The sequence below is a fragment of the Streptomyces sp. NPDC035033 genome, assembly GCF_040636735.1.
Lineage (GTDB): Bacteria > Actinomycetota > Actinomycetes > Streptomycetales > Streptomycetaceae > Streptomyces.
Genome location: NZ_JBEZUZ010000017.1, coordinates 1 through 55576 on the forward strand (window position 1 = coordinate 1; position 55576 = coordinate 55576).

The following is a 55576-nucleotide window of genomic DNA, read 5'->3' on the forward strand; positions in this document are numbered from 1 at the left end:
GTCCAGGAACGGGCCGAGGACCTCGTACAGGTGCAGGTCCGATCCGCACAGCCCGCTCGTGGTGATCCGCACGATCACGTCCCACCGCCCGTCCCGTTCTCCCGTCCGCCTCCCGCACCGCGGGGATCCCGTCCGCCTCCCGCACCGCGGGGAGGGCGGCTAGGACCAGACGGCGACCAGGTACTCGACCCCGTACGGCGCGTCCTCGTGGAGGAGGCGGCCGGCCAGGCCGGCGCCCTCGGCGGCGCCCGCGAGGACCTGCCAGGGGGCGCGTCCGGCCGCCTTCAGCTCGTGCGCGAGGCCGGCGTCGAGCGCGAGGAGGCCGGGTACGTCGGCGGAGCCCAGGGCCCGGGCGGCCTCGGCGTCGAAGCCGGCGGCCCGCTCGTCGAGGTAGCCGGGGGCCTTCACGGTCCGGCAGGCGCTGCCGTCGCCCATGACGAGCAGGGCGACCCGCTCCGCCGAGGCGGCCAGCCGCCGTCCGGTCTCCGCGCACTCCTCGGCGGCGGCCCGCTCGTCGATCCCGAACCCCTCGACGGGGAGGTCCGCCCGGCCGGTGCGGGAGAGCAGCCAGGCGCCCACGGCGAGCGGGGCCGGCAGCGTACGGCCTCCGGGCCCCTGGCCGAGGCTCACGGAGAGGTCGATGCCGAAGCCGGCGAAGGAGCCGGAGGAGCCGGCGGGGAAGGCGCCCCGGGCGCCCTCGGGCGCGGGCCCGACGACGTACAGCCGGTCGGGCCGGGCGGCGGCGAGCACCCCGAGGGCGTCCGCGCAGTGCGCCCGCGCGTCCTCCAGCTCGGGGGCGGCGCCGCCGGCGACCTCGGGGACGAGGAGCGGCGGGCAGGGGCACACGGCTGCGGCGACAAGCATGATCCGCAGCCTACTGCCCGGGCCCGCGCGAGGTCAGTGGCCGGCGCCGCAGGCCGGGGCCTCGGCCGCCGGGAGCGGCTCGGGGACGCCGATCTTCGGCAGGCCGAGCAGGACCCCGGCCGGCTTGGCGGCGGCCGCGGCGGTGCGCTTCTCCCAGGCGTCGCCCGCGCGGGTGCGGCGGACGGCGGTGGTCGGGCCCTCGGCCAGCAGGTGGTGCGGGGCGGCGTAGGTGATCTCGACGGTCACCACGTCACCGGGGCGGACGTCCTCGTCGGGCTTGGTGAAGTGGACGAGCCGGTTGTCGGGGGCGCGGCCGGAGAGCCGGTGCGTGGTGCCGTCCTTGCGGCCCTCGCCCTCGGCGACCATGACCTCCAGGGTGCGGCCGACCTGCTTCTTGTTCTCGTCCCAGGAGATCTCCTCCTGGAGGGCGACCAGGCGCTCGTAGCGGGCCTGCACGACCTCCTTGGGGATCTGGTCCTCCATCTCGGCGGCCGGGGTGCCGGGGCGCTTGGAGTACTGGAAGGTGAAGGCGTTCGCGAAGCGGGCCTCGCGGACGACGTGCATGGTCTGCTCGAAGTCCTCCTCGGTCTCGCCGGGGAAGCCCACGATGATGTCGGTGGAGATGGCGGCGTGCGGGATCGCGGCGCGCACCTTCTCGATGATGCCGAGGAAGCGCTCCTGGCGGTACGAGCGGCGCATGGCCCTCAGGACCGTGTCCGAGCCGGACTGGAGCGGCATGTGCAGCTGGGGCATCACGTTCGGCGTCTCGGCCATGGCGGCGATGACGTCGTCGGTGAAGTCGCGCGGGTGCGGGGAGGTGAAGCGGACCCGCTCCAGGCCCTCGATCTCGCCGCAGGCCCGCAGCAGCTTGGAGAATGCCTCGCGGTCGCCGAGGTCGGAGCCGTACGCGTTCACGTTCTGGCCGAGCAGGGTGATCTCGGAGACGCCCTCGGCGACCAGGGCCTCGATCTCGGCGAGGATGTCGCCGGGACGGCGGTCCTCCTCCTTGCCGCGCAGGGCGGGGACGATGCAGAAGGTGCAGGTGTTGTTGCAGCCGACCGAGATCGACACCCAGGCCGCGTACGCCGACTCGCGGCGGGTCGGCAGGGTGGAGGGGAAGGCCTCCAGGGACTCGGCGATCTCGACCTGCGCCTCCTGCTGGACGCGGGCGCGCTCCAGGAGGACCGGCAGCTTGCCGATGTTGTGCGTGCCGAAGACCACGTCGACCCAGGGGGCCTTCTTGACGATGGTCTCGCGGTCCTTCTGCGCCAGGCAGCCGCCGACGGCGATCTGCATGCCGGGGCGGGCGGTCTTCATCGGGGCGAGGTGGCCGAGGTTGCCGTACAGCTTGTTGTCGGCGTTCTCGCGGACCGCGCAGGTGTTGAAGACGACGACGTCGGCGCCGTCGGCGTCCTTGGGGGCGCGGACGTAGCCCGCCTCCTCCAGCAGACCGGAGAGCCGCTCGGAGTCGTGGACGTTCATCTGGCACCCGTAGGTGCGAATGTCGTAGGTCTTCGGTCCTTCGATGCCCACTGTGAGACTCCGGTCGCTGCTGCTGGTCATGACATCCAAGAGTAGGCGGTCCGCCGCGGGGTCCGGGCCGGGCGCCGGGGCCGGCCACGGTGTCCGGATGTGACAGGGAATCGTCATTGCCGTCACGGGGCGGTGCGGGCGAAGGTGGGGGCATGTCCGAGACGCACTCCACCACGGCCCCCGGCGGGCACCCCGTCCACCGGGTCGTCGTCGCGGTCTTCCCCGACGTGGACCTCCTCGACGTCACCGGGCCGGCCGAGGTCTTCGCGCTGGCCAACCGGGAGGCGGGCGGTCGGGCCCGCTACCGGGTGCGGCTGGCCGCGCCCGGCGGCGCCGGGGAGGTGCGGACCTCGGCGGGGGTGCGGCTGGTCGCGGACCTCGGTTTCGACGAGGTCGGCGCGGACGTGGACACCCTCCTGGTGCCGGGGGCGGTGGACCCGGCGGAGGACGGCGGGGTCGTCGCCCGGCTCGACCCGGAGGTCGTCCGGTGGGTGCGGGAGACCGCCCCGCACGCCCGGCGGGTGGCGTCGGTCTGCGTCGGCGCCCACGTGCTGGCGGCGGCCGGCCTCCTCGACGGGAGGACCGCGACGACCCACTGGTCCACGGCCGCGCAGCTGGCGGCCGACCACCCGGAGGTCCGCGTCGACCCCGATCCGATCTTCGTACGGACGGACCGGGGCCGGCTGTGGACCGGGGCCGGGATCAGCGCCTGCCTCGACCTGTCCCTCGCCCTGGTGGCGGAGGACCTGGGCGAGGAGACGGCGCTGGCGGTCGCCCGGCAGCTCGTGATGTACCTGAAGCGGCAGGGCGGCCAGAGCCAGTTCTCGGTGCCGCTGAGCCGTCCGGCGGCCGGCCGGCGGGACATCGACGAGCTGCGGCTCTGGATCGCGGACCACCTCGACGAGGACCTGTCCGCTGAGCGGCTGGCCGGCCGGATGTGTCTGAGCGAGCGGCACTTCGCCCGGGTCTTCGCGCAGGAGACCGGGTCCAGTCCCGCCGCCTACGTGGAGGCGGCCCGGATCGAGGTGGCCCGGCGGCACCTGGAGACCTCGGACGCGCCGCTCGCCGAGGTGGCGGCCCGGGCGGGGCTCGGGTCGGTGGAGACGCTCCACCGGGCGTTCCGGCGGCAGCTCGCCACCACGCCGGCGGCCTACCGCCGCCGGTTCCGCACCCGGACCGACTGACCCCCGGCCACCCACCCCCTTTCCCTCTCCCGCGCGGGCGGGCGGCTCCGCCGCGCCCTCACGCGGTCCGTTTTCACCTGAAAGGTCAAGAAATGAGCATCACTCCGTCCACCCCCCTGCGTTCCCTCTCCGGTCTGACCGACGAGCCGGCCCGGCTCTCGGAGGCGGTCCTGGTTCTCATCGACATCCAGAACACCTACCGGTCCGGCGTCATGGCGCTGGAGGGCGCCGAGGAGGCCGTCGCCGAGGCCGCGCGGCTCCTCGCCCGGGCCCGGGCGGCCGGCACCCCGGTCGTCCACGTCCAGCACGACAGCGGCGAGGGCTCCCCGTACGACCTCACGGCCCCGGTCGGGGCGATCAGCGACGAGGTGGCCCCGGCCGACGGCGAGCCGGTCGTGGTGAAGAACTTCCCGAACGCCTTCCACGCCACCGACCTGGAGAAGGTCCTGACGGACCTCGGCTTCGCGGCGGGCAGCGGGAAGGACCTGGTCCTGGCCGGGTTCATGACCCACATGTGCGTGAACTACACCGCCCAGGCCGCGTTCAACCTGGGCTACCGGCCCACGGTCGTCGCCGAGGCCACGGCCACCCGGGCGCTCACCGCGCCGGACGGCACGGTCGTGCCCGCCGCCGAGCTCAAGCGGGCGGCGCTGACCGCGCTGACCGACGTGTTCGCCGTGGTGGTGCCGACGGCGGCGGACCTGCCGGCCTGAGCCGCCTCCGCCCGGCGCCCCTGCGGTTTTCCGCAGGGGCGCCGGGCGGGAACGCGCATACCGGCTCCGCGCCGCCCTTCCTAGGTTGGGGAGGGTCTTCCGGCGGGTCCGCCGGGGACCTTTCCCGCACCCTTGGAGGGCCCATGACGCCGTTCCCGATCCCCCTCGCCCAGGAGCCCGCCGGCGGCGTCGCCGGCTGGGCGGCCGGTCTCGTCGACACCCTCGGCGGGCCGGGCGCGGGCCTCGCCATCGCGCTGGAGAACCTCTTCCCGCCGCTGCCGAGCGAGGTGATCCTGCCGCTGACCGGCTTCGCCGCCGGGCAGGGCCTGCTGAGCCTCGCCTCCGCCCTGTTCTGGACGACGCTCGGCTCGGTGGCGGGCGCGCTCGCCCTGTACGGGATCGGCGCGCTCTTCGGCCGCGAGCGGATGTACGCGCTGTGGGCGCGGCTGCCGCTGGTGAAGGTCACGGACCTGGAGCGGACCGAGGCGTGGTTCCGGCGGCACGGCACCAAGGCGGTCCTGCTCGGCCGGATGGTGCCGGTCTTCCGCAGCCTGATCTCGGTGCCCGCCGGGGTGGAGCGGATGCCGGTCCCGCTCTTCCTCCTCCTCACCACCGCCGGCAGCCTCGTCTGGAACAGCGTGCTGGTGCTCGCCGGTTACGCGCTCGGCGACCGCTGGGAGCTGGTCGAGGCGTACGTCGGCGTGGCCTCCAAGGCCGTCGTCGTCCTGGTCCTCGCGGCCGGCGCGACCTGGCTGGCGGTACGGCTCCGGGGGCGCGGGGCGGCCCGGCACCGGCGCGCCTAAGGTGGAGGCCGTGCACGGGGGTGAAGGGGCGGATGTGGAGGCGCGGGCGGTCTTCGGGCGGGCGGCCCTCCGGCGGGCGGCCTTCCGGCGGGCGACCGGGGTGCTCGCCGGCTGTCTGACGGCGCCCCTCGGGCTGCTGTACCTCGCGCTCGCCGGGATCCCGCTCGGCGCCTTCCTGCTGTGGCCGCGGACGCGCCCGTACGCCCTCGGGCTCCTCGTCCCCGGCGCCCGCCGGCTCGTGGCGCTGGAGCGGGGGCGGCGGACCGCCTTCTTCGGCGACCGGTTCCCGGAGGCGTACGCGAACGGGGAGGCGGACGCGGACCGGGGCGTGCTCCGGTACCTGGCGGTCCGGTCCTGGACGGGGCTCGTGTGCGGGATCGTCCTCGCGCTGCTCGGCTTCGGCGCGGTGCTCGCCGGGCTGCTGGCCGGCGGGGTGGCGCGCGGGACCATCGGGGCGGCCGAACTGCTGACCCAGCTCGTCCTCGGCGGCGTGCTGCTCTTCCTCGCCCTCCAGGGCCTGGCCGCGCTGACCGCCCTCGACGCCCGGCTGGCCCGGGAGTGCTTCGGCCCGTCGGAGCGGGAGCTGCTGCGCCGCCGCATCGAGGAGCTCGCGGACAGCCGGGCGGCCGTGGTGCGGGCCGTGGACGCGGAGCGGCGGCGGATCGAGCGGGACCTCCACGACGGGGTGCAGCAGCGGCTCGTGGCGCTCGCCATGCTGATCGGACGGGCGCGCCGGAGCGGCGGGCGCGACCCGGAGCGCGCGGCGGAACTCCTCGGCCAGGCGCACGAGGAGGCCGGCGAGGTGCTGGCCGAACTGCGCGAGGTGGCCTGGCGGGTGTACCCGTCGGCGCTCGACAGCCTGGGCCTGGAGGAGGCGCTGGGCGGGGTGGCGCAGCGGTGCGCGCTGCCGCTGCGGATCGCCTACGAGGTCGAGGGGCCGCTGCCGCGCCCGGTGGAGACGGCCGCGTACTTCGTCGTCTCCGAGGCCGTCACCAACGCGGCCAAGCACTCCGCAGCCTCGGCCGTCTCGGTACGGGTCGCGGCGGCGCCCGGCGGCCCGCTGACCGTGCGGGTGGAGGACGACGGGCGGGGCGGCGCGGATCCGGCGGGCGGCGGCCTGACCGGACTGCGCGGACGGGTCGCCGCCCTCGACGGCGTCCTGCGGATCGACAGCCCCCTCGGGGGACCCACCACCATCGTCGCGGAGCTGCCGTGCGTGTGATCCTGGCCGAGGACTCGACCCTGCTGCGGGAGGGACTCGCCCGCCTGCTCGCGGAGGAGGGCCACGAGGTCGTCGGGGCGTTCGGCGACGCGGTGGCGCTGGTCGCCGAGGCGGAGGCGCTGCGCCCGGACGTGGTCGTCGTGGACATCCGGATGCCGCCGACCCACACCGACGAGGGGCTGCGGGCGGCCGTCGAGATCCGCGAACGGCTGCCGGGGACGGGCGTCCTGGTCCTCTCGCAGCACGTCGAGCGCAGCTACGCGGCCCGGCTGCTCGCGGCCGGCGCGGAGCGGGTCGGCTATCTGCTGAAGGACCGGGTGGCGCAGGTCGAGGAGTTCCTCGACGCGCTGGAGCGGATCCACGCGGGCGGGACGGCGATCGACCCGGAGGTCGTGCGGCAGCTCGTCGTCCGCAGCGCGCACGCGGACCCGCTGGCCCGGCTGACCCCGCGCGAGCGGGAGGTCCTCCAGGTGCTCGCGCAGGGGTACACCAACACGGCCATCGCGCGGCGGCTGCACCTGTCGCTGAGCGCCGTGGAGAAGCACCTCAACGCGGTCTTCGACAAGCTGGAGCTGCGCGGGAGCGGGGGCCAGAGCCCCCGGATCCTCGCGGTGCTGCGCTATCTGGAGGCGTAGCCGTCGGCGCGGGCCCCGGTCAGCAGGGCGTGCAGGCGCAGGAGGGTCCGCTCGTCGCCGAAGCCGCCGGCCTTGATGACGACGGGGACCCGGGGGAGGTCCTCCGGGCCGGCCAGGGTGCCGCGGGCGATGCCGGGTTCGGGTTCGTCGTGGAGGTCGATGCCGTGGGCTCCGAGCGCGCGCAGGACGGCCTCCGCGGTCTCCCCGCCGGTGAGCACGAGCCCGTCGAAGGGGTCCCGGTCGGCCAGGGCCGCCACGGAGGCGGCGAGGAGCCGGGTCAACTCGGCGGGGTCCGCCCGCCGTTCGTGGGGCGTGTGGAGGATGCGGACGGGGGTGTCGACGGCGCGCAGCGGGTCGGCGGCGACGGCGCTGACCGCGCCCGGTTCGGCGGCCAGCAGGGCGAGTTGGCGCCGGGTGGCCGGGTTGGCGCTGCCGACGGCGACCAAGGGGCGTACGGCGGGCGGGAGTTCGCCGGCGGCCTCGCCGTCGGCGGCGGGGCGGGCGTGGTGGCGGGCGAGGGCGGCGGCCAGGCCCGGGGAGCCGACCCACAGGACGGCGCGGTGGTCGGGCGCGGCGGCGACGATCCGGTCCAGGTCGGCGTCGGTGGCGGCCGAGCAGACGAAGAGGCCGCCGTCCGGGAGGAGTTCGGTCAGTTCCTCCGGCCGTCCGGGGTCGACGGGGACGGCTTCCGGGAGGAGGCGGGCGAGGTCGGCCGTACGGACGGGGTGGGCGGGGTCGCGGGCGAACTCGCTCTCGTCGACGCGCACCCCGCGCACGTACTGGACGCCGTGCCGGGTGGTGCGGCCCTCGGCCGGGAAGGCGGGGGCGATCACGACCGCCCGCCGGCCCGAGCCCTCCCGCGCGGCGCGGATCTCCGCGGCCACGTGCCCGCGGAGGGTCGAGTCGACGGTCTTGAGCAGCAGCTCCGCCCCGGACAGGGCCCGGGCCGCCTCCCGGGTGCGGGCCGCGGCGCCGGCCTCGTCGAGGAGCCGGCTGCCGAGGTCGACGGCGAGGACCCCGTCCTCCTGTCCGTGGCCGGCGAGGGGACTGCCGGAGAGCAGGACCCGGGCCGGACGGCCGGCCCGGCGGAAGGGCGCCGCCCCGTCCCCCGCGCTGGTCAGGTCGTCGGCGAGGACGGCGACGCGGGGCGGGGCGACGGACGGGGCGGGGCGCATCGGCGGCTTCCTCGGGTCGTACGGGTGCGGGCGGGACGGACGGGCCGGTACGGATACGGGTCCGGGGTCCCGGCACGGGTACACGCGGGCGTCCCGACGCCGGTACCGGTCGCGTACCGGTCGCGTCGGGTCCACCCTGGCGCGCCCGGCCCGCTTCAGTCCAGCGGCGACCGGTCCGGGCGCGGGGGCGGCGGCCGGTCCGCGTATGCGCACGAGTACGCGGACCGGATCGTGGACGTGGACACGGGCGCGGGCACGGGCACGGACATGGGCATGGGCATGGGCATGCCGGAACTCCCTCGGGACGGGGGCGAGTCAGCGGCTCGGCCGGGGCCAGGGGCGGGCAGGGGGAACTGCCCTCAAGATCACCGAGCGCTTTCCGACGCTAACCGCACCGGCCCCGGCACCCCGACAGGACACACGGCGCGGCGCGCCCGCCACGCCCCGCTCACCACTTCGGCGGAGCGCGTTCGCCCCCCGCCGGACGCGCCCGGCCCCCCGGGCCGTACCGGACCGAGCCGGCCGGGACCGGACCGAGCCGGACCGGGCCGTGGCTCGGGGTGGACCGGGCCGGGCCGTGGCTCGGGGTGGTGTCGTCGCCACCCGGAGCCACCGGCGGTCCCGGCCCGGCGGACATCACACCGCCGCCGTCCGGTCGCCCTGGCCAGGGGCGGCGCCCACCTGGCAGGATCGCTGACATGCTCCCCTCCCTCACCCGCGCCGTCCGCCGCCGCGTCCTCGCGCTCGCGGCCGCGCTGCTCGCGGTGGGCGGAGCGCTGCTGTGGTGGCTGGCGCCCTTCGGCCCCCCGGCGCCGAGCGGCTCGGTCACGTTCAGCACCGGCGTCCCCAGCGGCGTCTACCAGCAGTACGGCGAACTGCTCAAGCAGGCCATGGCCGAGGACCTCCCGGACGTCTCGATCACCCTCAAGGACAGCGAGGGCTCCCAGCAGAACCTGGCGAGGGTCGCCTCCGGCGAGGCCGACTTCACGGTGGCGACCGCCGACGCCGTGGCGCAGTACATCCGCGACCGCCGGCCCGGCTTCGAGCGGCTGCGCGGCTGCGCCCGGCTCTACGACGACTACGTGCAGCTGGTCGTGCGCAAGGGGTCGTCGATCCAGCGCGTCTCCGACCTGCGCGGACTGCGGGTCGGCGTCGGCCAGGACGGTTCGGGCGTGCGGCTGATCGCGGACCGGGTCCTCGCGGCGGCCGGCCTCACCCCGGACCGGGACGTCGAGGCGGTGCCGGTCGGCATCGACACCATGCCGGCGATGCTGGAGCGGGGCGGCCTCGACGCGTTCTTCTGGTCGGGCGGTCTGCCGACCGAGGCCGTGCTGTCGCTGTCGCGGCGCTACGAGGTGCGGCTCGTCCCGATGGACGCCCCGCTCGTGAAGGCGCTGCGGGACGTGGGCGAGTCGACCCGGCACTACCGCTCGGCGAGGATCCCGGCCGACGCCTACGCGAAGGCGCAGGACGGGCAGCCGGTGGAGACGCTGGCGGTGGCGAACCTGATGGTGACGACGGCCGAGGCCGATCCGGACCTGGTGGAGGGCTTCACCCGGGCGGTGATCGACAGCCGGGACAGCATCGGCAGCCAGGTGCACCCGGCCCAGCTGGTGGACCTGCGCACGGCCGTCTACACCGAGCCGCTCGTCCTCCACGAGGGCGCCCGCCGCTACTACCGCTCGGTCAAGCCCTGACCCCTCGCCCCGCCCGGGCCGTCACCGGTCGGCGGGTTCGTACCGCGGCACCGTGACCGTCACGCGCAGGCCGTGCGGTTCGTTCGGGGCGAAGGAGATCCCGCCTCCGGAGGCGGTCAGCAGCACGCGGGCGATGGAGAGGCCGAGCCCGGAGCCCTTGACGTTCTGATGGCGGCCGGAGCGCCAGAAACGGTCGCCGACCCGGCTCAGCTCCTCCTCGGTGAGGCCGGGGCCGCGGTCGGCGACGACGACCTCGACGCCGTCCCGGCCCGTGCGGACCCGTACGGTGACCCGTTCGCCCTCCGGCGTGAACTTCAGCGCGTTGTCGACGACCGCGTCCAGGGCGCTGGAGAGGGCCACCGGGTCCGTCCAGCCGGTGGCCGCCCCGCACTCGCCCACCAGCTGGACGCCCTTGTCCTCGGCGACCGCCCGCCAGGAGGCGATCCGCTCGGCGGTGAGGGCGCCGACGTCGGTGAGCCGCAGGTCGGCGGCGGTGTGCTCGGCGAGGGCCAGGTCGAGGAGGTCGTCGAGGACCTGCGCGAGCCGCTTGCCCTCGGTGCGCACGGAGGCGATCTCCTCGTTCCCCTCGGGGAGTTCGAGGGCGAGCAGCTCGATGCGCAGCAGCAGCGCGGCGAGCGGGTTGCGGAGCTGGTGGGAGGCGTCGGCGACGAACGCCCGCTGCTGTTCGAGGACTTCCTCGACGTGGTCGGCCATCTCGTTGAACGAGCGGGCCAGGCGCCGCAGCTCGGGCGGTCCGCCGGCCTCGGCGACCCGGGAGTTCATCCGCCCGGTGGCGATGTCGTGGGTGACGCCGTCGAGGACCCGTACCGGACGCAGCACCCAGCCGGTGAGGCGCACGGCGGCGCCGACGGCGAGGAGCATGGCGGCGGCCTCGCCGGCGAAGATCACCAGCCAGCCGCGCAGGACGCGGGCCCGGAGCTCGCCGGTGGGCGAGTCGGTGACGACGACGGCGATGACGTCCCCGTCGCGGACGACGGGCGAGGCGATGATGAGGCGGGCGTGCGGCTGCCAGGGCCAGACCTGCGGCGGGTCGTGGCTGCGGCGGCCGAGCAGGGCCTCGTTGAAGGCGCGGCGGCCCTCCCCCTCGTAGGGGACGACCCAGTCCTCGGGGGCGGCGGCCATCGACCGGTTGTCGCGGTAGAAGATGCCGGCCCGGATGCCGTAGACGTCGTGGTAGCTGGTGAGCTCCCCCTTGAGGGTGGAGCGGCGCTCGTCGTCGACGGCGGAGGGGTCGCCGACGAACTGGCCGAGGGCGGCGAAGCGGGCGGCGTCGTCGAGGCGGTCGACGACGACCCGCTGCTGCTCGGCGGCGGCGAGGCTGGCGGCGAGCGGGAAGCCGAGGGCGAGGAGGACCCCGGCCATCAGGACGATGAGAAGGGGGAGGAGTCGGGTGCGCACGGGCGGAGCGGCCGGGGGTTACGCGGCCGGGGGGACCAGGCGGTAGCCGACGCCCCGCACGGTCTCGATCAGGGCGGGCATCCGCAGCTTGGAGCGGAGCGAGGCGACGTGCACCTCCAGGGTGCGGCCGGTCCCTTCCCAACTGGTCTGCCACACCTCGGAGATGATCTGCTCGCGGCGGAAGACGACGCCGGGCCGCTGGGCCAGGAGGGCGAGCAGGTCGAACTCCTTGCGGGTGAGGGCGACGGGCTCGCCGTCGACGCTGACCCGCCGGGTGGGCAGCTCGACGGTGACGGTGCCGAGGCGGAGCACGGTGGCCTCGGCGGCGGAGCCCGTACCGCCCGCCGCGTCGTCGGCGGGGCCGCCGGTGCGCCGGGAGACGGCGTGGATCCGGGCGAGCAGTTCGCCGGTGTCGTAGGGCTTGACGACGTAGTCGTCGGCGCCGAGGTTGAGGCCGTGGATCCGGGAGCGGACGTCGCTGCGGGCGGTCACCATGATCACCGGGGTGGTGGTGAGCTTCCGGATCCGGGCGCAGACCTGGTAGCCGTCCTGGTCGGGGAGGCCGAGGTCGAGCAGGATCACCCCGTACGAGGGGCGGTCGCCCTGCGCGGTGGGGAGGACGGCCTGGAGGGCCTCCTCGCCGTTGCGGGCGTGGGTGACGGCGAAGCCGTGCTTGGCGAGGATCGCGGAGAGGGCCGCGGCGACGTGGTCGTCGTCCTCGACGAGCAGCAGTCGCATGGTCTTCTCCTCTCGTTCGCCGGGGCGCCCCGGGCCGGGGCGCGAACGCCCATGAACGCCGATCATCGACGCCCCAGTCAAGTGTCCCCCTGCGGACCGCCGGCTTCCGTTATTCACCCGGTACGCCGCCCGGGTCCGCCTTCACCCAGGGTGTCCGACTGTAGCCCTATCGTTATCCTCAATTTCCGCTCAGATGTGATGACGGTCATCCGGACGGGTCTCTAGTGTCCTCCCAACCGAGGAGGACGGAGCAAGAGGCCGATGAGCGAAGTGGCAGTGTCCAAGGACCACGAGGACTCGCCCCGGGCCCAGGAGGATCTGGTCGTCCTGTCCGGAGTGAACAAGCACTTCGGCGCCCTGCACGTGCTGCAGGACATCGACCTCACGATCGGTCGCGGTGAAGTCGTCGTCGTCATCGGCCCGTCGGGCTCCGGCAAGTCGACGCTGTGCCGCACGATCAACCGCCTGGAGACCATCGACGCGGGCACCATCACGATCGACGGGAAGCCGCTGCCCGCGGAGGGCAGGGAGCTGGCCCGGCTGCGGTCGGACGTCGGCATGGTCTTCCAGTCCTTCAACCTCTTCGCGCACAAGACCGTGCTCGAGAACGTGATGCTGGGTCAGATCAAGGTCCGCCGCACGGCGAAGGCCGAGGCGGAGGCCAAGGCCCGTGCCCTGCTCGACCGGGTGGGCGTGGCCGCACAGGCCGACAAGTACCCGGCGCAGCTCTCCGGCGGGCAGCAGCAGCGCGTGGCGATCGCCCGCGCCCTGGCGATGGGCCCGAAGGTGATGCTCTTCGACGAGCCGACCTCCGCCCTGGACCCGGAGATGATCAACGAGGTCCTGGAGGTCATGCAGCAGCTGGCCCGGGAGGGCATGACGATGGTGGTCGTGACGCACGAGATGGGCTTCGCCCGCTCGGCCGCGGACCGCGTCGTCTTCATGGCCGACGGCCGCATCGTCGAACAGGCCGCCCCCGAGGAGTTCTTCAGCAACCCGCGCAGCGACCGGGCGAAGGATTTCCTCTCCAAAATCCTTCACCACTGAGCGAGTCGACGACCTAGTCTTCGCACCTCACGCCTACCCAAGGGACGTTCAACCATGAAGCTTCGCCACGCCTCCGCGGCCTCCGTGGCCGCCGTCGTCCTCGCCCTGACCGCCACCGCCTGCGGCACCGGCTCGGACTCCGGCAGCAACGGCGACAAGATCACCATCGGCATCAAGTTCGACCAGCCGGGTCTCGGCCTGAAGACCCCGGACGGCTCGTACGCGGGCTTCGACGTGGACGTCGCCCGGTACGTCGCCAAGGAGCTGGGCTACGACGAGGGCAAGATCACCTGGAAGCAGGCGCCCTCCGCCGAGCGCGAGAACCTCATCAAGAACGGCGACGTGAAGTTCGTCGTGGCGAGCTACTCGATCAACGAGAAGCGCCTGAAGGAGGTCGACTTCGCCGGCCCGTACTTCCTGACCCACCAGGACCTGCTGGTCCGCGCCGACGACACCTCGATCACCAAGGTCGAGGACCTCAACTCCAAGAAGCTCTGCTCGGTCACCGGCTCGACCTCCGCGCAGAACGTCAAGGAGAAGCTGGCCCCGAAGGCCGACCTCCAGCAGCTCGGCGGCTACTCCGAGTGCCTCACCGGCCTGGAGAACAAGGCCGTCGACGCCCTCACCACGGACGCCTCCATCCTCGCGGGCTACGCCTCGCAGAAGGAGCACCAGGGCAAGTTCAAGCTGGTGGGCCTCTCCATGAGCGACGAGAACTACGGCATCGGCATCAAGAAGGGCGACGCCGAGCTCAAGGGCAAGATCAACAAGGCCCTGGAGAAGATGGTGTCCGACGGCACCTGGGACAAGCTCGTGAAGCAGCACTTCGGCCCCTCGGGCTACAAGAACGAGCCGGCCCCGAAGATCGCGGGCTGACCTCGCGCGCTGCCGTGACGGCCGCCCCGCCCGGGTGGCCGTCACGGCGCCACCGGCCGCTGCCGACGCACCGGCCGCCCACCGACCGACCACCAGGGGAGAGCGCGGGGCATCGTGTTCGACTTTCTTGATTCCGGGCAGTACGACCTGCTCGGCGCCTTCTGGGTGACGGCGCAGCTCGCCCTCTACTCGGCGATCGGCTCGCTGATCTGGGGCACCGCCCTGGTCGCCATGCGGGTCAGCCCGGTCCCGCTGATGCGCGGCTTCGGCACGGCGTACGTCAACCTCGTCCGCAACACGCCGCTGACCGTGGTCATCGTGGCCTGCTCCTTCGGCCTCAACCAGACCCTCCAGATCACGCTCGGCGGCGAGAACTTCGAGGAGATCGGCTTCCGCCTCGCGATCCTCGGACTCACCGCGTACACCGGCACCTTCGTCTGCGAGGCGCTGCGCTCCGGCATCAACACGGTCCCGGCGGGCCAGGCCGAGGCGGCCCGCGCGCTGGGCATGAGCTTCATCCAGGTGCTGACGCTGGTGGTCCTCCCGCAGGCGTTCCGCGCGGCGATCACCCCGCTCGCCAACGTGCTCATCGCCCTCACCAAGAACACCACGGTGGCGGCGGCGATCAGCGCCGCCGAGGCCGCGTTCCTGATGAAGGAGATGATCGAGAACGAGGCCGACGCCCTCTTCGTGGTCTTCGGCATCTTCGCCTTCGGCTTCATCCTCCTCACCCTCCCCACCGGCCTGGTCCTCGGCTGGGCGGCCAAGCGACTGGCGGTGAAGCGATGAACTCCGTCCTCTACGACGTCCCCGGCCCCCGGGCCAAGCGGCGCAACGTCCTCTACACGGTCGTCTTCCTCGCCGTCCTGGCCCTGGTGGCCTACTGGGTGCTCGCCGCCCTGGCCGACAAGAACCAGCTGGCGGCCGAGAAGTGGAGCCCGTTCGTCACCGACGCCCAGGTGTGGACGACGTATCTCATCCCCGGCCTGGGCGAGACCCTGAAGGCCGCCGCGCTCTCCATCCTGATCGCCCTGCCGCTCGGCGCGGCCCTGGGCATCGGCCGGCTCTCCGACCACCGCTGGGTGCGCGTCCCGGTCGGCGCGGTCGTGGAGTTCTTCCGCGCCATCCCGGTGCTGCTGCTGATGATGTTCTCCAGCGCCGTCTACGCCGCCTACACGCCCGTCAGCTCCGACTTCCGCCCCCTGTACGCGGTCGTCACCGGTCTGGTGCTCTACAACGCCTCCGTCATCGCCGAGGTCGTCCGCGCCGGTGTCCTCTCGCTCCCCCGGGGCCAGGGCGACGCGGCCGTCGCGCTCGGCATGCGCAAGGGCCAGACCATGCTGTACGTGCTGCTGCCCCAGGCCGTGACGGTCATGCTCCCCGCCCTGGTGAGCCAGCTCGTCGTCATCGTGAAGGACACCGCGCTCGGCGGCGCCCTGCTCGGCTTCGGCGAACTGCTCAGCCAGAACCGGCAGATCACCGCCAACTACGGCGCCAACACGATCGCCGCCTTCACCGTCATCGCCCTGATCTACATCGCGCTCAACGCCCTCCTCACCTACCTGGCCGCCCGGCTGGAGAAGCGGCTGCGCCAGGGCCGCAAGGCGGCCGCGGTGAAGGAGACGGCCCCGATCGCGAACGTCGAGATGGGCGGGGCGAGCACCGGCGGCCTCTGACCGCCGTTCCCCGGCTCCGTACGACCACCACCCCCCGACCGGCCCGGTTTCCCCCAAGTTCCGCGCCCGTCCACTTCCGGCCCCGTCGCCTTCCCCCGGACCGCCTGCTTCCGGGAGAACCGGCGGGGCCGGAGGTCTTGGTGGGGCGGAGGAGGCGTGAGGGGGCGGCCGGAGGGGCCGGAAACGGCTCCGGCCGGCCGCCGGCCGCACCACGCCCACCGCGTCACTTGACGCAAAACACCCTGACTGGGTTGCATACGGTCTGTGATCAAGCACCGGGCTCGTGCCACACTCTGCTGTGCTGCCCCCATGACTTTCCGGCCTTTTGGAGCCGCGCCGTGGACCCGGTGATCATCGTGGGCGCGGGGCCGGTCGGCCTCGCGCTCTCCCTCGCGCTCGCCGCGCAGGGCGTGCCCAGCGTCGTCCTCGACGAGACCTCCGGCAAGGAGGAGCCGCGCCCCGCGCGGACCGTCGTGCTGCGCGCCGACACGGCCGCCCTGGTCGAGCGGCTGGGCTGTGCCACCGTCCGCGACGAGGGGGTGCGCTGGGTCGGCTGGCGCGGGATGCGAAGCCGCCGGCAGACCCGCGAGGTCGCCTTCGACCTGGGGCTCGGCGGCACCGAGGAGTGGTCCGAGGACCCGGCGTCCCCGGCCGCTCCGGCGGCTCCCCTGCACATCCCCCAGCACGCCCTCGCGCGCGGCCTGCGCGACGCCGTCGCCCGCGAACCGCTCGTCCGGCTCGTCACCGACTCCCGCCTGGACAGCGTCGAGCAGGACCGCTCCGGGGTCGTCGCCCACACCCGCGGCCCCGAGGGCACCTGGTGGCGCGGCAGCCACCTCGTCGGCTGCGACGGCGCCCGCTCGACCGTCCGCAAGCTGCTCGGCGTCCGCTTCCCCGGCCGCACCGCGGTCGAACGGCACGCGGTCGCCGCCCTGCGCACCGAACTCCCCTGGCCCGGCGAGTCCGTGCTGCACCGTCAGCCCCCGTGGCGGGGGGTCGGCGAGGAGATCACCGCCCGCCCGCTGCCCGACGGGGTGTGGCGGATCGACTGGCTGCTGCCGCCGCGCGGCGAGCTCGTCACCCCGGACGCGCTGGTGGCCCGGATCCGCGAGACCCTGGCCGGCTGGTGCGAGGGCACCACGCCCCCGTACGAGCTCCTCGACACCGGCGTGCACACCCTGCACCACCGGCTCGCCCGCCGCTGGCGCGTCGACCGGGTGCTGCTCGCCGGGGACGCGGCCCACCTGCTCGGCGCGATCGGCACCCAGGGCCTCGACGAGGGCCTGCGGGACGTCGACAACCTCGCCTGGAAGCTCGCCCTCACCTGGCACCGGGCGGCGCCGGACGCCCTGCTGGACAGCTACCAGAGCGAGCGGCGCACGGCGATCGCCGCACGGCTCCGCTCGGCCGACCAGGCGCTGCCCGTCCTGCGCGGCGGCGGCGGGCTGCGCACCTACCTGCCGGGCGTGATGCGCGGTCACGACGCCCTGCTGACCGACGGGCACCTGGGCCGCGGCCCGCTGGGCGCCTCCCCCGCCTATCCGCACTCGCCGCTCGCCGCGCCCTTCACCGAGGGCATGATCCCGGTGGGCACGCCGCTCGGCGCCCCCGTCGAGGACGTCCGGGTGACGGCCCCCGACGACACGACCGTACGGCTCCGGGACCGGCTGGGGCAGGCCCGGTTCCTGGTCCTGCTCGTCGCCCCCGGCACCGGGGTGTGGGAGCGCCGCCACTGGCGGACCGCCGGACTGATGCCCCGTCTGGAGGAGGCCGCCGAGGGCCTGCCGGTGGCGTCGGAGGTCCTGGTGACCGACGCCTACCCGGGCGCCCCCGCCCACGCCGTCCTGCTGGTCCGCCCCGACGGCCACCTGGTCGCCGCCTTCGCCGGCGTACGGCCCGAGGAGCTCCACGCGGCGGCGGAAGCCGCCCGCGGCAACGCCCCGGGAACCCCGGACCAGTCCTCCGCCGCGCCCCACGAGGAGACGGAACGGCGCGGGGAGAAGGCCCGGCCCGAGAAGGCGGAGCGGCCCGAGAAGGCGGGCCGGCGCGGGGGGACGGAGCCGCGTGAGGGGGCGGAGCGGTCCGGGACGCCGGGCCGGCGCGGGGAGACGGACCGGGCAACGGACCGGGCAGGAGAGCCGGACCGGTCCGGAGCCGCCGTCCCCGTGGAGGTCCCGGCACCGGCCGAGGTCTCCGTGGGACACGACCGGACCGCGGACGTCCATTGATTCGCGGGGGCACGCGTGGTGTACTCCGGAGCGTGACCGACACCGATGTGCGCCTGTGGCGGAGGGTCCACGTGGACCTGATCCGCTATGCGGGCTGCGTGTGTCGCCCGTCCTCCTGAACGCGCCTCCCTTTCCCCGCGCGCCCCGCCCCACCCCGTTCCGCCCCGCCGTGCCCGGACGACCGTCCGGCGCGGCGAGCCCGGCGGTCCCTCGGTGGCTTCCGTGCGGCGCGCCCCAGCGATTCCAGGACGGTCACCCGTGCCCGCGTCTTCTGTCACCCCCTCTTCCCTGCCCCCTTCCCCCGCCGCCCGGACGGCCTCCGGTCCCCCGACGGCGGCCGAACTGCTCGACTTCGCCCGCCGCACCGCCGCCGACCGGGCCCTCGTCGACTCCCTGCCGCTCGATCCGGAGGGCCGTACCTGGGTACGGCTGGACGGTCCCGGCGGCAGCGAGGCCTGGCTCATCGGCTGGCCGCCGGGCTCCGGCACCGGCTGGCACGACCACGCCGAATCCTTCGGCGCCTTCGCCACCGCCCGCGGCAGCCTCACCGAGCACGCGCTCGCCGTCCGCCTCCCGGCGGGCGGCTGGCGGACGCTGGAGCTGGCCGAGGGGCTGGACCGTTCCCGCCGGCTCGACGCGGGTGACGGCCGCGCCTTCGGCCGCGACCACCTCCACGAGGTGCTGAACCCCTCCCCCGACACCCACGCGGTCTCGGTGCACGCCTACTACCCGCCGCTCCCGCTGATCCGGCGCTTCAGCCGGACGGGCGCGGTGCTCCGCCTGGAGCAGGTCGAGGGCCCGGAGGACTGGCGGTGAGCGGGGAGCGCGTCGGCATCGACGCACTCCTGGAGCGGGTGCGGTCGGGCCTCGACCGGGTCGACGCCCGCACCGCGTACGAGGAGTACGCGGCGGGTACGGCGCTCCTGGTCGACACCCGCTACGCGGCCCTGCGGGAACGGGACGGTCTGGTCCCGGGCGCGCTGGTCGTGGAGCGGAACGAGCTGGAGTGGCGGCTCGACCCGCTGGGCAGTCACCGCTCCCCGCAGGCGACCGGCCACGACCTGCGGGTGGTGGTGTTCTGCGACGAGGGCTACGCCTCCTCGCTGGCGGCGGAGTCCCTGCGCCGCCTGGGCCTGCACCGCGCGACGGACCTGATCGGCGGTTTCCAGGCATGGAAGGCGGCCGGTCTCCCGGTCCTCCTCCCGGCCACCGGGCCCGCCTTCTGACCGGAAGGCCCGCTTCCCCCCGGACCGGGGCGGCCCCCCGCCCAGCCCCGGTCCCCGGTCACTCGACCCCAGGTCGCTTGACCCCAGGTCGCTTGGTTCCCAGTCACCGGGTCTCCCGGCCTCCCGGTGTCGATCACGGCCCGGCTCTGGTCCCGGCCCGGGCTCCGGGCTCCGGGCTCCGGGCTCCGGGCTCCGGGCTCCGGGCTCCGGGCTCCGGGCTCCGGGCTCCGGGCTCCGGGCTCCGGGCTCCGGGCGGAAGGCTAGTAGCCCTCCTCCAGGCCGTCGGTGGACTCGCCCTCTTCCTCCAGGGCCCGGCGGACCACCCGCAGGGCCATGCCCTCCGGGTATCCCTTGCGGGCGAGCATGCCGGCGAGGCGTCTGAGCCGGCGGTCGCGGTCGAGACCGCGGGTGGCGCGGAGCTTGCGCGCCACCAGCTCGCGCGCGGTGGCCTCCTCCTGCTCGGAGTCCAGCTGGCCGACGGCCTCCTGCACGAGGCCGGGGTCGATGCCCTTGGTCCGCAGCTCGCGGGCGAGGGCCCGGCGGGCGAGGCCCCGCCCGTGGTGCCGGGACTCCACCCAGGCGTCCGCGAAGGCGGCGTCGTCGATGAGGCCGACGTCCTCGAAGCGGGCGAGGACCTCCTCGGCGATGTCGTCGGGGATCTCCCGCTTGCGCAGGGCATCGGCCAGCTGCTTGCGCGTGCGGGGGGTTCCGGTGAGCAGGCGCAGGCAGATCGCCCGCGCCCGCTCGGCCGGATCCTGGGGTGACAGCTCCTTCTCGGCCCTCGACGAGTCGGGGCTGTCACCCGGCCATTCGGTGCGACCGGTCACCGGTTCAGCTCTTGGCCGCGGTGGCCTTGGTCGCCTTGGCGGTCTTGGCCGCCGTGGCCGGGACGGCCTTGGCGTCGTCCGCGCCGGCCGCGTCCGCCGCGTCCGCGGTCTCGGCGCCCGCGTCCGCCTTCGCGGCGTCGGGACGGACGCCGACGCCCAGCTTCTCCTTGATCTTCTTCTCGATCTCGTTGGCGAGGTCGGGGTTGTCCTTCAGGAAGTTGCGGGCGTTCTCCTTGCCCTGGCCGAGCTGGTCGCCCTCGTACGTGTACCAGGCGCCGGCCTTGCGGACGAAGCCGTGCTCCACGCCCATGTCGATCAGGCCGCCCTCGCGGCTGATGCCCTGGCCGTAGAGGATGTCGAACTCGGCCTGCTTGAACGGCGGCGCGACCTTGTTCTTCACGACCTTGCAGCGGGTGCGGTTGCCGACCGCCTCCGTGCCGTCCTTGAGGGTCTCGATGCGGCGGATGTCGATGCGCACCGAGGCGTAGAACTTGAGCGCGCGGCCACCGGTCGTGGTCTCCGGCGAGCCGAACATCACGCCGATCTTCTCGCGGAGCTGGTTGATGAAGATCGCGGTGGTCTTGGACTGGTTGAGGGCGCTGGTGATCTTCCGGAGGGCCTGGCTCATCAGTCGGGCCTGGAGGCCGACGTGGGAGTCGCCCATCTCGCCCTCGATCTCCGCGCGCGGCACGAGCGCGGCGACGGAGTCGATGACGATGAGGTCGAGGGCGCCGGAACGGACCAGCATGTCGACGATCTCGAGGGCCTGCTCGCCGTTGTCCGGCTGGGACAGGATGAGGTTGTCGATGTCGACGCCCAGCTTGCGGGCGTACTCGGGGTCGAGGGCGTGCTCGGCGTCGACGAAGGCGACCTGTCCGCCGGCCTTCTGCGCGTTGGCCACGGCGTGCAGGGTCAGGGTCGTCTTACCGGAGGACTCCGGGCCGTAGATCTCCACGACACGGCCACGCGGCAGGCCGCCGACGCCGAGGGCGATGTCGAGGGCGGTCGAGCCGGTGGAGATCACCTCGATCGGCTCCTGGGTCCGGTCGCCCATGCGCATCACGGCGCCCTTGCCGAATTGGCGTTCAATCTGTGCGAGCGCGGCGTCGAGCGCCTTCTCGCGGTCGGTTCCTGCCATGGGTTCCACCCGGGGTGCTTGAGTCGATCGCTTCATGTGAAAGACGCTAACCCCTGCCACTGACAACGGGCCCTCACGTCTCTCCGACCTGTGGACAACTCGCCGAGATGCCCGCGATTCCAAGGGCCGGAACCCTCATGAGAATAGATGTTCGATTTTCGTGTCAAGCGCGCCACGCGCCCCTGTGGACAACCGTGACGGCCGCCCCGGCGGCCCGGGGCGAGGGGCCGTCCGCCGGGCGCCCTCCCCGGCGAACGGCCCCGACCGCCCCTCCTCCCTACTCCCCGTCCTCGTCCCACCCCGGGTCCAGCCCGAGCTCCGGATCGAGGCCCGAGCGCCGGTCGGCGCGGTTCAGCGTCTCGCCGACCATCCGGGTGGCGTAGTCGAGGTCCCCGGTGATCCGGTTGATGTGCTCGGCCAGCAGGAGCGCGGTGGCCTCCAGGGCGGTCATCTCCTCCTTGGTCCAGTCCCCGTACTGCCGGCGCCAGAGGCTGGGGCTCAGACCGGTGCCCGCCGCGACCACCAGACCGGCCATGGTCGGGATCGCCTCGGGGCTGACGCTCCGGGGCATCATGCGCAGCGTGGTCACGAGGCTGGGCACCACGTACTCGATGACGTCCCGGTCGTGCTCCTCGTGGACCCTCCGCAGCCACTTCATGAACATGAAGACGAGCGTGCAGGCGCCGTCCAGCAGGTCGTGGACGCCCTGGAGGTCCAAGGACGCGGTGAGCTGATCGAGCAGCTTCTGCTGTTCGGGATCGGTCCCGGTCCTGCCGTCGTGGACGGCCTTGAGCCGGGAGTCGATCACCATGAGCGCCCCGTCCACGTCACCGACGGGGGCGTAGCGGGGGTCGCAGGGCGATGGCACGGGCTTCCTCCTCGTAGGACCGCGTCGGCGCGGTCAGTCCGTACGGTAGGAGGCTCATCGGACGGGTTCCGGCGGATCAAGGGAAACGACCATCGGACGACTGAACCGGAGCCGGTGCGTTGACCGGCGGAACGCCTGGCCAAAGGGGCCGCGCGGGCCTTCTCCGCCCGGAGCCCCACCCCTCCGCGCCTGGCGCATAACAGCCACCCGCAGGGCGCTTTCCGGACGGCCGCCGGCCACTCGCCGCGCCCCGTCAGGCCGTCCCGGGCCGGCCCTCCGCGCCGTCCCGCCCCACGGACTCCACCCGTCCCACAGGCCCCGCTCCCCCCGCGGCCCCCACGGGCAGAAGGTCCGGGCGCTTGGCGACCCGGCCGTCGCCGGAGGACCGTCCCCGCACGCGGCGCGCGATCCAGGGCCCGAGGAAGGACCCGGCCCAGGCGAGTTCGCCGGCGGCGGCGCGCAGGCCGCCGGGGACCGGGCGGGGCGGCAGCGGCCGGGTCCAGCCGTCGTCGCTGCCCGGCAGGGCGAGCGCGTCGGCGACGGCGGCCGCGATGCGCGCGTGTCCGAGCGGGGAGGCGTGCAGCCGGTCGGCGCTCCACAGCCGGGGGTCGGTGACCACGTCGTGGTGGGCGGTCTCCGCGACGGCCACGCCGTGCCGGCGGGCGGCCTCCCGGATCCGGTCGTTGAGGGCGTGGACGCGGGGCGCGAGCGGGCGGGCCAGCGGGGTGAGGCGGCCGACGTCGGGGAAGGTGAGGGTCGCCACCCGGGCGCCCCGGCCGGTCAGGGCCGCGAAGGCGGCCTCCAGGTGGCCGGCCGTCTCGTCGGCGTCGAAGCCCGGCCGGAGCAGGTCGTTCACGCCCGCGACGACGGTGGCGAGGTCGGGCCGGAGGGCGAGGGCGGCCGGGAGCTGTTCCGCCCGCACCTGACCGGCCAGGCGGCCGCGGACGGCGAGGTTGGCGTACCGGACGCCGGGGCCGGTCCGGTCCAGGTGCTCGGCGAGCCGGTCGGCCCAGCCGCGCAGCCCGGTGAGGTCGTCCCCGTCGCCGACCCCCTCGGTCTGACTGTCGCCGAGGGCCACGTACCGCCGGTACCCGTGCGTGCTCATCCGCTCGGCCACTCTTCCCCCGCCCCCTTCTCCACCTATTCAACTTTTTTAGTATACGCAGGACGGCCGGTCCGCGGCCCCGCCCCGCCTATCCTTCGACCCATGCGCCTCCCGCCCCGGACCGCCGACGCCCTGATCGCCGGTCTCGTCCTCCTCCTGGTGACGGTCTGGACGCTGATCTCGGGAGGGGGGACGCACGAGTCCGCCCCGCGCGCGGCGCTCGGCTGGGCCCTCGTGCTCGTCGGCTGCGGCGCGCTCGCCCTCCGGCGGACCCGGCCCGTCGCCGTCGCCGTCGTCACCCTCCTCGCGTGCGTGACCTACTACCCGCTCTCCGCGCAGGACGGGCCGCTCATGATCGCCTTCGCCCTGGCGCTCTACACCACGGCCGCCGAGGGCCGCTTCGCCGCCGCCGTCGCGCTCGCCTCGGTCACCCTGCTCGCCGTCGGCCTCGGCGAGGTCCGCCAGGCGCCGGGCCGCCGCCAGATCGACGAGACGGCGCTCGTGATGCTCGCCGGCTGGCTGATCAGCCTGGTCGCGGTGGGCCGCGCCCAGCGCACCCGGATCGCCTATCTGCACGAGGTGGAGCAGCGGGCTCTGGCCGCCGAGCGCGAACAGGAGGCCCGGGCCCGGCAGAGCGCCACCGAGGAACGGCTGCGGATCGCCCGCGAACTCCACGACGTCCTCGGCCACACCGTCTCCCTCATCAACGTGCAGTCCGGCGCCGCCCTGCACCGGCTCGCCAAGCGCCCCGACCCCGAGAGCGCGCTCGCCACCGCCACCGAGGCCCTGACCGCCGTCCGCACCACCAGCAAGGACGCCCTGCGGGAGCTCCGCGCCACGCTCGGGGTGCTGCGCGGCGCCGACGAGGCCGCCCCGACCGCCCCGCCCTCCTCCGGCCTGGCGCTCCTCGGCGACCTGACGGCCCGCGCCCGCGCCGCGGGCCTCGACGTGCGCACCCGGGTCACCGGCACGCCCGTCCCGCTGCCGCCGCCGGTGGACCTCGCCGCGTACCGGATCGTGCAGGAGTCGCTCACCAACGTGACCCGCCACTCGGCCGCCGGGACCGTCACCGTCACCCTGGACTGGGAGGCGGAGGGCGGCACGGTACGGATCCGGATCGCGGACGACGGCGGCGCGCCCGGCGCGCGGACCACGGCCGCCCCCGGCGGCGGCACCGGTCTGCGGGGCATGGCCGAACGGGCCCGGGCGCTCGGCGGCACGCTCGCCGCCGGGCCGGCCGACGGCGGCTTCCTCGTCGACGCCCGCCTCCCCACCACCCTCACCCCGCAGGAAGGGAAGCAGTGATGATCCGCGTCGTGCTCGCCGACGACCAGACCCTCGTCCGGGCCGGGTTCCGGTCGATCCTCTCCGACGAGGAGGACATCGAGGTCGCCGGTGAGGCCGGGGACGGCGGACAGGCCGTCGCGCTCGCCGCCGAGCTCCGTCCGGACGTCGTCCTCATGGACATCCGCATGCCCGTCCTCGACGGCCTGGAGGCCACCCGGCGCATCACCGCCGACCCCCGGCTCGGCGGCGTGAAGGTCGTCATCCTCACCACCTTCGACGAGGACGAGCACGTGTACGGGGCGCTGCGCGCCGGCGCGTCCGGGTTCCTCGTCAAGGACACGGAGCCGATGGAGCTGCTGCACGCGGTACGGGTCGTGGCGCGCGGCGACGCCCTCATCGCCCCGGCGGTCACCCGGCGCCTCATCGCCGAGTTCGCCGGGCGCGCCGACCCGTCCGGCCGCCGCCCCGACCCGGCGCCACGCCTGGAGGCGCTCACCGACCGCGAGCGGGAGGTCCTGGGCCTGGTCGGGGCCGGTCTCTCGAACGACGAGATCGCGGGCCGGCTCGTCCTCTCCCCCGCCACCGCCAAGACCCACGTCAGCCGGATCATGACCAAGCTGGAGGTCCGGGACCGCGCCCAACTGGTCGTCCTCGCCTACGAGTCGGGGATGATCACCCCCGGCTGGCTGGCCTGACGCGCCTCCCCGAGGGGGCCGCCTCCGGGGCGACCCCTAGGGGTCCGGGGCCGTCCCGGTCAACTTCCGCGGTACGTCCGGGCGCCGCCGTTCACCCGGGGATGTACGGACCGGGCCCGGAAGTGTCATCCCAGGTCAGATGTGGGGCCGGGGGTCGCCCGCGCATCCTGGCGGGGTGCATCAGGACGTACTCGATCTCGCGCGGCTGCAGTTCGGCCTCACCGCCGCGGGCCACTTCCTCTTCGTCGCCCTCACGCTGGGCCTCGGGACGATCGTCGCCGTCCTCCAGACCCGGGCGACCCTCACCCGGCGCCCCGAGGACGCCCGCCAGGTCCGCTTCTGGGGCCAGCTGTACGTGATCAACTACGCGGTCGGCATCGTCACCGGCCTCGTCATGGAGTTCCAGTTCGGCATGGCCTGGAGCGGCCTCACCCACGAGGCGGGCAACATACTCGGCGCGTCCCTCGCCGTGGAGACGCTCGTCGCCTTCTTCGTCGAGTCGACCTTCCTCGGCCTGTGGATCTTCGGCTGGCACCGGCTCGGCCGCTGGGCGCACCTGGCGGCGATCTGGATCGTCGTCCTGACCGCCTACCTCTCCGCGTACTGGATCCTCGTCTCCAACGGCTTCCTCAACCACCCGGTGGGGTACGGCTCCGAGGACGGCGAGCTCGTCCTGACCGACCCGGCCGCGGTCCTCACCAACCCGGCCGCGCTGCTGCCGCTCGCCCACGTCCTGGCGGGGGCGCTGCTCACCGCGGGCTTCTTCATGGCCGGGGTCAGCGCGTACCACCTCTTCCGGCGCACCGCGGAGGCGGACTTCTTCCGGCGGAGCCTGCGGACCGGGGTGTACGTGGCGGCGCCGGCGCTGATGGCGGCGGCGGTCACGGGCGGGCTCCAGTTCGCCTCGCTCGCCTCCTTCCAGCCGATGAAGGCGGCCGTCTTCCGGGGGCGGGCGGCCGAGATCGCCCGGGTGCAGGCCGAGTTGGCGGAGCGCTTCGGGCCCGGCGACCACATGCCGCCGGAGGGCTGGACCCGGGGCGGCGGCCTGGTGATGCTGATCTCCTTCGGGCTGATGATGTACCTCTGCTTCGGCGGGGTGATCCTGGCCGCGTTCCGGAAGGCCGTCCTGCGGTTCCGGCTCTGGCACCTGGTCCTCATGGCCTCCGTGCCGCTGCCGTACCTCGCCATGACCGGCGGCTGGGTCTTCCGCGAGGCGGGCCGTCAGCCCTGGGTGGTGTACGGCCTGCTGCGGACCGAGGACGCCGTCTCGGAGCTGTCCCCCGGCACGATGCGGCTCTCGCTGACCGTGTTCGCCACGCTCTTCCTGCTGCTCGCCGTCCTGAACGCCTGGCTGCTGGCCCGGCACGCCCGCCGCGGCCCGGCCGACCCCGGCCTCGGCCGGGACGAACGCGCCCCCGCGGCGTCCCCGCCGGTCCCGGGCGCGCCCCTGCCCCGCTACTGACCCCGGCCCCCACCGCCCGAGGAGAACCGTGGAAACCCTGGCCGTCGCCCTGCTCGCCTGTTGTGTCACCGGCTGGTTCGTCCTGGCCGGCACGGACGTCGGCAGCGGCATGCTGCTGCCCTGGCTCGGCCGCGACGACGCCGAGCGCAGGCTCGTCCTCGCCTCCTTCGCCCCGTTCTTCCTGGGGAACGAGGTGTGGCTGGTCGCCGCGGCCGGCGTCCTCGTCGGCTGCTTCCCGGAGCTGGAGGGCGAGTTGCTGAGCGGTCAGGCGCCGGTCCTCGTCGCGCTCCTGGCCGGGTGGATCGTGCGGGACGCGGCCCTGTGGTCGCGGGGCCGGGGGCCGGGCCGCCGCTGGCGGGCGGCCTGCGACGCCGCCGTGACGGCCGGCAGCTGGGTGGTGGCGCTGGCCTGGGGCCCGCTGCTCGTCGCCCTCCTCACCGGCAGACCGCACGAGCCGGCCGGCGGGCCCGTCGCCGTCGTGGCCGCCCTGGCCGTCGCCGCCCTGTTCGCGGCGCACGGGCTCGGCTTCGCCTCGCTGCGGCTGACCGGCGCCCCGTACCAGCGGGCCCGGAAGCTGGTGGGGCGGGCGGGGCGGCCCTGGCACCCGGTCGCCCTCACCGCCGTCCTGCTGGGCGGGCTGCCGCTCTGGGCGGGGTCGGCGCTGCCGCTGGCCGAGCGGGCGGCGGCGCCCGGGACGCTGGCCCTGCTCGTCCCGGCGCTGGCCCTCGTCACCCCGCTGCTCATCGCCGTCCAGGGGTGGGTCTGGTACGCCTTCCGGGGCCGCGTCACCGGCCCCTCGTACCTCTGAGCCGTCCCCTCAGGCGTCCTCACCGGAACCCGCCGCGCTCTCCTTCTTGTGCTGGAGGGCCTTCTGGAGCCGCGCGACGACCGCCTCGCCGTACCGGCGGTGGCCGTGCACCCGGGGGTCGTCGGTGACGTCGTACCGCTTCACGTACGCCCCGAGGAAGGCCTGGAGGGTGGCGACGGCCGGGATGGCGATCAGCGCGCCGACCGCGCCGAGCAGCGCGGTGCCCGCGATCACCGAACCGAAGGCCACCGCCGGGTGGATGTCGACGGTCTTGGAGGTGAGCTTCGGCTGGAGGACGTAGTTCTCGAACTGCTGGTAGACCACGACGAAGCCGAGCACCCACAGCGCGTACCAGGGGTTCACGGTGAAGGCGATCAGCATCGGCAGGGCGCCGGCCAGGTAGGTGCCGATGGTGGGGATGAACTGCGAGACCAGGCCGACCCAGACGGCGAGGGCGGGGGCGTAGGGGACGTCCAGGATCTCGAAGAGCACGAAGTGCGCGACGCCGGAGATGAGGGCCATCAGACCGCGCGAGTAGAGGTAGCCGCCGGTCTTGTCGACCGCGATCTCCCAGGCGCGCAGCACCTCGGCCTGCCGGGCGGGCGGCAGGACGGAGCAGAGCGCGCGGCGGAAGCGGGGGCCGTCGGCGGCGAAGTAGAAGGCGAAGAGGAAGATCGTCAGCAGCCGGAAGAGGCCGCCGAGGACGGTCGCGGAGACGTCGAGGACGCCGGTGGCGCTGTTCTGCACGTACTTCTGCAGCCAGTCCGATTTGAGGACGCTGTCCTGGACCTCGACCCGGGAGAGGTCGGTGTGGAAGGTCTCGTTGATCCAGTTGATGAGCGAGTCGAGGTACTTCGGGAAGTTCTCGACCATGTCGACGATCTGGCCGGCGAGCATCGAGCCGAGCAGCACCACGAAGCCGATGCCGGTGGCCAGGACGCCGAAGAAGACGAGGAAGGTGGCGAGTCCGCGGCGCATCCCGCGCGCCGCCATGCGGCCGACGGCCGGTTCGATGGCGAGCGCGAGGAAGAAGGCGAGGAGGACGTTGACGAGCAGGCCGACGAGCTGGTGGAAGGCCCAGTCGCCGAGCAGGAAGCAGGCGTAGAGGGCGAGGGCGAGGACCATCGCGCGGGGCAGCCAGCGGGGCATGCGCGCACCGGACGGCGTGGCGGTCGCGGGGAGCTCCGCGGGCGGCCGCCCGCCGGATCCGGCGGCGGGGACACCGGGCGACGCGCTCGCGTCCGGCGTCGTGCTCCCGGCGGCGGAGGGCGTCGCCGGTGCCTCCGGCGTCTTCGGGGCGTTCTTCTCGGTGTCGTCAGTCGGGGCCACCCCGCAAGTCTCGCGCACCCGGCGGGCGAACCGCCCGGGTCCCGGCGGATCGCGGCGGGGGCCGCTCAGCGCTTCTCGGCCGGGACGTCCATGGCGGCGCAGACGACCCGCCACACGTCCTTCGCCTCCCAGCCGGAGTCCAGCGCCTCGTGGACGGTCCGGCCGCCCAGTTCGGACAGGACGTGGTCACGCGCGAAGGAGTCGGCGTAGGCGGCACCGAAGTGGTCGGCCATCCGCTGCCAGAAAATCGTCAACCGCATGACTCCAGTATCCCGCCCCCAAGAGTGCAGCCCGCCCGCCGGGGCTTGCCACCGCGCGGTTCCGCCCTACGGTCGGAACATGGCCGAAAAACCCCTCTCCTCCCCGCCCTCTCCCCCGGCGGCCCCCGGGTCGCCGCTCGCCCGCGCCGAGCGGTTCGTCTGGCTGACCGCCCGCGTGCTCGAACAGCGCCGTTTCGCCTACCACTTCCTCCGCGGCGGCGCGGACGAGGTGGAGGCCGCCCTGACCGCGTACCTCGACGAGGACGGCGGTTACGGCCACGGACTCGAACCGGATCTGCGGGGGCCGGTCAGCCAGCCGCTGCACACCGCGCACGCGCTGCGGGTCCTGGACTCGATCGGGCGCTGCGGCGGGCTGCGGGTGGAGCGGATCTGCCGCTACCTGACGGCCGTGTCCACCCACGAGGGGGCGCTGCCGGCGATCCACCCCTCGCAGCGCGGCTACCCGTCGGCGCCGTTCGTGCCGGTCGTCGACGACCCGCCGGGCGAACTGCTCTCGACGGGTCCGGTGGTCGGCACGCTCCACCGCAACCAGGTCTGGCACGCCTGGCTGTTCCGGGCCACCGAGTTCTGCTGGGCGGCGGTGGAGTCGCTGGAGAAGTCCCACCCGTACGAGGTGCAGGCGGCGGTCGCCTTCCTCGACTCGGCCCCGGACCGGCCGCGGGCGGAGGCGGCGGCCGACCGCCTCGGGCGGATGGTGCGCGAGCAGCGGCTCGCCGTGCTGGACCCGGACCGCCCGGAGGAGTTCCCGCCGGCCGACGGGTACGCGCCCGGGGAGCACCACTATCCGCACGACTACGCGCGCGTGCCGGACTCGCTCGCCCGCCGCTGGTTCACCGACGAGGAGCTCTCCCGGTCGCTGGACTTCCTCGCGGCGGAGCAGGCCGAGGACGGGGGCTGGCCGATCCGGTGGCGGGCCTGGGCGCCGGGCTCGGCCCTGGAGTGGCGCCCGATCGTCACGATCGAGGCCCTGCGCACCCTGCGCGCCTACGGGCGGCCCCTGGACGGCTGATCCCGGGCCCGCGCGCGTGTGGATCCGGGCTCAGCCGCCGAGGGCCCGGACGCCCGCCGTCACGAGGACGGCGGCGCCCACGACGACCAGGAAGGGCGCGCGCAGGACGAGGGCGAGCGCGGCGGCCGCCACGCCGGCGGCGCGGGCGTCCAGGGCGACCGCCGTGCCCGTCCCGAAGGTCTGCTGGGCGGTGAGCGCCGCGAGCAGGGCGACGGGGAGGAGCGCGGCGAGCCGCTGGACGAGCGGGCGCTCCAGGGTCTGGGCGGGCACGAGCAGGCCGACCAGCTTGACCAGGTAGCAGCCGGCGGCGGTGAGGCCGATCGCGAGCCAGACGTTCATGCCGTTCATCGGGGGGTCTCCTTCTCCGGTGCGTCCTTCTCCGGCCCGTCCTGCCGCTTCCGCGCCCGCCGGCCCTGGAACCAGAGGACGGCCGGGGCGGCGAGCGCCGAGACGAGGACGGGGACGCCCGCCGGGAGCACGGGCAGCAGGCCCAGGCCGAGGACGACGGCGATCCCGGCGGTGGCCCGCTCGGTCGCGGTCCGCAGCATCGGCGCGAGCAGCGCGAGGAAGACGGCGGGCCCGGCGGCGTCCAGCCCCCAGGCGGCGGTGTCGCCGATGGCCTCGGCGCCGAGCGCCCCGAGGAAGGTGGTGAGGTTCCACAGGACGTAGAGGGCGAGCCCGGTGACGGCGAAGCCGATGCGGGCGGACCTGCGGTCCGGCTGGGCGAGGGCGACGGCGGTGGTCTCGTCGATGACCCACTGCGCGGCGAACGGCTTCGCGGCCCTCGGCAGGGCGAGGAGCTGGGAGAGCCGCAGCCCGTAGAAGGCGTTGCGGGTGCCGAGGAAGAAGGCGCCAGCGGCGGCCGTGAACGGGTTCCCGCCGCCGGCGAGCGCGCCGACGAGGGCGAACTGCGAGGCGCCCGTGAAGACGAGCAGGCTGAGCACGCAGGTCTGGAGGAGGGTGAGCCCGGCGCCGGCCGAGGTCACGCCGAAGGCGAAGCCGGAGAGCCCGACGGCGATGCCGACGCCGAGCGCGTCCCGGACGACGGCGGAGTCGGGCTTGCCCGGCCCGCCGGGCCGGGGCGTACCGCTCCCGGCCGTCCGGGCGGCCCCGGCGGGTATGTGATCGTGTGTGTCCCCCGTGGCGGGGTGTGCTGTCTGTTCTGCCACGTCCCCGACGGTACGGAGCGGCCGGCGGGCCGGTCTTGTACGTTCTTGCGCCCCGCGCCGCCGCACCCCGCGGGTCCCGCGCCCTCGGGTCCCGCGCCCTCGACCCCCGCGGCTACGTTCCCGCGCGCCCCACGCCCCGGGCCCGCTGGTAGGCCCCGGGCGGGACGCCGACGCTCCGGGTGAAGTGGCGGTTCAGGTGGGGCTGGTCGGTGAAGCCGACGGCGACCGCCGCCTCGGCCGGCGGCGTCCCCGCGTCCAGGAGCCGGCGGGCCCGCCGCACGCGCGCGTCGGTGAGCCAGGTGTGCGGCGGCATGCCGTACGCGGCGCGGAAGGCCCGCAGCAGGGCGAAGGGACTGGTGCCGAGGTCGGCGGCGAGCCGCTCCAGGCTGGGCGGCCGCGCCATCCGCTCCTCCAGGACGGCACGCGCGCGTGCCGCGTCCCGGGCGCCCGCGCTGCGGGGCGCGAGCGGACGCAGCCCGCCGTGGCTGCGCAGCATCCGCGCGGTGACCAGCCGGAGCAGGCTGTCCGCGGCGAGCGCGTTGCCCTCCTCCGCGGCCCGGTGCACGCCGATGACGAGCTGGGCCGCGTACGGGTCGTCGACGACGGGCTGGGTGAAGCCGACCGGGCCGCGGACGGCGAGGACGTCGGCGGCGATGGACCGGACGAGCTCCGGATCCGGGTAGATCGTGCGGTAGGTCCAGCCCTCGGGGACGCCCGCGTGCCCGGTGTGCGGGGTGTCGGGGTTGACCAGGGCGATCTGCCCCGGCCCCGCCCGGACCAGCTCGTCGCGGTAGTGGAACGCCTCGACGCCCTCGGTGATCGCGGCGTAGACGAAGGTCTCGTGGGTGTGGCGGGAGAACGCCTTCTCGATGTAGCGGGCGTGCAGCAGATCGACCCCCGGCAGCTCGGCGTACTGCCAGTACCGTGCCCGCTCGCCCCTCGCCATGGCTCCATTCTGCGCCTCCTCGGACCTCGCGACGAACGGATGTCCCCAGGTCCGGGCGGTTGTCAGTGGCCGGGTGCAGGATGGGGGGCATGGTCAGGTCCGCGCTCGAAGACTTCTCCCCGGCCACCCGCGGATGGTTCACCGGGGCGTTCACCGCGCCCACGGCGGCCCAGGAAGGCGCCTGGCGGGCCATCGGGGCGGGCTCGGACGTGCTCGTCGTGGCCCCGACCGGCTCGGGCAAGACCCTGGCCGCCTTCCTCGCCTCCCTGGACCGGCTGGCGTCCGTCCCGGCCCCGGCCGAGCCGAGGAAGCGCTGCCGGGTGCTGTACGTCTCCCCCCTCAAGGCGCTCGCGGTGGACGTGGAGCGGAACCTCCGCTCGCCGCTGACCGGCATCCGTCAGGAGGCCGTCCGCCTCGGGCTGCCGGAGCCGGACGTGCGGGTCGGCATCCGCTCCGGCGACACCCCGGCGGCCGAGCGCCGCGCGCTCGCCACCCGGCCGCCGGACATCCTGATCACCACCCCCGAGTCGCTCTTCCTCATGCTGACCTCGGCCGCCCGGGAGGCGCTGTCCGGGGTGGAGACCGTCATCCTGGACGAGGTCCACGCGGTCGCCGGCACCAAGCGCGGCGCCCATCTGGCGCTCACCCTGGAGCGGCTCGACGAGCTGCTGCCCCGCCCCGCGCGCCGGATCGGCCTGTCGGCCACGGTCCGCCCGGTCGACGAGGTCGCCCGCTTCCTCTCCCCCGGCCGCCAGGTGGAGATCGTGCAGCCGCCCTCGGGCAAGGAGTTCGACCTCTCCGTCGTCGTGCCGGTGGAGGACCTCGGCGAGCTGGGCGGCTCCCCCGCCTCGGAGGGCCGGGAGGGCGGCGACAAGCCGTCGATCTGGCCGCACGTCGAGGAGCGGATCGCCGACCTCGTCCAGGCCCACCGCTCCACGATCGTCTTCGCCAACTCCCGCCGCCTCGCCGAGCGGCTCTGCAACCGGCTGAACGAGATCGCCTACGAGCGGGCGACCGGCGAACCCGCCCCCGAAGGCGCCCCGCCCGCCGAGGTCATGGCCCAGTCGGGCGCCGCGAAGGGCGCCCCGCCGCTGCTCGCCCGCGCCCACCACGGCTCGGTGTCGAAGGAGCAGCGCGCGCAGGTCGAGGAGGACCTGAAGGCGGGCCGGCTGCCCGCCGTGGTCGCCACCTCCAGCCTGGAGCTCGGCATCGACATGGGCGCGGTCGACCTGGTCGTGCAGGTCGAGTCGCCGCCCTCGGTGGCCTCCGGGCTCCAGCGCGTGGGCCGCGCCGGGCACCAGGTCGGCGCGGTCTCCACGGGCGTGGTGTTCCCGAAGTACCGGGGGGACCTGGTGCAGGCGGCGGTGGTCACCGAGCGGATGCGGGCGGGGTCCATCGAGTCGCTGCGGATCCCCGCCAACCCGCTGGACGTCCTGGCCCAGCAGCTGGTCGCCATGGTCGCGCTCGACACCTGGCAGGTGGACGACCTGCTCGCGGTGGTCCGCCGCGCCGCCCCGTTCGCCTCCCTCCCGGAGTCGGCCTTCACCGGCGTCCTCGACATGCTCGCGGGCCGGTACCCCTCGGACGCCTTCGCGGAGCTGCGCCCGCGCGTGGTGTGGGACCGGGTCGCGGGCACCGTCACCGGCCGGCCGGGCGCGCAGCGGCTGGCGGTCACCTCCGGCGGCACCATCCCGGACCGGGGCCTGTTCGGGGTCTTCCTCGCCGGGGCGGACCCGAAGAAGGGCGGGGGCCGGGTCGGCGAGCTCGACGAGGAGATGGTGTACGAGTCGCGGGTCGGCGACGTGTTCACCCTCGGGACGACCTCCTGGCGGATCGAGGACATCACCCGCGACCGGGTGCTGGTGTCGCCCGCGCCGGGCGTGCCGGGCCGGCTGCCGTTCTGGAAGGGCGACCAGCTGGGCCGCCCGCTCGAACTGGGCCGCGCGGTCGGCGCGTTCCTGCGCGAGCTGGGCGCGCTCGGCGAGGAGGACGCGCGGCTGCGGCTGGTCTCGGCGGGCCTGGACGCCTGGGCGGCGGGCAACGTCCTGGCGTACCTGAAGGAACAGCGCGAGGCCTGCGGCCACGTGCCCGACGACCGCACGATCCTGGTGGAGCGGTTCCGCGACGAGCTGGGCGACTGGCGGGTCGTGATCCACTCCCCCTTCGGCGCGCAGGTGCACGCCCCCTGGGCGCTGGCGCTGGGGGCGCGGCTGAGCGAGCGGTACGGCATGGACGCGCAGGTGATGCACGCCGACGACGGCATCGTGCTGCGCCTGCCGGACGCCGACCTGATGGGCCTCGACATGGGCCTGGACCTGCTCGACCACGAGCCGGTCGACCCGGGCCGCCACCAGGACACGGTGTACGACGCCGACCGGGCGCCGGTCGGCGCGGCGGACGCGGTCTTCGACAAGGGCGAGGTCGCGCAGGTCGTCACCGACCAGGTGGGCGGCTCCGCGCTGTTCGCCTCCCGGTTCCGCGAGTGCGCCGCCCGCGCCCTGCTGCTGCCGAAGCGGAACCCGGGGAAGCGCACCCCGCTCTGGCAGCAGCGCCAGCGGGCCTCCCAGCTGCTCCAGGTGGCGAGCGAGTTCGGCTCCTTCCCGATCGTCCTGGAGGCCGTCCGCGAGTGCCTCCAGGACGTCTTCGACGTCCCCGGCCTCACCGAGCTGATGGGCGACATCGAGGCCCGCCGGGTCCGTCTCGTCGAGGTCACCACCCCCGAGCCGTCCCCCTTCGCCCGCTCCCTGCTCTTCGGCTACGTGGCGCAGTTCCTGTACGAGGGCGACTCCCCGCTCGCCGAGCGGCGGGCGGCCGCCCTCTCCCTGGACTCGCGGCTCCTCGCGGAGCTGCTGGGCCAGGCGGAGCTGCGCGAGCTGCTCGACCCCGAGGTCCTGGCCGAGCTGGAGCGGGAGCTCCAGTGGCTCACCGAGGACCGGCGGATCAAGGACGTGGAGGGCGTCGCCGACCTGTTGCGGGTCCTCGGCCCGCTGACCGGCGCGGAGCTGGCCGCGCGGGGGGCGGAGCCGGACTGGCCGGAGGAGCTCGCGCGGGCCCGCCGAGCGATCCGGGTGCGGATCGCGGGCAGCGAGCACTGGGCGGCGATCGAGGACGCGGGCCGGCTGCGGGACGCGCTGGGCACCGCGCTCCCGGTCGGCGTCCCCGAGGCGTTCACCGAGCCCGTCAAGGACCCGCTCGGCGACCTCCTCGCGCGGTACGCCCGCACCCACGGCCCCTTCACCTCCTCGCAGGCCGCCGCCCGCTTCGGCCTCGGCGCCGCCGTCACCGACGGCGCCCTCCAGCGGCTCGCCGCGGCCGGCCGGGTCGTCCAGGGCGAGTTCCACCCCTCCGGCATCGGCCAGGAGTGGTGCGACGCGGCCGTGCTGCGCCGGCTGCGCCGCCGCTCCCTGGCGGCTCTGCGCCACGAGCTGGAGCCGGTGCCCCCGGCGGCCCTGGCCGGCTTCCTGCCGCAGTGGCAGCACCTGGGCGGCCACGGCCTGCGCGGGATCGACGGGCTGGCCCGCGCGGTGGAGCAGCTCCAGGGCGCGCCCGTGCCGGCGTCGGCCCTGGAGAAGCTGGTCCTGCCGTCCCGGGTCCGGGACTACTCGCCGGCGATGCTCGACGAGCTGACCACCACCGGCGAGGTCGTGTGGGCCGGGGCGGGCTCGCTGCCCGGCAAGGACGGCTGGGTCTCGCTGTACCTCGCCGACGCGGCCCCGCTGCTGCTGCCCCCGCCGCACCCGCTGGAGCTCACCGCGCTCCACGAGTCGGTCCTGACGGCCCTGGCCGGGGGGTACGGCCTCTTCTTCCGGCAGATCGCCGACCAGGTCCGGATCACCACCCATCCGGACGTCACCGATCCGCAGCTCGCGGACGCCCTGTGGGACCTGGCCTGGTCGGGCCGGCTCACCAACGACACCCTGGCGCCGCTGCGCTCCCTGCTGGGCTCGGGCCGCACGGCCGGTTCGACCGCCCACCGGGCCCGCCGCACGGTGCCGCGCGGCCGGTTCGGGGCCCTGGGCGCCACCCGCCCGGCCTCCCGCTCGGGCCCGCCGACGGTCTCGGGCCGCTGGGCGCTGCTGCCGGCCGCCGAGCCGGAGCCGACCCACCGGGCGCACGCGCTGGCCCGTACCCTCCTCGACCGGCACGGCGTGGTGACCCGTGGCGCGGTGGCGGCCGAGGGCGTCGAGGGCGGCTTCTCGGCGGTGTACCGGATCCTGTCCGCCTTCGAGGACAGCGGCCAGGCCCGGCGCGGCTATGTGGTGGAGGGGCTGGGCGCGGCCCAGTTCGCGATGGACGGCGCCGTCGACCGGCTGCGGGCGGGGGGGGCCGCGCGGGGCCGGGGCGCGGGGGCGGGCGGGGGCCCGCGCCCGCGGGGGCGGGGCGGCGGGCCGGCGGCGGGACGCTGCGGCATCATGCCCGGGTTCGGACGGTTGCCGCCGGGCGCGCCACCGGGACGCGGGGCCTGCGGACGGGGCATGCCGCCCGGGGTCGGGCGCGGAGCGCCGCCCTGGGGACGGGGAGCACCGCCGGGACCGCCCTGCGGACGCGGGGCGCCCGGAACGGCACCGGGGCCGCCGGGACGCGGAGCGCCGCCGCCGGGACGGGGCGCCTGCGGGCGCGCCATGCCGGTGGAGCCGCCGGAGGTGAAGGGGTTGTTGCCCGGGCGCGGGCCGGCCGGACGCGGGGCGCCCGGACGCGGGGCCTGCTGACCGGGACGGGGGGCCTGCTGACCCGGACGCGGCGCGGCCTGGCCCGGACGGGCACCGGTCGGACGCGGGCCGGGGGCGGCACCACCGGGACGCTGACCACCGGCGGCCGGGGCCGCCGGAGGCGCGGTGAACTCCGGGTTGGTCGGAGCCGGGGCGGCGGGCGCCGGCTTGGGCGCGGGAGCCGCGGGCTTCGGACCCGGGGTCGGACGCGGGCCGGGGGCCGGCGTCGCGGGCTTCTCGGCCGCCGCGGGCTTGGGCGCCGGGGTGGGCGCGCCAGGCTTCGGGGCGGCGGGACGCGCGGCGGCGGGCGCCGAAGGCGCCGGCGCGGCCGGCTTGGGGGCGGGCGCCGCCTTGCGGGGCGCGCCGGGCTTGGCAGCGGTCTTGCCGGCGGAACCGCCGGGACCCTGCAAAGCGTCAGTCAACTTGCGCACGACCGGCGCCTCGATCGTCGAGGACGCCGAACGGACGAATTCACCGAGTTCCTGGAGCTTGGCCATGACGACCTTGCTCTCCACACCGAACTCCTTGGCGAGTTCGTATACCCGGACCTTAGCCACATCGCTCCTTTATAGGTCCGGTTACCGCCGGACCGTCGCTACTTCATGGGCGTACTCATCGCGTACTCATCGAGTGCTCATCGCAATCTCGACCTACTTCCGACTCGCGAGGTACCTGACCGCACGGTGTTCCGTGCCGTACTTCCTGTTCACTGCGGTGCCGCCTGGGCGGCCTGCTCGACGTGTTCCCGCAGTGCCGCCGTGTCGAGCGGCCCCGGGACCCTGAAGGCCCTCGGGAACGCCCGGCGGCGGACCGCCAGGTCGAGACAGTGCAAGGCGGGGTGCACGTACGCACCCCGGCCGGGCAGCGTACCGCGATGATCGGGAACGCACTCGTCCTTGTTCACCACGATCCGCAGCAGATCGCTCTGGGCCGCTCGCTCCCGGCATCCCACACAGGTTCGCTCAGGGCACGCGCGGGCATGCGTCCGGCCAGACACAGTTAAGTCTACCTCCCCGTACCGACCTCACCCGTTTGGGGCAAAAATCGAACAGCTGTTGGCCAAAAACGATCTCCGGCTTGCGGCGGAACCGCTCAGCCCTCCTCGCCCGGGGCCTCGGTGTCCGGCCGGATGTCGATCCGCCAGCCGGTGAGCCGCGCGGCCAGCCGGGCGTTCTGCCCCTCCTTGCCGATGGCCAGGGAGAGCTGGTAGTCGGGGACCGTCACCCGGGCGGACCGGGCGGCGGCGTCGACGACCTCGACCTTGGAGACGCGGGCCGGGGAGAGCGCGTTCGCCACCATCTCGGCCGGGTCGTCCGACCAGTCGACGATGTCGATCTTCTCGCCGTGCAGCTCCGCCATCACGTTCCGGACCCGGCTGCCCATGGGGCCGATGCAGGCGCCCTTGGCGTTCAGGCCCGAACGGGTGGAACGGACCGCGATCTTGGTGCGGTGGCCGGCCTCGCGGGCGATCGCCGCGATCTCCACCGAACCGTCGGCGATCTCCGGCACCTCCAGGGCGAAGAGCTTCTTCACCAGATTGGGGTGGGTGCGCGAAAGGGTGACGGACGGACCGCGGACGCCCTTGGCCACCCGGACCACGTACGTGCGCAGCCGCAGGCCGTGCGTGTACTCCTCGCCCGGCACCTGCTCCTGCACCGGCAGGATGGCCTCCAGCTTGTCGTCCAGCTTGACGAGGACGTTCTTCGGGTCCTTGCCCTGCTGCACCACACCGGCGACGACGTCGCCCTCGCGGCGGGCGTACTCGCCGAAGGTGACGTCGTTCTCGGCGTCGCGCAGGCGCTGCTGGATGACCTGGCGGGCGGTGCTCGCCGCGATGCGGCCGAAGTCCGACGGGGTGTCGTCGAACTCCTTGGGCTCCTGCCCCTCCTCCAGGTCGGCCGGGTCCTCCTCGGCCCACACCGTCACGTGGCCGGTGTGGCGGTCCAGCTCCACGCGCGCGTGGCGGCGGGCGGACGGCGTGCGGTGGTACGCGATGAGGAGGGCCGACTCGATCGCCTCGACCAGCATCTCGAAGGAGATTTCCTTTTCCTGTGCCAAGCCCTTCAGGAGCTTCACGTCGATGTCCACGGCTACGCCTCCTCTTCCTTCTTGTCCTTGCGGTTGAACTCGATCTCGACACGCGCCTTGGCGATCTCGGCGAACTCCACCCGGCGGGCGGTGGCCTTGCGGCCCTTCACGCCCGGCACCTCCGTGTCGAGGCCGTCCTCGTCCACGGCCAGGACGCGGGTGATCAGCTCCCCGCCCTCGACGAGCTGGAGCTTCACCAGCCGGCCGGTGGCCCGTACGTAGTGGCGGCGCTCGGTCAGCGGACGGTCGGCGCCCGGGGAGCTGACCTCCAGGACGTACTCGCCGTCGCCCATGGCGTCGGTCTCGTCCAGCTTCGCGGAGATCGCGCGGCTCAGCTCGGCGCAGGCGTCCAGCTCGACGCCCTCGTCCGAGTCGACGACGATCCTCAGCAGCCCGCGGCGGCCGGCCCGGGACACCTCGATCTCCTCCAGATCCAGGTTCTCCGCGCGGACGAGCGGCTCAATGAGTCCGCGCAGCCTGTCGCTCTGGGTGGTGCTCATCCGGGTGACTCCTCGGCCGCGTGTGCTGTTGTGGGTGCGTCGCTCTGTCTCGCGTGTCGGACCAAGGGTATCCGGTCCCGGAGGGTGTTGCCGTCCACCACCGGGGCCCCCGCGGGTACGCTCGCCTGCGGTGATCTTCGACGGGCGGCCGGGAGGGGTCCGGAATGCTGAGGGAGAGAGCGTGACGACGACGGGCAGACGCGCCCTGCTCGCGGCGGGGGCCTCGGCCGCCGCCGCGGCCCTGACCGGGTGCACCTCCGAGGAGACGGGGCCGCGCCGCCCGAGCGCCGCGGAGGAGGCGGCGGCCCGTGAGGCCGAACGGGTGGCCCGCGCCGAGGCGGCCCTCCGCCGCCGCGCGGTGACCGCCTCGCGGACCCTGCTGGAACGTTACGACGCCGCCCTCGCCGCCCATCCCGCGCTGCACGCGCGCGTGGCCCCCCTCCGCGCCTCGACCGCGGCCCATGTGAAGGCCCTCGGCGAGGGCGACCGTCCGGCGCCCTCGCCCGAGGCGGCCTCCGGCACGGCGACCCCGGCGGCCGCCCCCGCCCCGTCGGCCCCGGCCGCGACGGCGCCGGCGGTCCCGGCCGACCCGGCGGCCGCCCTGCGGGCCCTGGCCGCCGCCGCGCGGACCGCCTCCGAGGCGCACACCGCCGAGCTGCTCGCGGCCCCGCCCGAGTACGCCCGGCTGCTCGCCTCCGTGGCCGCCGCCGGCGCCGCCCACGCCTACCTCCTCACCGAAGGGGCCCGCGCATGAGCGCCCTGAAGGCCGCCCAGGCCGCCCTCGCCGCCGAGCACGCGGCCGTGTACGGCTACGGCGTCGTCGGCGGCCGGGTCGCCGAGGAGCGCCGGGCCGAGGCGACCGCCGCCTACGAGGCGCACCGGGCCCGCCGGGACGCGCTGCGCCGCACCGTCCGGGACCTCGGCGGCACGCCGGCCGCCGCGGCCGCCGCGTACGAGCTGCCCTTCCGGGTCGCCGACCCGGCCGGCGCGGTGCGGCTCGCGACCGTCCTGGAGGACCGGGTGGCCGGGGTCTACTCCGACCTGGTGCGGGCCGCCGACGGCCCGCTGCGCCGCGAGGCCGCGGCCGCGCTCAGGGAGGCGGCGGTCCGCGCGGTGCGGTGGCGCGGCAGCGGCGTAACCTTTCCTGGGCTCGCCGAGCGGGTGTGAGTCCGGCCCCCACCAGCCCTGATCACCCCGCCCGAGCAGAAGGAACGACGCACGCATGGGTTTCGAACCGCCCCGGCGACTGGCGACGGCGCTCCGCGAGCGGTACGGGGACGCCGCCGCGGACGAGTGGCTCGGGCGGCTGCCCGGCCTCGTCGGGCGGGTGCCCGGTGAGGCCGGTCTGACCGTCGAGCGGGTGGTGGCCCCCGGCGGACGCGACAGCCTGCTCCTCCTCGTCCGCGACGCCGGCGGCGCGCCCGCCGCGCTGAAGATCGCGCCGCCGTTCACCCGCCCGGCCCTCGAACGGGACGCGCTCGCGCACTGGAACGGCTGGGGCGCGGTACGGCTCCTCGCCGAGGGCCCCGAGGGCTCCCTCGTCCTCGAACGGCTGCACCCGGAGGTGTCCCTCCGCTCGCTGCCGGAGGCCAAGGCGCTCCTGGAGGCGGCCGGGACCGTACGGAAGCTGTGGGTGGAGCCGCCCGCCGGACACGGCTTCGACACGGTGGCCGGCCGGACCGCCCGGCAGGCGGAGGCGATGGAGCCCCACCGCGCCGACGCGGTCGCCGGGGACCTGACCGCGGCGGCGCTCGCGGCCCGTGAGGAGCTGCTCGCCGGGACGGCCGAGGAGCTGCTGCTGCACGGCGACTTCCGGCAGGGCAAGGTGCTCGGCGGCGACCGAGCACCCTGGCTGGCGGTGGGCCCCGACCCGCTGGTCGGCGAGCGGGCCTACGACCTCGCGCGGCTGGTGCGGGAACGGGTCGAGGACCTGGTCGCCTCCTCGGCCGGCGCCCCGGCGGCCCGGCGCCGGGTCAACAAGCTCGCCGACTCGCTCGACGTGGACCGGGAGCGGCTGCGCGGCTGGACGCTCTTCCGGACCGTCGAGTCCGGCACGCGGGCGCTGGCCGCCGGGCGGCGGCAGGAGGCCGAGTGGCTGCTGGAGTTCGCCGGCTGGTTGTGAGTGCGGGGCCCACGGAAAGGGGAATACCCTTTTTGTACCCCTTTCCAGGGAGCCCGTGATGATCGAGGAAATCCTGTGGGCGGTCGCGGGAGCGGGAGCCGCGACCGTGGCCTACGTGGGCGCGGCCGCGCGGGTGGTCAAGCAGTACGAGCGCGGCGTCGTCTTCCGCTTCGGCCGGCTGCGGGGCGAGGTGCGCCCGCCCGGCTTCACGATGATCGTCCCGGCGGTCGACCGGCTCCACAAGGTGAACATGCAGATCGTCACGATGCCGGTCCCCGCCCAGGAGGGCATCACCCGGGACAACGTGACGGTGCGGGTCGACGCGGTCGTCTACTTCAAGGTGGTGGACGCGGCGGAGGCGCTGGTGCGGGTGGAGGACTACAGGTTCGCGGTCTCGCAGATGGCGCAGACCTCGCTGCGGTCGATCATCGGCAAGAGCGACCTCGACGACCTGCTGTCCAACCGCGAGAAGCTCAACCAGGGGCTCGAACTGATGCTGGACTCCCCCGCGATCGGCTGGGGCGTGCAGATCGACCGGGTCGAGATCAAGGACGTGTCCCTGCCGGAGACGATGAAGCGGTCGATGGCCCGGCAGGCGGAGGCGGACCGGGAGCGGCGGGCGCGGCTGATCAACGCGGACGCGGAGCTCCAGGCGTCGAAGAAGCTGGCGGAGGCGGCGCACCAGATGGCGGAGGCGCCGTCCGCCCTCCAGCTGCGGCTGCTGCAGACGGTGATGGCCGTCGCGGCGGAGAAGAACTCCACCCTGGTCCTGCCGATCCCGGTCGAACTCCTCCGCTTCCTGGAGCGCGCGACGCCGGAGACGGGACGGGCCCCGGCCCCGGATCCCGCTCCGCCGGCCGCGGCGGACGAGCCGCCGCCCCCGCCCCTGCCCCCCGTCGAGGACCTCACCGGCTCCTCGGTGGAACCGGCCCCCCGCGGCCGGGCCGCCTGACCCCGCGGAAGGAAGGCCGGGGCCGGGGCGGGAGGCCGGGGGGTCAGGCGGTGAGGGCCGCCAGGGCCTCCTCCACCGTGAGCTCCTCGCGCTCGCCGGTGCGGCGGTCCTTCAGCTCCACGACGCCCTCGGCGGCGCGGCGGCCGGCGACGAGGATCTTCGGGACGCCGATGAGCTCCGCGTCGGTGAACTTGACGCCCGGGGAGACGCCGGCGCGGTCGTCGACGAGGACGCGGAGGCCCGCGGCCGAGAGCTTGTCGGAGACCTCCAGGGCCAGCTCGGTCTGGAGCGCCTTGCCGGCGGCGACGACGTGGACGTCGGCGGGCGCGACCTCGGCCGGCCAGCACAGGCCCTTGTCGTCGGCGGTCTGCTCGGCGAGGGCGGCGACGGCGCGCGAGACGCCGATGCCGTAGGAGCCCATGGTGACGCGGACCGGCTTGCCGTTCTGGCCGAGGACGTCGAGCTTCAGCGCGTCCGCGTACTTGCGGCCGAGCTGGAAGATGTGGCCGATCTCGATCGCGCGGTCCAGCGTGAGGCCGGTGCCGCACTTGGGGCACGGGTCGCCGTCCTGGACGACGACCACGTCGACGTACTCGGAGACCTCGAAGTCGCGGCCCGCGACGACGTTCTTCGCGTGCAGGCCCTCCTTGTTGGCGCCGGTGATCCAGGCGGTGCCGGGGGCGACGCGCGGGTCGGCGATGTAGGTGACCTTGTCCAGGCCCTGCGGGCCGATGTAGCCGCGGACCAGGTCGGGGCGGGCCGCGAAGTCGGTCTCGGTGACCAGCTCGACGGCGGCGGGCGCGAAGTGCGCCTCGACCTTGTCCATGTCGACCTCGCGGTCGCCGGGCACGCCGACCGCGACGATCTCGCCGTCCACCTTCACCAGCAGGTTCTTGAGGGTGGCGGAGGCGGGGACGCCGAGGGAGGCGGCGAGGGTCTCGATGGTCGGGGTGTCGGGGGTCGGGATGTCCTCGGCCGCGGGGACGGCGGAGCCGTCGACCGGCTTCACCTCCTGGTACACGGCCTCGGTGTTGGCGGCGAAGTCGCAGTTCGGGCAGTCGGCGAAGGTGTCCTCGCCGGCCTCGGCCGGGGCCAGGAACTCCTCGGACTTGGAGCCGCCCATGGCGCCGGCGGTGGCGGCGCAGATGCGGTAGTCGAGGCCGAGGCGCTCGAAGATCCGCTGGTACGCCTGGCGGTGCAGCGCGTAGGAGTGGGCCAGGCCCTCGTCCTCGGTGTCGAAGGAGTACGAGTCCTTCATCAGGAACTCGCGGCCCCGCAGGATGCCGGCGCGGGGGCGGGCCTCGTCCCGGAACTTGGTCTGGATCTGGTACAGGATGACCGGCAGGTCCTTGTAGGACGAGCACTGGTCCTTCACCAGGAGGGTGAAGATCTCCTCGTGGGTGGGGCCGAGGAGGTAGTCGCCGCCCTTGCGGTCCTGGAGGCGGAAGAGCTCGGCGCCGTACTCGTCCCAGCGGCCGGTGGCCTCGTACGGCTCGCGGGGCAGCAGCGCGGGGAGGGAGACCTCCTGGGCGCCGACGGCGTCCATCTCCTCGCGGACGATCCGCTCGACGTTGGAGAGGACCTTCTTGCCCAGCGGCAGCCAGCTCCAGATGCCGGCGGCGGTGCGGCGGACGTAGCCCGCGCGGACGAGGAGCTTGTGGGACAGGACCTCGGCGTCCGCCGGGTCGTCGCGCAGCGTCTTCGCCATCAACTGGGACATGCGCTGGACCGGTGCGTTGGCCATGGTTCTCGTACTCCTGCCGGGCTGGGGGCCCCCCGCTCGAACGCAACCGAGAGCCTGGGGGAGGTGTTGGCCCCGAGATTATCCGGGGCGCCCCGTCCGCGAGAAATCAGTTCCGGCGCGGGAGCGGCAGCGGGGCGCCCATGACGGCGTACGGGCGGGCGGCGCTCGGGAAGTGGACCTGGCGGGCGAGGTCCTCGTAGCCGAGGGAGCGGTAGAGGCCGCGGGCCGGGGACTCGGTGTCGATCGCGGAGAGGATGGAGCGCTTCTCGTCGGCGGTGTCGGTGATGGTGGTGATCAGCCCGCGGCCGAGGCCCCGGCCCTGGAAGGCGGGGTGGACGTGGAGCTCGGTGATGACGAAGGAGCCGTCGAGCCAGTCGGCGGTGCCGGTGGCGCGCAGGTACGGCTCCACCACGGTGGACCACCAGTGGGAGCGGTCGTTGGGCATCCCGTACACGAAGCCGGCGAGCCGTCCGTCGGGGGTGGTGGCCCCGTAGGCGCGGGCGCCGGGGCTCATCATGTGCCGCAGCACGATGTGGCGGCGCACGGCGACCTCCTCGGCGTCGAGGCCGAAGGCGACCGCCTGCACGGCGAGCGCCTCGTCCACCCGGGCGGCGAGGTCGATCGGTCCGATCACGGTGGGTGCGTCGTCCATGCGGCGCACCCTACAAGCGCCCGCCCGCCCGGGACAGCGGCTCCGGGCGGCGCGCTCAGAAGAGCACGCTCATGAAGGCGCCGGTCTCGCGGAAGCCGACGCGGCGGTAGGCGGCGCGGGCGGGGGTGTTGTAGTCGTTGACGTACAGGCTGACCACCGGGGCGACGTCGGCGAGGGCGTACGCGACGACGGCGGCCATGCCGGTCTCGGAGAGGCCCTTCCCCCGGTGCTCGGGGGCGACCCAGACGCCCTGGATCTGGCAGGCCTGGCGGGTGGCGGCGCCGATCTCGGCCTTGAAGACGACCTCGCCGTCCTCGATGCGGGCGAAGGAGCGGCCGGCGGCGACGAGTTCGGCGACGCGCGCCTGGTAGAGGAGGCCGCCGTCGCCGGCCAGCGGGGAGACGCCGACCTCCTCGGTGAACATGGCGACGCAGGCGGGCATGATCACGTCCATCTCGTCCTTGCGGACCCGGCGGACGAGCGGGTCGGGGGCGACGGCGGCGGAGGGCTCCTCGGTGACCATGAGGGGCTGGTGGGCTCGGACGTCGCGGGCGGGGCCCCAGGCGGGTTCGAGGAGGCGCCAGAGCTCGGCGGTGGGGCCGGCGGGGCCGACGATCGAGGAGCAGCGGCGGCCGATCCGGCGGGCCCGGTCGGCGAAGGCGCGGACGGCCTCGGGGGTGGCGCAGATGGGCACGAGGTTGGCGCCGGAGTAGCAGAGCGAGGTGAGCCGGCCCTCGGTGTACCAGCCCCACATCTCGCCGCCCAGGCGCCAGGGGTCGAGGCCGGCGATCCGGACGCGGGCGGTCACGAAGGCGTTCTCGACGGGGGCGCTCTCCAGGACGGCGAGGGCGGCGCCGAGGTCGGCGGGTTCGAGCACCCGGGTGGTGGTCTGGGTCAACACGAGGGGCCTCACCGTGCGGGTTCTGCTGATCCTGGCACTGTACCCCGCTCCTCCGGGCCCCGGCTCGCCCCGGCGGCGCTCCGGGGCGGACGGGTGGCCCGATCGCGTCCGCCGGGCCGGGCCGCGTACGGCGGAACCCCTCCGCCCCGGCGGGGACGGAGGGGTTCCGGGGACGCGGGGCCGGGTCAGCCGGCGATCGCGACGCTCGGCTCGCCGCTGGCGACGCCGTCCTTCTCCATCTGCTCGGCGATCTTGAGGGCTTCCTCGATGAGGGTCTCGACGATCTTCGACTCGGGGACGGTCTTGATGACCTCGCCCTTGACGAAGATCTGGCCCTTGCCGTTGCCGGAGGCGACGCCGAGGTCGGCCTCGCGGGCCTCGCCGGGGCCGTTGACGACGCAGCCCATGACGGCGACGCGGAGCGGGACGGTCATGCCGTCGAGGCCGGCGGTGACCTCCTCGGCCAGCTTGTAGACGTCGACCTGGGCGCGGCCGCAGGACGGGCAGGAGACGATCTCCAGGCGGCGCTGGCGGAGGTTGAGCGACTCCAGGATCTGGATGCCGACCTTGATCTCCTCGGCCGGCGGGGCGGAGAGGGAGACCCGGATGGTGTCGCCGATGCCCTGGGAGAGCAGGGCGCCGAAGGCGACGGCCGACTTGATGGTGCCCTGGAAGGCGGGGCCGGCCTCGGTGACGCCGAGGTGCAGCGGGTAGTCGCACTGGGCGGCGAGCTGGCGGTAGGCCTCGACCATGACGACCGGGTCGTTGTGCTTGACCGAGATCTTGATGTCGCGGAAGTCGTGCTCCTCGAAGAGGGACGCCTCCCAGAGGGCGGACTCGACGAGCGCCTCGGGGGTGGCCTTGCCGTACTTCTTCAGGAGGCGGGCGTCGAGCGAACCGGCGTTGACGCCGATGCGGATCGGGGTGCCCGCGTCCTTGGCGGCCCGGGCGATCTCCTTGACCTTGTCGTCGAACTGCTTGATGTTGCCCGGGTTGACCCGGACCGCGGCGCAGCCGGCGTCGATCGCGGCGAAGACGTACTTCGGCTGGAAGTGGATGTCGGCGATCACGGGGATCGAGGACTTCCGGGCGATGGTGGCGAGCGCGTCGGCGTCGTCCTGGGTGGGGCAGGCCACCCGGACGATCTGGCAGCCCGAGGCGGTCAGCTCGGCGATCTGCTGGAGGGTGGCGCCGATGTCGGACGTGCGGGTCGTCGTCATCGACTGCACCGAGACGGGTGCGTCGCCGCCGACGGCCACGCTGCCGACCTGGATCTGCCGGCTCTTGCGCCGCTCGGCGAGCCGGGTCGGGACGGTGGGCATACCGAGAGAAATCGCGGTCATCTGTAGTGCAACCTCAAAGGTCGTGCGTCGGCGGGCTCGGGCTTCCGAGGTTACCGCCCCGGGGGCGGGGGGCCGGACACGGCGGTGCCCGGCCCCCTGGGGAGTTACGTGAGCTTCACCGGGTTGACGATGTCCGCGGCGAGGACGAGCAGGGTGAAGCAGACGAAGACGCCGGCGACCACGTAGGCGGCGGGCATCAGCCTGGCCACGTCGAACGGGCCGGGGTCGGGGCGCTTGAAGAGCCGGGCCGTGTGGCGGCGGACGGACTCCCACAGGGCGCCCGCGATGTGGCCGCCGTCGAGCGGCAGCAGCGGGAGCATGTTGAAGAGGAACAGCGAGACGTTGAAGTACACCAGCAGGTTCATGAACATGACCAGGATGCGCTCCGGCGGGAGGTCCAGGTTCATGAGCTCGCCGGTGATGCGGGCGGCGCCGACGACGCCGACGGGCGAGTCCTCGGCGCGCTCGCCGTCGCCGAAGGTGGCGTCCCACAGGCCGGGGATCTTGCCGGGGAGGGCGACCACGGAGTGGAGGCCGTTCTCCAGCAGGTCGCCCATGCGGTCGGTGGTCTCGCCGAAGGTGAGCGGCGCGACCTCCGTCTTCGAGGCGAAGCCGAGGTACCCGGCCTCCTCGTAGGCGAGCGGGCGGACGATCTGGCCGTCCTCGTCCTTCTTCAGGACCTGGTTGGCGACGAGCGTGGGGTGCAGGTCGAGGCGCTGCCCGGCCCGCTCGACGGTGATCGTGGCGGGGCCGATGGTGTCCCGGATGTGGTTCGACAGGGTGTCCCAGTCGGAGACCGGGGTGCCGTTGAAGGCGACGATCCGGTCGCCCTCGCGCAGGCCCGCCCGGTACGCCGGGGAGACCGGGTCGCCCGCGGCGCAGGCGTCCCGGTTCTCGCTCTGCTCGATGACGCACTTCTGGACGCCGGCGACCTGGGTGGTCTGTCCCTCGATGCCGAGGGTCATCAGCGAGCCGTAGAAGAGGCCGAGGGCGAGGACCAGGTTCATGAAGGGCCCGGCGAACATGACGATGACGCGCTTCCACGGCTTGCGCGTGTAGAAGAGCCGGGTCTCGTCGCCGGGCTGGAGCTCCTCGTAGGACGCCTCGCGGGCGTCCTCGATCATGGAGCGCCAGGGCGAGGTGGAGCGGGCCTCGATCTTGCCGTCCGCGCCGGGCGGGAACATGCCGATCATGCGGATGTAGCCGCCGGCCGGGATGGCCTTGATGCCGTACTCGGTCTCGCCGCGCTTCCTCGACCAGAGGGTGGGGCCGAAGCCGACCATGTACTGCGGCACGCGGATGCCGAAGAGCTTGGCCGTGGAGAGGTGGCCGAGCTCGTGCCAGGCGATGGAGACGAGCAGCCCCAGCGCGAACAGGACGACCCCGAGGATCGTCAGGAGCACTTCCGTCATGCGCGCGCCTCCGCGGTTGCCTTCGCTGCGAGCTCCCGGGCCCGGGCCCGGGCCCAGGTCTCCGCTTCCAGGACGTCCGGCACCGTCAGGGAGGTTCCCCCGGTGGGCCGTCCGTGTTCGGTGACGACCGCCGTGACGGTGTCCATGATGCCGGTGAAGGGGAGCCTGCCGGCCAGGAAGGCCTCGACGCACTCCTCGTTGGCGGCGTTGAAGACGGCGGGGGCGGTGCCGCCCAGCTCGCCGACGTGCCGGGCCAGGTTCACCGACGGGAAGGCCTCGTCGTCCAGCGGGAAGAACTCCCAGGTGGAGGCGGTCGACCAGTCGAAGGCGGGGGCCGCGTCGGGGACCCGCTCGGGCCAGCCGATGCCGATGGCGATGGGGCCGCGCATGTCCGGCGGGGTGGCCTGGGCGAGGGTGGAGCCGTCGGTGAACTCGACCATCGAGTGGACGTACGACTGGGGGTGGACGACGACCTCGATGCGGTCGAAGGGGATGTCGTAGAGGAGGTGCGCCTCGATGACCTCCAGGCCCTTGTTGACCAGGGTCGCGCTGTTGACCGTGATGACCGGGCCCATCGCCCAGGTCGGGTGCGCCAGCGCGTCCTCGCGGGTCACGTGCTCCAGCTCGGCCCGGGTGCGGCCGCGGAAGGGGCCCCCGGAGGCGGTGACGACCAGCTTGCGGACGTCGGCGCGGGTGCCGGCGGCGAGCGCCTGGAAGAGGGCGGCGTGCTCGGAGTCGACCGGGATGATCTGGCCGGGCTTCGCGAGCGCCTTGACCAGCGGGCCGCCGACGATCAGCGACTCCTTGTTGGCGAGGGCGAGGGTGCGGCCGGCCTCCAGGGCGGCGAGCGTCGGCGCCAGGCCGATGGAGCCGGTGATGCCGTTGAGCACGGTGTGGCACGGGGAGGCGGCGAGCTCGGTGGCGGCGTCGGGGCCGGCCAGGATCTCGGGCAGCGGCTCGGAGCCGTACAGGGCCTCCAGGGCCGTGCGCAGCTCCGCCACGGCCTCCTCGCGGGCGACGGCGACCTGGGCGACCCTCAGCCGGTGCGCCTGCTCGGCGAGGAGCGCGACCCGGCCGCCGGAGGCGGCCAGGGCGGTGACCCGGAAGCGGTCGGGGTTGCGCAGCACCAGGTCGATGGCCTGGGTGCCGATGGATCCCGTCGAGCCGAGGACGACGACGTCCCGGCGTCCTTCGGTGGTGTCGAAGGCGATGTGCGGGTCGGCGAGAGGAGAGGGGCGGTCGCTCATGCCCCCCATTCTTGCCGCAAACGCCGCGCGTCCTTCACGGGGTACGGGCGAACGCGCCGAAGACCCGGTGGAAGTCCGGGAAGGTCTTCTTCACGCAGCCGGGGTCGTCGAAGGTGATGCCGGGGGTGCGCAGGGCGGTGACGGCGAACGACATGACGATCCGGTGGTCGCCGTGGGTGGCGATCTCGGCGGGTCCGGTGGGGGTGCCGGGGTGGATCTCGATCCAGTCGGGGCCGGTCTCCACGGTGACGCCGAGGCGGCGGAGGTTCTCGGCGCACGCGTCGAGCCGGTCGCACTCCTTGACCCGGGTGTTGCCGACGTCCTCGATGCGGACGGGTCCGTCGGCGAAGGGGGCGATCGCCGCGAGCGTCGGCATGGTGTCGGAGATGTCCCGCATGTTGACGGTGAGGCCGCGCAGCACGCCGGTGGAGCGGACGGTGGTCGCCCCTTCCGTCACCTCGACGTCGGCGCCCATCCGGCGCAGGACGTCGACGAAGGCGAGGTCGCCCTGGAGGGCGCCGGTGCCGAGGCCGGGGACGGTGACCTCGCCGCCCGGCAGGAGGGCGGCCGCGGCGAAGAAGTAGCTGGCCGTGGAGGCGTCGGGCTCGATGGGGTAGAGCACCGCCTTGTAGCCGGTGGGAGCGACCCGGTAGGTGCGGCCCTCGCGGACGACGTCCGCGCCGAAGGCCCGCATCATCGCGAGGGTGATCTCCACGTACGGCTCCGAGACCAGGTCGGTGACCGTGATGTCGAGGCCCCGGGCGGTGAGCGGGCCGAGCATCAGCAGGGCCGTCAGGTACTGGGAGGACTGTCCGGCGTCCAGGGTGAGCGCGCCGCCCTCGACCCCGGCGGCGTGCACGGTGAGCGGGTGGTGGCCGTCCTTCTCGCCGTGCCGCAGGTCCACGCCGAGCTCGCGCAGGGCGGTGGTGAGGGGGCCGAGCGGGCGGCGGCGCATCTGCGCGGAGGCGTCGAAGCGGAAGGTGCCGCGGCCGGCGGCGGCGAGGGCGGGCAGGAAGCGGGCGGTGGTGGCGCCGTCGCGGCAGTACACGTCGGCCTCCGCCGCCCCCGGGCCGGCGGGGCGGCCCTCGATGTGCCAGGCGCCGGGCTCCTGCCGTACGGCGTAGCCGAGGGCCCTGAGCCCCTCGGCGAAGCCCTCGGTGTCGTCGGAGACGAGCGGGCGCAGCAGGGTGGTGGTGCCCTCCGCGGCGGCGGCGAGGAAGAGCGCGCGGGCGGTGACGGACTTGGAGCCGGGGATGTCGATGACGGTCACGCCGGCCATCCTGCCGCGCCGGGCGGGCGGGCCGTCGGCGCGTTCCGGTCCGTGGACGGTCCGGGGACGGAAGGGCCCGGGGACGCACGAGAGGCGGCCCGAGCCCCCGCACAGTGGGCTCGGACCGCCTGGTCCCGTGGAGCGGATCCCTAGGAGGGGCTCCTTCAGAGGGCGAGGCCGGTGAGGACCATCACGCGCTCGTAGGTGTAGTCGTCCATCGCGTACGCGACGCCCTCGCGGCCGGTGCCGGAGCGCTTGGCGCCGCCGTACGGCATCTGGTCGGCGCGGTAGGAGGGGACGTCGCCGACGATCACGCCGCCGACCTCCAGGGCGCGGTGGGCGCGGAAGGCGGTCTGCAGGTCGTGGGTGAAGACGCCGGCCTGGAGGCCGAAGTCGGAGTCGTTGACCGCGGCGAACGCCTCGGCCTCGCCGTCGACCTTGGCGACCGTGAGGACCGGGCCGAAGACCTCGGCGCGGGCCAGGGTGACGTCGGCCGGGAGGTCGGTGAGGACGGTCGGGGCGTAGGTGGCGCCCTCGCGCTTGCCGCCGGCGAGCAGCTTGGCGCCGGCCGCGACGGCCTCGTCGACCCAGGACTCGACGCGGAGGGCGGCGGCCTCGTCGACGAGCGGGCCGACGTCGGTGGCGTCGTCCGCCGGGTCGCCGGTGACCTGGGCCTCGACGGCCGCGACGATCTTCGGGAGCAGGCGGTCGTAGACGGTGGCGTCGGCGATCACGCGCTGCACGGAGATGCAGGACTGGCCGCCCTGGTAGTTGGAGAAGGTCGCGATGCGGGTCGCGGCCCAGTCCAGGTCGGCCTCGGAGGACCAGTCGGCGAGGACGACGGCGGCGGCGTTGCCGCCGAGCTCCAGGGTGCAGTGCTTGTGCGGCACGGACTGCTGGATGGCGTAGCCGACCTTGTCCGAGCCGGTGAAGGAGATGACCGGGAGGCGCTCGTCCTGGACGAGGGCGGGCATCCGGTCGTTCGGCACGGTGAGGATCGACCAGGAGCCGGCCGGCAGGTCGGTCTCGGCCAGGATCTCGCCCAGGATGAGGGAGGAGATCGGGGTGGCCGGGGCCGGCTTGAGGATGATCGGGGCGCCGACGGCGATGGCCGGGGCGACCTTGTGGGCGCTGAGGTTCAGCGGGAAGTTGAACGGCGCGATGCCGAGGACGACGCCCTTGGGGACGCGGCGGGTGAGGGCGAGGCGGCCCGTGCCGCCGGCCTCGGTGTCCAGGCGCTGGGCCTCGCCGGCGTTCCAGCGGCGGGCCTCCTCGGCGGCGAAACGGAAGACGGAGACGGCGCGGCCGACCTCGCCGCGGGCCCACTTGATGGGCTTGCCGTTCTCGGCCGAGATGATCTGGGCGATCTCCTCGGTGCGCTCGGCGAGCCGCTTCGACACGTGGTCGAGGGCGGCGGCGCGGACGTGCGCCGGGGTGGCGGCGAACTCGTCGACGACCGCGTGGGCGGCGGCGACGGCCTCCTCGACCTGGGCCTCGGTGGGCACGGCGACCTTGCCGACCAGACGTCCGTCGTACGAGTTCGTGACGTCGAAGGTGGTGTCGCCGGTGGCCTCGCGGCCGGCGACCCAGAAGGCGTGGGTGGTCGTCATTGCGTGTCCCGGCCCTTTCCGTTTCGGGGTGCGAGCGGTTGCTCTCCAGACACGTTAGGGCCGGGGGCACGGGGTGGCGTTTGTCCGTGATGGAGTGGTGGGGCGGCGGGTCTGTCCGCTTTGGCCTGCCGCGGGGTGGCGCGGGGCCGTACCGTCAGCGCTCCTCGTACGCGGTGAAGGGGCGGAACCCGTCGGTCCGGGCGGCGATGAGCAGGTTCCCGTGGCCGAGGACGTCGGTGATCTCGCCGAAGGAGCCGCCGAAGGAGTCCGGGAAGGTGCGCATGTCGCGCTCCTCGCCGGTGTCGGCGTCGAGGACGAGCAGTCCGTCCTCCGCGGAGTGGGCGTACAGGTCGACGAGGGCGGTGACCCTGCCGTCGGCGACCCGCAGCCCGAGGACGTCCTCCGCGTAGCCGAGCCTGGCGTGCCACAGGCGCCGTCCGGTGCGGAGGTCGAAGGCGCTGACCGTGTCGCGGCTCAGGGCGTCGACGGCGTACAGGCGCCCGTACGCGATCTCGGCGTGGGCCGGTTCGGCGGTCGAGAGGCGGCCGTTGGCGACGTCGGAGGCGATGCGGCCCTGGAGGCGGCCGTCGTCGGAGAAGGAGAGGACCGACGGGTAGCCGCTCAGGTCGAGGCCGTCGACGCTCACCGCGATCGGGTCGGCGGAGAGGAACGCGGCCTCGTTGACGATCGGTTCGACGTACCGCCGCTCGTCGAGCGGGGTGGTCCAGCGGTGCCGGCCGTCCGCCGGGTCGAAGGCGGCCAGCCGGACGTCCCGCCGCTCGCAGACGAGGAGCGCGAGGACCTGCCGCTGCCCGGCGGCGACCCGGTGCGGCACGCAGTCCTTCGGCACGGCGGCCGCCCAGCGGGGCTTGCCGGTGCGCAGGTCGAGGGCGCGCAGGGCGCGGTCCGGGCGGACCGAGCCGGGGCGCTCGCCGGCCCACGCGTACGGCCAGTCGGGGTCCTCGTCGCGGACCACGGCGAGGCCGCCGCCGACCGCGACGAGGTCCTTCTCGTCCTGGATCTCGCCGGAGGCGGGGGTCCGGGCGGCGCGCCACAGCTCGCGCCCGGACCCGAGGTCGAGGGCGACGACGGTGGTGCAGCCCTTGCCCGCCGCTGCGGCGGGCTCGCCGCCCGGGGTCTCGGGCGAGCCCTGGGCGATCAGGGCGACGCCGTCCTCGGCGGTGCGGCTGACGGAGCAGACGGCGGCGTCCCCGGCCGGGGCGTACCGCCAGCGCCGCGCGCCGGAGCGGGCGTCGAAACCGGTGACCTCGGTGGCGCGGCTGCGGACGAGGGTGTCGCCGACGGCCCAGGTGCCGTGGCCGGACGTCGGGCCCGGGACGTGGTCGTCGACGGGGGTCTCCCAGACCTGGCGCATGGAGTCGCCGGGGAGGTACCCCTCGCTCGCGAGGATGCCGGCGGTGATGCCGCCGCAGCCGGCGAGGAGGGCGAGGAGGACGCCGCCGACGACGGCGTACCGGGCGGCGCGCGACCCCGGCTTCCCGCCGCCGCTGTCGTTGCCGCCGCCGCTGCCGCCCTTGCCGCCCTTGCCGCCCGGCGTCTTCCCGTCGGCTCTGCCGCCGCTCCGCGTGGTCGTGGCCATCCGTACCCCACCCCTGATCACTGCCGTGTTCATGACCGATACGAGGTCACAGGGTAGGGCCCGGAAGGATCTTGCGCGCGGCGGTCGCCTCATCCCCTCCGCTCGGTCGAGACGATGAGGCAGACGGCGGCCACGACGATCCCGCCGCCGAGGAGGATCGGCCAGGTCAGCACCTCGTCGAGGATGAGCGCGCCGAGCAGGACGGCGACGACCGGGTTGACGTACGCGTAGGTGGCGACGAGCGAGACCGGGGCGGACTGGAGGAGCCAGGCGTACGCGGTGAAGGCGACCAGCGACCCGAAGAGGACCAGGTAGCCGAGGGCGAGCCAGGAGCCGCTGGAGACCGCGCCCGGGTCGAAGCCGCGCTGCTCGCCGCGGAGGAGTCCGACGACGATCCCGCCGACGCCGCCGGCCAGCATCTCGTACACGCTCGCGGTGAAGGGGTTGGCGGGCATGGGGAGGCGGGCGGAGGAGACCGTGCCGACCGACCAGAGCAGGGCGGCGAGGACGACGAGGAGGACGCCTCCGATGCCGACGTCCCCGCTGAGCCCCGGCAGGGTCAGGACGGCGAGTCCGGCGAAGCCGGTCAGGACGCCGCCGTACGCGCCGAGCCCCGGGCGCTCGCCGGCGGCGGTGCGCAGCAGGACGACCCAGACGGGCACGACGGCGATGAGGAGGGCGGCGAGGCCGGAGGGGACGGTGGTCTCGGCGAGGTTGACGAGGCCGTTGCCGCCGAGGATGAGGAGCAGGCCGACGAGCACGGCGGACCCGAGCTGCCGCCGGTCCACCTTGAGGGCCGCGGGGCCGTACCGCCAGGCGACGATCGCGGCGAGGAGCAGGCCGGCGACGACGAACCGGCCGCCGGAGGCCAGGAAGGGCGGAACGGTCTCGACGACGATCCGGATGCCGAGGTAGGTGGAGCCCCAGACGACGTAGACGATGCCGAGGGCGGCCCAGACGGCGCCGGTGATGCGGCGGGCGGGGACCGCGGTCTTCCGTGTCTTCTGCGCCGGGGCGGAGGGGGAGGCGGGGCCGGGGCCGGGAACGGAGGCAGAAACAGAAGAGGCAGAGGCAGGGGCAGAGGCAGGGGCGGGGTCGGGATCGACGGCAGGGCTTGTCATGAGCAGGAGAGTATTGACTCCTGTCGGTCCCGGCCAGGTTTTCTGCCCGGCTTCGGGCAGGAGGGCCCCGATCCTGCCCGAAGCCGGGCAGGACGACGGAGCGGCACCCCCGCTCCCGCTCCCTCTCCCCCGCTATCCCTCGCCCTCCCCCGTCGCCTTGAGGGCCAGCCACAGCTCCATGCGGACGTCCGGATCGTCGAGCGAGCGGCCGAGGATCTCCTCGACGCGCCGCATCCGGTAGCGGAGGGTGTGCCGGTGCACGCCGAGGTCGGCCGCGGCGGCGTCCCACTGCCCGTGCCGGGAGAGCCAGGCGCGCAGGCTGGCGACCAGGTCGCCGCGGCCGGT

At 74.6% G+C, this 55576-nt stretch carries 52 protein-coding genes and 1 pseudogene (1 of these 53 cut by a window edge); 24 read left to right on the forward strand and 29 right to left on the reverse strand.

Annotated features, from left to right (window positions below):
- The 3 genes and pseudogenes from AB0E83_RS10045 to miaB form a co-directional block, all read right to left on the reverse strand.
- Nucleotides 1-81, reverse strand: a pseudogene (locus AB0E83_RS10045) (alcohol dehydrogenase catalytic domain-containing protein); the annotation flags it as partial.
- Nucleotides 82-159: 78 nt separating this feature from the next.
- Nucleotides 160-864, reverse strand: a complete 705-nt coding sequence (locus tag AB0E83_RS10050; protein ID WP_362108530.1) for a class III extradiol dioxygenase subunit B-like domain-containing protein — start codon at nucleotides 862-864, stop codon at nucleotides 160-162.
- A 33-nt stretch (nucleotides 865-897) separates the two neighbouring features.
- Entirely contained in the window at nucleotides 898-2427 is a 1530-nt protein-coding gene (gene miaB, locus AB0E83_RS10055; protein ID WP_362108532.1) for a tRNA (N6-isopentenyl adenosine(37)-C2)-methylthiotransferase MiaB, read from the reverse strand.
- Between the two features lie 122 nt (nucleotides 2428-2549).
- Here miaB and AB0E83_RS10060 point away from each other — a divergent pair, with 122 nt between their 5' ends.
- From AB0E83_RS10060 to AB0E83_RS10080, 5 genes are all read left to right on the forward strand, one after another.
- Nucleotides 2550-3581, forward strand: a complete 1032-nt coding sequence (locus tag AB0E83_RS10060; RefSeq protein WP_362108534.1) for a GlxA family transcriptional regulator — start codon at nucleotides 2550-2552, stop codon at nucleotides 3579-3581.
- 92 nt (nucleotides 3582-3673) lie between these two features.
- Nucleotides 3674-4294 carry a cysteine hydrolase family protein gene (locus tag AB0E83_RS10065; RefSeq protein ID WP_362108536.1) on the forward strand — a complete coding sequence of 207 codons (621 nt, stop codon included), beginning with the start codon at nucleotides 3674-3676 and terminating at the stop codon, nucleotides 4292-4294.
- 143 nt (nucleotides 4295-4437) lie between these two features.
- Nucleotides 4438-5097 carry a DedA family protein gene (locus tag AB0E83_RS10070; protein WP_362108538.1) on the forward strand — a complete coding sequence of 220 codons (660 nt, stop codon included), beginning with the start codon at nucleotides 4438-4440 and terminating at the stop codon, nucleotides 5095-5097.
- 100 nt (nucleotides 5098-5197) lie between these two features.
- Entirely contained in the window at nucleotides 5198-6319 is a 1122-nt protein-coding gene (locus tag AB0E83_RS10075; protein ID WP_362108691.1) for a histidine kinase, read from the forward strand.
- Nucleotides 6310-6954, forward strand: a complete 645-nt coding sequence (locus tag AB0E83_RS10080) for a response regulator transcription factor (RefSeq protein ID WP_362108540.1) — start codon at nucleotides 6310-6312, stop codon at nucleotides 6952-6954. The genes AB0E83_RS10075 and AB0E83_RS10080 overlap by 10 nt, the downstream gene beginning before the upstream one ends.
- Here AB0E83_RS10080 and AB0E83_RS10085 read toward each other — a convergent pair.
- Nucleotides 6939-8129, reverse strand: coding sequence for a four-carbon acid sugar kinase family protein (locus AB0E83_RS10085; RefSeq protein ID WP_362108542.1), 1191 nt, complete (start codon nucleotides 8127-8129; stop codon nucleotides 6939-6941). The two genes, AB0E83_RS10080 and AB0E83_RS10085, sit on opposite strands and share 16 nt — an antisense overlap.
- A gap of 698 nt (nucleotides 8130-8827) precedes the next feature.
- Between AB0E83_RS10085 and AB0E83_RS10090 the strand changes: the two genes are divergently transcribed.
- Nucleotides 8828-9826, forward strand: a complete 999-nt coding sequence (locus AB0E83_RS10090) for a TAXI family TRAP transporter solute-binding subunit (protein ID WP_362108544.1) — start codon at nucleotides 8828-8830, stop codon at nucleotides 9824-9826.
- 21 nt (nucleotides 9827-9847) lie between these two features.
- Here AB0E83_RS10090 and AB0E83_RS10095 read toward each other — a convergent pair whose 3' ends face one another.
- Together AB0E83_RS10095 and AB0E83_RS10100 are read right to left on the reverse strand one after the other, a co-directional pair.
- Nucleotides 9848-11245, reverse strand: coding sequence for a HAMP domain-containing sensor histidine kinase (locus AB0E83_RS10095; RefSeq protein WP_362108546.1), 1398 nt, complete (start codon nucleotides 11243-11245; stop codon nucleotides 9848-9850).
- Between the two features lie 18 nt (nucleotides 11246-11263).
- A complete protein-coding gene (locus AB0E83_RS10100) occupies nucleotides 11264-11983 on the reverse strand; it encodes a response regulator transcription factor (protein ID WP_362108548.1) in 720 nt (239 codons plus the stop codon).
- A gap of 318 nt (nucleotides 11984-12301) precedes the next feature.
- Here AB0E83_RS10100 and AB0E83_RS10105 point away from each other — a divergent pair, with 318 nt between their 5' ends.
- The 8 genes from AB0E83_RS10105 to AB0E83_RS10140 all read left to right on the forward strand — a co-directional run bounded on the left by AB0E83_RS10105 (nucleotide 12302) and on the right by AB0E83_RS10140 (nucleotide 19036).
- Nucleotides 12302-13030 carry an amino acid ABC transporter ATP-binding protein gene (locus tag AB0E83_RS10105; RefSeq protein ID WP_362108693.1) on the forward strand — a complete coding sequence of 243 codons (729 nt, stop codon included), beginning with the start codon at nucleotides 12302-12304 and terminating at the stop codon, nucleotides 13028-13030.
- A 54-nt stretch (nucleotides 13031-13084) separates the two neighbouring features.
- A complete protein-coding gene (locus tag AB0E83_RS10110; RefSeq protein WP_362108550.1) occupies nucleotides 13085-13906 on the forward strand; it encodes a glutamate ABC transporter substrate-binding protein in 822 nt (273 codons plus the stop codon).
- Between the two features lie 114 nt (nucleotides 13907-14020).
- Nucleotides 14021-14695 carry an amino acid ABC transporter permease gene (locus tag AB0E83_RS10115; RefSeq protein ID WP_362108552.1) on the forward strand — a complete coding sequence of 225 codons (675 nt, stop codon included), beginning with the start codon at nucleotides 14021-14023 and terminating at the stop codon, nucleotides 14693-14695.
- Entirely contained in the window at nucleotides 14692-15582 is an 891-nt protein-coding gene (locus AB0E83_RS10120) for an amino acid ABC transporter permease (protein ID WP_362108554.1), read from the forward strand. The genes AB0E83_RS10115 and AB0E83_RS10120 overlap by 4 nt, the downstream gene beginning before the upstream one ends.
- A gap of 338 nt (nucleotides 15583-15920) precedes the next feature.
- Entirely contained in the window at nucleotides 15921-17810 is a 1890-nt protein-coding gene (locus tag AB0E83_RS10125) for an FAD-dependent monooxygenase (protein WP_362108556.1), read from the forward strand.
- A gap of 47 nt (nucleotides 17811-17857) precedes the next feature.
- The gene (locus AB0E83_RS10130) at nucleotides 17858-17929 is read left to right on the forward strand and encodes a putative leader peptide (protein ID WP_362108695.1); all 72 of its coding nucleotides are present in this window, start codon (nucleotides 17858-17860) and stop codon (nucleotides 17927-17929) included.
- A gap of 169 nt (nucleotides 17930-18098) precedes the next feature.
- Entirely contained in the window at nucleotides 18099-18626 is a 528-nt protein-coding gene (locus tag AB0E83_RS10135; RefSeq protein WP_362108697.1) for a cysteine dioxygenase, read from the forward strand.
- Entirely contained in the window at nucleotides 18623-19036 is a 414-nt protein-coding gene (locus AB0E83_RS10140) for a rhodanese-like domain-containing protein (protein WP_362108558.1), read from the forward strand. The genes AB0E83_RS10135 and AB0E83_RS10140 overlap by 4 nt, the downstream gene beginning before the upstream one ends.
- Nucleotides 19037-19296: 260 nt before the next feature.
- Here the strand turns inward: AB0E83_RS10140 and recX are convergent, their stop codons facing one another.
- From recX to AB0E83_RS10160, 4 genes are all read right to left on the reverse strand, one after another.
- Complete coding sequence (recX, locus tag AB0E83_RS10145; protein WP_362108560.1) at nucleotides 19297-19863, reverse strand: recombination regulator RecX; 567 nt, start codon at nucleotides 19861-19863, stop codon at nucleotides 19297-19299.
- A 4-nt stretch (nucleotides 19864-19867) separates the two neighbouring features.
- The gene (gene recA, locus AB0E83_RS10150; protein WP_362108562.1) at nucleotides 19868-21001 is read right to left on the reverse strand and encodes a recombinase RecA; all 1134 of its coding nucleotides are present in this window, start codon (nucleotides 20999-21001) and stop codon (nucleotides 19868-19870) included.
- A gap of 277 nt (nucleotides 21002-21278) precedes the next feature.
- Nucleotides 21279-21869, reverse strand: coding sequence for a hypothetical protein (locus tag AB0E83_RS10155; RefSeq protein WP_362108564.1), 591 nt, complete (start codon nucleotides 21867-21869; stop codon nucleotides 21279-21281).
- Between the two features lie 253 nt (nucleotides 21870-22122).
- Nucleotides 22123-22974: an SGNH/GDSL hydrolase family protein gene (locus AB0E83_RS10160; protein ID WP_362108566.1), complete on the reverse strand. Its 852-nt coding sequence runs from the start codon at nucleotides 22972-22974 to the stop codon at nucleotides 22123-22125.
- Between the two features lie 102 nt (nucleotides 22975-23076).
- Between AB0E83_RS10160 and AB0E83_RS10165 the strand changes: the two genes are divergently transcribed.
- The 4 genes from AB0E83_RS10165 to AB0E83_RS10180 all read left to right on the forward strand — a co-directional run bounded on the left by AB0E83_RS10165 (nucleotide 23077) and on the right by AB0E83_RS10180 (nucleotide 27226).
- Nucleotides 23077-24279, forward strand: a complete 1203-nt coding sequence (locus tag AB0E83_RS10165) for a histidine kinase (RefSeq protein WP_362108568.1) — start codon at nucleotides 23077-23079, stop codon at nucleotides 24277-24279.
- A complete protein-coding gene (locus tag AB0E83_RS10170; RefSeq protein WP_362108570.1) occupies nucleotides 24279-24956 on the forward strand; it encodes a response regulator transcription factor in 678 nt (225 codons plus the stop codon). The genes AB0E83_RS10165 and AB0E83_RS10170 overlap by 1 nt, the downstream gene beginning before the upstream one ends.
- 175 nt (nucleotides 24957-25131) lie before the next feature.
- The gene (locus AB0E83_RS10175) at nucleotides 25132-26418 is read left to right on the forward strand and encodes a cytochrome ubiquinol oxidase subunit I (protein ID WP_362108572.1); all 1287 of its coding nucleotides are present in this window, start codon (nucleotides 25132-25134) and stop codon (nucleotides 26416-26418) included.
- 28 nt (nucleotides 26419-26446) lie between these two features.
- Nucleotides 26447-27226: a cytochrome d ubiquinol oxidase subunit II gene (locus AB0E83_RS10180; protein WP_362108574.1), complete on the forward strand. Its 780-nt coding sequence runs from the start codon at nucleotides 26447-26449 to the stop codon at nucleotides 27224-27226.
- Between the two features lie 9 nt (nucleotides 27227-27235).
- Here the strand turns inward: AB0E83_RS10180 and AB0E83_RS10185 are convergent, their stop codons facing one another.
- Together AB0E83_RS10185 and AB0E83_RS10190 are read right to left on the reverse strand one after the other, a co-directional pair.
- Complete coding sequence (locus AB0E83_RS10185; RefSeq protein WP_362108576.1) at nucleotides 27236-28555, reverse strand: AI-2E family transporter; 1320 nt, start codon at nucleotides 28553-28555, stop codon at nucleotides 27236-27238.
- Nucleotides 28556-28620: 65 nt separating this feature from the next.
- Nucleotides 28621-28815, reverse strand: coding sequence for a DUF3046 domain-containing protein (locus AB0E83_RS10190; protein WP_362108577.1), 195 nt, complete (start codon nucleotides 28813-28815; stop codon nucleotides 28621-28623).
- Nucleotides 28816-28894: 79 nt separating this feature from the next.
- Here AB0E83_RS10190 and AB0E83_RS10195 point away from each other — a divergent pair, with 79 nt between their 5' ends.
- A complete protein-coding gene (locus AB0E83_RS10195; protein WP_362108578.1) occupies nucleotides 28895-29845 on the forward strand; it encodes a hypothetical protein in 951 nt (316 codons plus the stop codon).
- Between the two features lie 30 nt (nucleotides 29846-29875).
- Here the strand turns inward: AB0E83_RS10195 and AB0E83_RS10200 are convergent, their stop codons facing one another.
- From AB0E83_RS10200 to AB0E83_RS10210, 3 genes are all read right to left on the reverse strand, one after another.
- Entirely contained in the window at nucleotides 29876-30184 is a 309-nt protein-coding gene (locus AB0E83_RS10200; RefSeq protein WP_362108699.1) for an AzlD domain-containing protein, read from the reverse strand.
- 5 nt (nucleotides 30185-30189) lie between these two features.
- On the reverse strand, nucleotides 30190-30966 hold the full coding sequence (locus tag AB0E83_RS10205; protein WP_362108701.1) for an AzlC family ABC transporter permease: 777 nt from the start codon (nucleotides 30964-30966) through the stop codon (nucleotides 30190-30192).
- 160 nt (nucleotides 30967-31126) lie between these two features.
- Nucleotides 31127-31960: an AraC family transcriptional regulator gene (locus tag AB0E83_RS10210; protein WP_362108579.1), complete on the reverse strand. Its 834-nt coding sequence runs from the start codon at nucleotides 31958-31960 to the stop codon at nucleotides 31127-31129.
- 89 nt (nucleotides 31961-32049) lie between these two features.
- Between AB0E83_RS10210 and AB0E83_RS10215 the strand changes: the two genes are divergently transcribed.
- Complete coding sequence (locus AB0E83_RS10215) at nucleotides 32050-36669, forward strand: DEAD/DEAH box helicase (RefSeq protein WP_362108581.1); 4620 nt, start codon at nucleotides 32050-32052, stop codon at nucleotides 36667-36669.
- Nucleotides 36670-37375: 706 nt separating this feature from the next.
- On the opposite strand, the gene AB0E83_RS10220 is transcribed toward AB0E83_RS10215, so the two are convergent.
- The 3 genes from AB0E83_RS10220 to rimP all read right to left on the reverse strand — a co-directional run bounded on the left by AB0E83_RS10220 (nucleotide 37376) and on the right by rimP (nucleotide 39257).
- Entirely contained in the window at nucleotides 37376-37666 is a 291-nt protein-coding gene (locus AB0E83_RS10220) for a YlxR family protein (RefSeq protein WP_282694075.1), read from the reverse strand.
- A gap of 95 nt (nucleotides 37667-37761) precedes the next feature.
- Nucleotides 37762-38757 (reverse strand): transcription termination factor NusA, encoded by a 996-nt coding sequence (gene nusA, locus AB0E83_RS10225; protein ID WP_362108583.1) that lies wholly within the window; start codon nucleotides 38755-38757, stop codon nucleotides 37762-37764.
- A gap of 2 nt (nucleotides 38758-38759) precedes the next feature.
- Nucleotides 38760-39257, reverse strand: coding sequence for a ribosome maturation factor RimP (rimP, locus tag AB0E83_RS10230; protein ID WP_362108585.1), 498 nt, complete (start codon nucleotides 39255-39257; stop codon nucleotides 38760-38762).
- Nucleotides 39258-39438: 181 nt separating this feature from the next.
- On the opposite strand from rimP, the gene AB0E83_RS10235 reads away from it, so the two are divergent.
- From AB0E83_RS10235 to AB0E83_RS10250, 4 genes are read left to right on the forward strand one after another with little or no spacing between them, the layout of a single operon-like run.
- On the forward strand, nucleotides 39439-40011 hold the full coding sequence (locus AB0E83_RS10235; RefSeq protein ID WP_362108587.1) for a hypothetical protein: 573 nt from the start codon (nucleotides 39439-39441) through the stop codon (nucleotides 40009-40011).
- Nucleotides 40008-40424, forward strand: a complete 417-nt coding sequence (locus tag AB0E83_RS10240) for a ferritin-like domain-containing protein (protein WP_362108589.1) — start codon at nucleotides 40008-40010, stop codon at nucleotides 40422-40424. Before AB0E83_RS10235 ends, AB0E83_RS10240 begins: the two co-directional genes overlap by 4 nt.
- Nucleotides 40425-40479: 55 nt before the next feature.
- A complete protein-coding gene (locus tag AB0E83_RS10245; protein ID WP_362108591.1) occupies nucleotides 40480-41379 on the forward strand; it encodes an aminoglycoside phosphotransferase family protein in 900 nt (299 codons plus the stop codon).
- Nucleotides 41380-41437: 58 nt separating this feature from the next.
- Nucleotides 41438-42331, forward strand: coding sequence for a slipin family protein (locus AB0E83_RS10250; RefSeq protein WP_362108593.1), 894 nt, complete (start codon nucleotides 41438-41440; stop codon nucleotides 42329-42331).
- A gap of 43 nt (nucleotides 42332-42374) precedes the next feature.
- Here the strand turns inward: AB0E83_RS10250 and AB0E83_RS10255 are convergent, their stop codons facing one another.
- The 11 genes from AB0E83_RS10255 to AB0E83_RS10305 form a co-directional block, all read right to left on the reverse strand.
- Nucleotides 42375-44075 carry a proline--tRNA ligase gene (locus AB0E83_RS10255; RefSeq protein ID WP_362108595.1) on the reverse strand — a complete coding sequence of 567 codons (1701 nt, stop codon included), beginning with the start codon at nucleotides 44073-44075 and terminating at the stop codon, nucleotides 42375-42377.
- A 106-nt stretch (nucleotides 44076-44181) separates the two neighbouring features.
- Nucleotides 44182-44727: a GNAT family N-acetyltransferase gene (locus AB0E83_RS10260; protein ID WP_362108597.1), complete on the reverse strand. Its 546-nt coding sequence runs from the start codon at nucleotides 44725-44727 to the stop codon at nucleotides 44182-44184.
- 55 nt (nucleotides 44728-44782) lie between these two features.
- A complete protein-coding gene (locus tag AB0E83_RS10265; protein WP_362108599.1) occupies nucleotides 44783-45628 on the reverse strand; it encodes a GNAT family N-acetyltransferase in 846 nt (281 codons plus the stop codon).
- Nucleotides 45629-45813: 185 nt separating this feature from the next.
- Complete coding sequence (gene ispG, locus AB0E83_RS10270; protein WP_362108601.1) at nucleotides 45814-46971, reverse strand: flavodoxin-dependent (E)-4-hydroxy-3-methylbut-2-enyl-diphosphate synthase; 1158 nt, start codon at nucleotides 46969-46971, stop codon at nucleotides 45814-45816.
- A 104-nt stretch (nucleotides 46972-47075) separates the two neighbouring features.
- Nucleotides 47076-48383, reverse strand: coding sequence for a site-2 protease family protein (locus AB0E83_RS10275; RefSeq protein ID WP_362108603.1), 1308 nt, complete (start codon nucleotides 48381-48383; stop codon nucleotides 47076-47078).
- Nucleotides 48380-49630: a 1-deoxy-D-xylulose-5-phosphate reductoisomerase gene (dxr, locus tag AB0E83_RS10280; RefSeq protein ID WP_362108605.1), complete on the reverse strand. Its 1251-nt coding sequence runs from the start codon at nucleotides 49628-49630 to the stop codon at nucleotides 48380-48382. Before dxr ends, AB0E83_RS10275 begins: the two co-directional genes overlap by 4 nt.
- A gap of 34 nt (nucleotides 49631-49664) precedes the next feature.
- Nucleotides 49665-50900: a 3-phosphoshikimate 1-carboxyvinyltransferase gene (aroA, locus tag AB0E83_RS10285; RefSeq protein WP_362108607.1), complete on the reverse strand. Its 1236-nt coding sequence runs from the start codon at nucleotides 50898-50900 to the stop codon at nucleotides 49665-49667.
- A 164-nt stretch (nucleotides 50901-51064) separates the two neighbouring features.
- A complete protein-coding gene (locus AB0E83_RS10290) occupies nucleotides 51065-52510 on the reverse strand; it encodes an aldehyde dehydrogenase family protein (protein WP_362108609.1) in 1446 nt (481 codons plus the stop codon).
- Between the two features lie 154 nt (nucleotides 52511-52664).
- A complete protein-coding gene (locus AB0E83_RS10295; RefSeq protein ID WP_362108611.1) occupies nucleotides 52665-54110 on the reverse strand; it encodes a PQQ-binding-like beta-propeller repeat protein in 1446 nt (481 codons plus the stop codon).
- 89 nt (nucleotides 54111-54199) lie between these two features.
- Nucleotides 54200-55231 carry an EamA family transporter gene (locus AB0E83_RS10300; RefSeq protein WP_362108613.1) on the reverse strand — a complete coding sequence of 344 codons (1032 nt, stop codon included), beginning with the start codon at nucleotides 55229-55231 and terminating at the stop codon, nucleotides 54200-54202.
- A 132-nt stretch (nucleotides 55232-55363) separates the two neighbouring features.
- Nucleotides 55364-55576, reverse strand: the end of a protein-coding gene (locus AB0E83_RS10305) for a PucR family transcriptional regulator (protein ID WP_362108615.1). It continues 1344 nt past the right edge of the window; the window shows 213 of its 1557 coding nt (coding positions 1345-1557); its start codon lies beyond the right edge, outside the window — the gene reads right to left on this strand; it ends in the stop codon at nucleotides 55364-55366.

What these genes read in the sequence shown, in the direction of transcription:
- AB0E83_RS10050 (WP_362108530.1), bottom strand. Translation starts at nt 864, where the DNA reads ATGCTTGTCGCCGCAGCCGTGTGCCCCTGCCCGCCGCTCCTCGTCCCC.
- miaB (WP_362108532.1), bottom strand. Translation starts at nt 2,427, where the DNA reads ATGACCAGCAGCAGCGACCGGAGTCTCACAGTGGGCATCGAAGGACCG.
- AB0E83_RS10060 (WP_362108534.1), top strand. Translation starts at nt 2,550, where the DNA reads ATGTCCGAGACGCACTCCACCACGGCCCCCGGCGGGCACCCCGTCCAC.
- AB0E83_RS10065 (WP_362108536.1), top strand. Translation starts at nt 3,674, where the DNA reads ATGAGCATCACTCCGTCCACCCCCCTGCGTTCCCTCTCCGGTCTGACC.
- AB0E83_RS10070 (WP_362108538.1), top strand. Translation starts at nt 4,438, where the DNA reads ATGACGCCGTTCCCGATCCCCCTCGCCCAGGAGCCCGCCGGCGGCGTC.
- AB0E83_RS10085 (WP_362108542.1), bottom strand. Translation starts at nt 8,129, where the DNA reads ATGCGCCCCGCCCCGTCCGTCGCCCCGCCCCGCGTCGCCGTCCTCGCC.
- AB0E83_RS10090 (WP_362108544.1), top strand. Translation starts at nt 8,828, where the DNA reads ATGCTCCCCTCCCTCACCCGCGCCGTCCGCCGCCGCGTCCTCGCGCTC.
- AB0E83_RS10100 (WP_362108548.1), bottom strand. Translation starts at nt 11,983, where the DNA reads ATGCGACTGCTGCTCGTCGAGGACGACGACCACGTCGCCGCGGCCCTC.
- AB0E83_RS10110 (WP_362108550.1), top strand. Translation starts at nt 13,085, where the DNA reads ATGAAGCTTCGCCACGCCTCCGCGGCCTCCGTGGCCGCCGTCGTCCTC.
- AB0E83_RS10120 (WP_362108554.1), top strand. Translation starts at nt 14,692, where the DNA reads ATGAACTCCGTCCTCTACGACGTCCCCGGCCCCCGGGCCAAGCGGCGC.
- recA (WP_362108562.1), bottom strand. Translation starts at nt 21,001, where the DNA reads ATGGCAGGAACCGACCGCGAGAAGGCGCTCGACGCCGCGCTCGCACAG.
- AB0E83_RS10160 (WP_362108566.1), bottom strand. Translation starts at nt 22,974, where the DNA reads ATGAGCACGCACGGGTACCGGCGGTACGTGGCCCTCGGCGACAGTCAG.
- AB0E83_RS10165 (WP_362108568.1), top strand. Translation starts at nt 23,077, where the DNA reads ATGCGCCTCCCGCCCCGGACCGCCGACGCCCTGATCGCCGGTCTCGTC.
- AB0E83_RS10170 (WP_362108570.1), top strand. Translation starts at nt 24,279, where the DNA reads ATGATCCGCGTCGTGCTCGCCGACGACCAGACCCTCGTCCGGGCCGGG.
- AB0E83_RS10190 (WP_362108577.1), bottom strand. Translation starts at nt 28,815, where the DNA reads ATGCGGTTGACGATTTTCTGGCAGCGGATGGCCGACCACTTCGGTGCC.
- AB0E83_RS10195 (WP_362108578.1), top strand. Translation starts at nt 28,895, where the DNA reads ATGGCCGAAAAACCCCTCTCCTCCCCGCCCTCTCCCCCGGCGGCCCCC.
- AB0E83_RS10200 (WP_362108699.1), bottom strand. Translation starts at nt 30,184, where the DNA reads ATGAACGTCTGGCTCGCGATCGGCCTCACCGCCGCCGGCTGCTACCTG.
- AB0E83_RS10210 (WP_362108579.1), bottom strand. Translation starts at nt 31,960, where the DNA reads ATGGCGAGGGGCGAGCGGGCACGGTACTGGCAGTACGCCGAGCTGCCG.
- AB0E83_RS10215 (WP_362108581.1), top strand. Translation starts at nt 32,050, where the DNA reads ATGGTCAGGTCCGCGCTCGAAGACTTCTCCCCGGCCACCCGCGGATGG.
- rimP (WP_362108585.1), bottom strand. Translation starts at nt 39,257, where the DNA reads ATGAGCACCACCCAGAGCGACAGGCTGCGCGGACTCATTGAGCCGCTC.
- AB0E83_RS10240 (WP_362108589.1), top strand. Translation starts at nt 40,008, where the DNA reads ATGAGCGCCCTGAAGGCCGCCCAGGCCGCCCTCGCCGCCGAGCACGCG.
- AB0E83_RS10245 (WP_362108591.1), top strand. Translation starts at nt 40,480, where the DNA reads ATGGGTTTCGAACCGCCCCGGCGACTGGCGACGGCGCTCCGCGAGCGG.
- AB0E83_RS10250 (WP_362108593.1), top strand. Translation starts at nt 41,438, where the DNA reads ATGATCGAGGAAATCCTGTGGGCGGTCGCGGGAGCGGGAGCCGCGACC.
- AB0E83_RS10255 (WP_362108595.1), bottom strand. Translation starts at nt 44,075, where the DNA reads ATGGCCAACGCACCGGTCCAGCGCATGTCCCAGTTGATGGCGAAGACG.
- AB0E83_RS10260 (WP_362108597.1), bottom strand. Translation starts at nt 44,727, where the DNA reads ATGGACGACGCACCCACCGTGATCGGACCGATCGACCTCGCCGCCCGG.
- ispG (WP_362108601.1), bottom strand. Translation starts at nt 46,971, where the DNA reads ATGACCGCGATTTCTCTCGGTATGCCCACCGTCCCGACCCGGCTCGCC.
- AB0E83_RS10275 (WP_362108603.1), bottom strand. Translation starts at nt 48,383, where the DNA reads ATGACGGAAGTGCTCCTGACGATCCTCGGGGTCGTCCTGTTCGCGCTG.
- dxr (WP_362108605.1), bottom strand. Translation starts at nt 49,630, where the DNA reads ATGAGCGACCGCCCCTCTCCTCTCGCCGACCCGCACATCGCCTTCGAC.
- AB0E83_RS10290 (WP_362108609.1), bottom strand. Translation starts at nt 52,510, where the DNA reads ATGACGACCACCCACGCCTTCTGGGTCGCCGGCCGCGAGGCCACCGGC.
- AB0E83_RS10295 (WP_362108611.1), bottom strand. Translation starts at nt 54,110, where the DNA reads ATGGCCACGACCACGCGGAGCGGCGGCAGAGCCGACGGGAAGACGCCG.
- AB0E83_RS10300 (WP_362108613.1), bottom strand. Translation starts at nt 55,231, where the DNA reads ATGACAAGCCCTGCCGTCGATCCCGACCCCGCCCCTGCCTCTGCCCCT.